This window comes from Bacillus sp. ILBB4 (assembly GCF_035064545.1).
Classification (GTDB): Bacteria; Bacillota; Bacilli; order Bacillales; family Bacillaceae_H; genus Priestia.
On sequence record NZ_JAIQVD010000007.1, the window covers coordinates 1 to 57671 of the forward strand.

Consider the following 57671-nt stretch of genomic DNA (forward strand, 5'->3'; position numbering starts at 1 on the left):
TTGATAGGTCAGAGGTGGAAGCGTGGCGACATGTGTAGCTGACTGATACTAATCGATCGAGGACTTAACCAAACTTTAAAAGCGTAAGCTTTACTCAGCAAACTGTTACCTAGTTTTGAGAGAACAATCTCTTGTCTGGTGGCGATAGCGAAGAGGTCACACCCGTTCCCATACCGAACACGGAAGTTAAGCTCTTTAGCGCCAATGGTAGTTGGGACTTTGTCCCTGTGAGAGTAGGACGTTGCCAGGCCAATAAAAAGACTAGTCATTCAATGACTAGTCTTTTTTGTTTCTAAAAATTACAGCGTGAATTTAACTTTTAAATTATGTTACACTATAGTGGATTCATTTAATTTTTTATTATAAAAGTTCTTTTTGACGTTGTAAGAAACTTCTTTCGAACTGGAGGCTGCATTTTGGGTAAGAAATCAAAAAAAGTACTATACGAATTACAGGAAAATGAAACAATCGCAAGTTGTTTAGATCGGATGAAAAAAGACGGGTATATGCCCGTTCGACGTATGGAAAAGCCTATCTTTGAAGAAAAAGAAATAAATGGTAAAAAAGAGTACGTTCCAGTAAGACAACAGATTGTTTTCGAGGGCAAAAGTCTCTAAATACGAACATTTTAATGATAAAAATAGTAAACATTCGATTTTTGGGTTGACTTTTTTCTGGTTTGGCTGTTATTATTAAGTTGTCAATTGAGATATCCGAAACCTCATATAATAGTGGGAATATGGCCCACGAGTTTCTACCCGATGACCGTAAATCATTGGACTATGAGGAGAGTACAATTACTAAATAGGTAAACAAGATTCCTTTTCAAAAGGAATGTTGATACATGAAACCTAGGGTAGTTGTGGCTTTCCTTTAGTGAGCCATAACGTACCCTAGGTTTTTTTATAACGTGAAAAAGGAGCTTTTATTCATGAATGTAAAAGTTGCTGTTGTAATGGGCAGTCAGTCAGACTGGAGCACTATGAAATATGCGTGTGACATTTTAGATGAATTAAATATTGAATATGAAAAGAAAGTTGTATCAGCACATCGAACGCCGGATTATATGTTTGAGTACGCTGAAACTGCTAAAGAACGAGGGATTAAAGTTATTATTGCTGGCGCTGGTGGCGCTGCTCACTTACCTGGTATGATTGCTGCAAAAACAATTTTACCTGTAATAGGTGTACCGGTTAAATCAAGTAACTTAAACGGTTTAGATTCACTTTTATCGATTGTTCAAATGCCAGGCGGCGTACCGGTAGCTACAGTAGCTATTGGAAAAGCTGGTTCTACGAACGCTGGCCTGCTAGCAGCACAAATCTTAGCAACACAGGATCCAACGTTAAGTGATCAACTTGAAAATCGTAGAGAGTCTATTAAATCATCCGTGTTAGAAAGTAGTGATCAACTTGTCTAATTTACTTATACCTCCTGGTAAAACAATTGGAATCGTAGGCGGTGGACAGCTAGGAAGAATGATTGCACTATCTGCTAAAGAAATGGGTTATTACATTGCAGTGCTTGAACCAACAGAAGATTCTCCTTGCGGACAAGTAGCAGATATTAAAGTCATTGGCAACTATGATGATAGAAAAGCGGTTGAACAGCTTGCTGAAGTGTCAGATGTCATCACCTATGAATTTGAAAACGTTGATGTTGAGATGATGAAATGGCTAGAAACAAAATGCTACGTGCCACAAGGCAGTCATTTACTAGCCGTTACACAAAATCGCCGTTTAGAAAAAGAAATGATTACAAAGCTTAATCTAGACGTTCCTGATTACGCAATCGTTACGACTGAAGAAGAACTTTTAAAAGCTGTCGAAACAATTGGTTATCCATGTGTCGTAAAAACTTGCCGAGGCGGATATGACGGTAAAGGGCAAGTTCTAGTGAAAAATGAGAATAATATTCGTGAAGCAGCTGATCTATTAGCACAGTCGGAATGCATTGTAGAACAGTGGATGAACTTAGATAAAGAAGTATCAGTTATTGTACACCGCAATGCAAAAGGCGAAACGGTATGTTTACCAGTAGCTGAGAACATTCATAAGCATCATATTTTGCACCAAACGATTGTTCCGGCACGTATTACAGCAGATCAAGAAGCGAAAGCTCTTCAATATGCGCAAGAAATAGCAAAAGGATTAGATTTAGTTGGTACATTAGCAGTTGAGATGTTCCTAACTGAAGAAGGTCAGCTTTATATAAATGAAATGGCACCTAGACCTCATAATTCAGGTCATTATTCAATCAATGCTTGTGATCTTTCTCAATTTCAGCAGCATGTAAGAGCCATTTGTAACTGGACCCTAGCACAGCCGACTTTATTAAAACCTGCTGTTATGGTTAATCTATTAGGGGAACATATTGAGAATACAATGGCAAAAATCGAATGTTTAGATGATATGCACTTGCATTTGTACGGAAAAAAAGTTGCAAAAGAGAAGAGAAAAATGGGACATATCACGGTATTAGCTGATAAGATAGATGAGGCGATAGAAAAAGCCGAATCTCTAGGAATTTGGGAAAGAACGGAGGAAGTAACAACATGATTGAACGTTATACAAGACCAGAAATGGCAGCTATTTGGACAGAAGAAAATAAATTTAAAGCTTGGTTAGAAGTTGAAATTCTAGCTTGCGAAGCATGGTCAGAATTAGGACATATTCCGAAAGAAGATGTGAAGTTAATTCGTCAAAATGCATCTTTTGATATTAACCGCATCAATGAAATTGAACTAGAAACGCGTCATGACGTAGTAGCTTTCACTCGTGCAGTATCTGAAACGCTTGGTGAAGAGCGCAAGTGGGTACACTACGGTTTGACTTCAACTGACGTAGTTGATACAGCTCTATCTTATTTATTAAAGCAAGCTAATGAAATCTTGCTAAGTGACGTAGAGCGCTTTGTAGAAGTACTAAAGGAAAAAGCTCAAGAACATAAGTATACGGTTATGATGGGACGTACGCACGGTGTACACGCTGAGCCAACGACATTTGGTTTGAAAATGGGATTATGGTACGAAGAAATGAAGCGTAACCTAGAGCGTTTAAAACGTGCAGCAGCTGAAGTGGAATTCGGTAAAATGTCAGGAGCAGTTGGAACGTTCGCTAACATCGATCCTTTCGTTGAAAAATACGTATGTGAGAAGTTAGGAATTTCACCAGCACCAATCTCTACGCAAACATTACAGCGTGACCGCCATGCACACTATATGTCAGTACTAGCGTTAATTGCGACATCTATTGAGAAATTTGCAGTAGAAGTTCGCGGTCTTCAAAAGAGTGAAACACGTGAGGTTGAAGAGTACTTTGCAAAAGGTCAAAAAGGTTCATCTGCAATGCCTCATAAACGTAATCCAATCGGTTCTGAGAACGTAACGGGACTTGCTCGCTTGATTCGCGGCTATATGGTTACAGCTTATGATAATGTACCGCTTTGGCATGAGCGTGACATCTCTCATTCATCGGCAGAGCGTGTCATCTTACCTGATGCAACGATTGCTTTAAATTACATGTTAAATCGTTTTGCAAACATTGTTAAAAACTTAACAGTATTCCCTGACAACATGAAGCGCAACATGGATCGTACACTAGGATTAATTTACTCACAGCGTGTACTGTTAACACTAATCAATAAAGGCATGGTACGCGAAGAAGCATACGACTTAGTACAGCCAAAAGCAATGGAAGCATGGGAAACGCAAGTTCCTTTCCGTTCTTTAATTGAAGGCGAAGAACGCATTACTCGCCACTTATCACCAGAAGAGATTGAAGATTGTTTCGATCATAAGCACCATTTAAAAAATGTAGATATGATTTTTGAACGTTTAGGTCTTTAATAAAACAGGCAAGGCACGTCCTTGCCTTTATCTAAGAAAGTGTATCTGAATATTCTGTATGTAGAGGTGACAGCATGGAAAAGCAAGAGTTACTTTATGAAGGAAAAGCGAAAAAGATTTACGCTACTGATGAGCAAGATGTATTGTGGGTTGCTTATAAAAATGAAGCTACAGCATTCAACGGTCAGAAAAAAGCGGAGATTAGCGGAAAAGCACAGTTGAACAATCAAATTAGTAGTTTACTATTTTCAATGTTACATGAGCAAGGGATTACAACTCACTTTGTGAAGCAGCTTTCAGATCATGAACAAGCGGTTAAGAAAGTAGAAATTGTCCCGCTTGAAGTTGTTGTACGAAATGCTACAGCAGGAAGCCTTGCGAAGCGAATTGGCGTAGAAGAAGGTATTCGTTTTGAACAGCCAATCGTTGAACTTTACTACAAAGATGATGCGCTTGGTGATCCATTAATTCTTGCAGAACATGCGATTTTCCTTAAAGCTGCAACTCAAGAAGAGATTGATAGTTTAAAGGCACAAGCACTTCAAATTAACGAAATATTATCGAAATTTTTCAAAGATAAAGATATTTTCTTAGTGGATTTTAAATTAGAATTCGGCCGTACTTCTCAAGGCGACATTATTTTAGCGGATGAAATTTCACCTGACACTTGCCGCTTCTGGGATGTTCATACGAACGAAAAATTAGATAAAGATGTATTCCGCAGAGATTTAGGCGGTTTAACAGAAGCATACGAAAAAATCTTACAGCGAATCGGAGGATAACCCAACCATGTATAAAGTAAAAGTATTTGTCACATTAAGAGAAAGTGTATTAGACCCTCAAGGAGTAGCCGTTAAAAATTCATTGCACCGTATGTCTTATGAAGAAGTAGAAGAAGTACGCATCGGTAAATTTTTAGAGCTAACAATCGACAGCACAGATTCATTAGATGAACGCGTAAAAGAAATGTGTGAAAAGCTTTTAGTTAATACAGTAATTGAAGATTACCGTTACGAGGTTGAGGAGGTTGTCGTACAGTGAAATTTGCTGTAATTGTTTTTCCAGGATCAAACTGTGACGTCGATATGTATCATGCTATCAAAGATGAGCTTGGTGAAGAAGTAGATTACGTTTGGCACGATACAGAATCATTAGATCAATATGATGGTATCTTGCTTCCAGGTGGTTTCTCATATGGAGATTACCTTCGTTCAGGTGCTATCGCTCGCTTCTCAAATGTAATGGACGCTGTAAAAAAAGCAGCAAGCCAAGGAAAGCCAGTACTAGGTGTATGTAATGGATTCCAAATTTTATTAGAAGCAGGATTACTGCCAGGTGCTATGCGCCGTAATGAAAACTTAAAATTCATCTGTAAAACAGTGAATTTGAAAGTAGCTAATAACGAAACAATGTTTACAAATGCTTATGGCAAAGATGAAGTAATTGCTATTCCAGTGGCACACGGTGAAGGCAACTACTATTGTGATGAACACACGTTACAAAAATTGATTGAAAACAACCAGATTCTTTTCCAATACGCAGGTGATAATCCAAACGGAAGTCTTCAAGATATTGCAGGGATTACGAACGAAACAGGCAACGTATTAGGAATGATGCCTCACCCAGAAAGAGCGGTAAGCGATCTTTTAGGAAGCGCGGACGGACTTAAATTATTTCAATCAATCGTAAAGCAGTGGAGGGAACAAAATGTCGTTACTTCTTGAACCAAATGTAGAGCAAATTAAAGAACAAAAGTTATATCGAGACATGGGATTAACAGACGAAGAGTTTGCGAATGTAGAGCAACTGCTTGGTCGTACTCCTAATTATACAGAAACAGGCTTATTCTCTGTTATGTGGTCAGAGCACTGCAGTTATAAAAACTCTAAGCCTGTACTGAAAAAATTCCCTATCACGGGTGAAAAAGTATTACAAGGTCCTGGTGAAGGAGCTGGTATCGTTGATATTGGTGACAACCAAGCCGTTGTATTTAAAATCGAAAGTCATAACCATCCATCAGCGATTGAACCTTATCAAGGAGCAGCAACTGGTGTAGGTGGTATCATTCGTGACGTCTTTTCAATGGGAGCAAGACCGATTGCACTTTTAAACTCTTTGCGTTTTGGTGAATTAACTTCTCCAAAGGTTCGTCATTTGTTTGAGGAAGTAGTAGCGGGAATCGCAGGTTACGGTAACTGTGTAGGAATCCCAACAGTAGGCGGAGAAATTCAGTTTGAAGCTTCATATGAAGGAAATCCGCTTGTTAACGCTATGTGTGTGGGTTTAATTAATCACGAAGACATTCAAAAAGGTCAAGCTAAAGGCGTTGGCAACACGGTTATGTACGTAGGAGCAAAAACGGGCCGCGACGGTATTCATGGGGCAACATTCGCTTCTGAAGAACTATCTGATCAGTCAGATGAAAAGCGTCCTGCTGTACAAGTAGGAGATCCATTTATGGAAAAACTTCTTCTTGAAGCTTGCTTAGAACTTATCAAGTGTGACGCTTTAGTCGGTATTCAAGATATGGGTGCTGCGGGCTTAACAAGTTCTTCAGCAGAGATGGCAAGTAAAGCAGGTTCTGGTATTGAAATGAACCTTGATCTTGTACCTCAGCGTGAAACAGGTATGACACCATATGAAATGATGCTTTCAGAATCTCAAGAGCGCATGCTCATCGTTGTTGAAAAAGGCCGTGAAAATGAAATCGTAGAAATCGTAGAAAAATACGGATTAGAAGCTGTTTCAGTTGGTCACGTAACCGACGATAAGCGCCTTCGTTTAACTCATAACGGAGAAGTAGTCGCAGATGTTCCTGTAGATGCATTAGCAGAAGATGCACCGGTGTACCACAAGCCATCTCAAGAACCAGCATACTATCGTGAGTTCCAAGAGCAATCAGCATATGCTCCTACTGTTGAAAATCACAGTGATATGTTAGTAACACTTTTAAAACAGCCTACTATTGCAAACAAAGAGTGGGTTTACAACCAATATGACTATCAAGTACGTACAAACACAGTTGTATCTCCTGGATCTGACGCGGCGGTTGTTCGTGTACGTGATACAAATAAAGCATTAGCGATGACAACAGACTGTAACTCTCGCTATTTATACCTAGACCCAGAAGTAGGCGGCCGTATTGCAGTAGCAGAAGCTGCTCGTAACCTTGTATGTTCAGGTGCACAGCCTCTTGCAATTACAGACTGCTTAAACTTCGGTAACCCTGAAAAACCAGAAATCTTCTGGCAAATTGAAAAAGCAACAGACGGTATGAGCGACGCTTGCCGTGAGCTATCGACTCCGGTTATCGGCGGTAACGTATCTCTTTACAATGAAACAAAAGGTGAAGCAATTTACCCAACTCCTGTTATCGGAATGGTTGGTTTGATTGACGATATCAACCATATTACAACTCAATATGCGAAGCAAAAAGATGACTTAATCTATGTTATTGGTAAAGCTGAAGCAGAATTCGCAGGTACTGAGCTTCAAAAAGTACTAGAAAACGGTACGGTATTTGGGCATTCACCTAAATTAGATTTAGCAGTTGAAAAAACACGTCAAGATCAGCTTCTTCAAGCAATTCGTGAAGGTGCAGTTCAATCTGCTCACGATATTGCAGAAGGAGGATTCGCGGTAGCCCTAGCTGAAAAAGTGATGAACGGCAGCGGATTAGGTGTGGACGTAACCGTAGACGGCGAAGCAACAGCAGAGCTATTCAGTGAAACACAATCACGTTTTATCGTAACGGTTTCTCCAGAGAATAAAGAAAAATTCGAAATGCTTGTACAAGATGTAACATTAGTAGGACGCGTAACAGAAGACGCAACATTAACTGTTAAACATCAAGAAAATGTTCTTGTTCAATTATCAGTTAAAGAATTAACTACTGCTTGGAAAGGAGCGCTTCCATGCTTGCTGAAATCAAAGGCTTAAACGAAGAATGTGGCGTATTCGGTGTATGGGGACATGAAAATGCAAGCCAGATTGCTTATTACGGTTTGCATAGCTTGCAGCACCGCGGACAAGAAGGCGCTGGTATTGCTGTAACAGACGGAGAAAAAGTGACAGTAATGAAAGGCGTCGGTCTTGTTAACGAAGTATTTGGCCACGGAGAGTTAGAGCAACTAAACGGTAAAGCAGCAATTGGACACGTTCGTTATGCAACAGCTGGAGGCGGAGGGTTTGAAAATGTTCAACCCCTTCACTTCCGCTCTCATAGCGGAAGCCTTGCGTTAGCTCATAATGGAAACTTGGTTAATGCAAATGCATTAAAGCATCAGCTGGAAAACCAAGGGAGTATTTTTCAATCAACATCGGATACAGAAGTACTGGCCCACTTAATTAAACGAAGCGGCTATGAAGATATGAAAGATAAAGTAAAAAATGCTTTATCAATGGTTAAAGGCGCATACGCATTCGTTATCTTAACAGAAGATACGATGATGGTTGCACTTGACCCTCACGGATTGCGTCCGCTATCAATTGGACGATTAGGTGATGCTTATGTAGTAGCTTCTGAAACATGTGCATTTGATATTGTTGGAGCAGTTCATGAGCGTGATGTAGAGCCGGGTGAATTACTCATTATTAACGATGAAGGTATTCAATCAGAACGTTTCACATTAAACGTAAACCGCGCAATTTGCAGTATGGAATATATTTATTTCTCAAGACCAGATAGTAATATTGATGGAATCAATGTCCACTCTGCACGTAAAAATTTGGGGAAACAACTTGCAGTTGAGTCACCAATTGAAGCAGACGTTGTAACAGGCGTTCCAGATTCAAGTATTTCAGCAGCGATCGGTTTTGCAGAACAGTCAGGTATCCCATACGAATTAGGTTTAATTAAGAATCGATACGTAGGCCGTACATTCATTCAGCCTTCACAGGAACTGCGTGAACAAGGTGTAAAAATGAAGCTGTCTCCAGTACGTAAAATTGTAGAGGGTAAACGTGTTGTTATGGTAGATGATTCTATCGTTCGCGGCACAACAAGCCGTCGCATTGTTCGTATGCTTCGAGAAGCAGGAGCAACTGAAGTACATGTACGCATCAGTTCACCACCTATTAAAAATCCATGTTTTTATGGAATTGACACGTCGTCATCTTCTGAGCTAATTGCTGCTACGCGCTCTGTTGAAGAAATTCGTGAATTAATTGAAGCTGATTCACTTGTTTTCTTAAGCAACGAAGGATTAGTAGATGCAATCGGCAGACAGTATGAAGGCAACGGCGGACAGTGTATGGCATGTTTCACTGGAAAGTATCCAACTGAAATTTATCCAGATACTGTACACCCTCATGAAAAGGTAACTTGTTAGTTTTAACGTAAAAAAGGAGTGACAACATGTCATATTCATATAAACAAGCTGGAGTTGACTTAGAAGCAGGATATGAAGCTGTTTCACGTATTAAAAAGCACGTAGAACGAACTGCTCGTGCAGGTATTATGGGAACAGTCGGCGGCTTTGGCGGAATGTTCGATTTATCTACATTGAATTTAAAAGAACCTGTTCTTGTTTCTGGTACAGATGGAGTAGGAACAAAATTGAAGCTTGCTTTTCAAATGGATAAGCATGACACAATTGGTGTGGATGCAGTTGCCATGTGTGTAAACGACGTGTTAGCACAAGGAGCAGAGCCTCTTTACTTCTTAGATTATATTGCTTGCGGGAAAGCAGTTCCTGAAAAAATTGAATCGATTGTAAAAGGAATTGCAGACGGCTGTGAACAATCCAACTGTGCGTTAATTGGCGGAGAAACAGCTGAAATGCCAGGTTTGTACGAAGAAGATGAATATGATCTTGCTGGGTTTACAGTAGGAGCAGTAGAAAAGTCAGAAATTATTACTGGAGATGAGATTGAAGCTGGTCAGCTGTTAATCGGTATTTCATCTAGCGGTATTCACAGCAACGGCTACTCTCTTGTACGTAAAATTGTTGATGATCAAGGATTAAATCTTCACGAAACTTACTCTGGTTTTAATGAAAAGCTTGGAGTGGAGTTATTAACACCAACAAAAATATACGTGAAGCCGGTCCTAAAAGCATTACATGCAGCTAAGATTGCAGGTATGGCTCATATTACTGGAGGCGGATTTGTTGAAAATATCCCTCGTATGCTTCCTGAAGGTTTAGGTGTAGAAATCGATTACGGTTCTTGGCCAATTCCATACGTGTTTGATTTCCTTGAAGAGCAAGGCAAGCTGGACCGTAAAGAAATGTTTGAAGTATTCAACATGGGAATCGGATTTGTTTTAGCTGTTGAACCTGAAGATATGAATAAAGTCATTGAAGCAATTGAAAACGAAGGCGAAAAAGCATTTGTTATCGGACGTGTAAAAGAAGGAACAGGTGTTGAATTTGCTGGAGGGACGTTTGCATGATAAATATTGCAGTGTTTGCTTCTGGAAACGGCAGTAACTTTCAATCCATCTACGAAGCAACTCAGTCAGGTCGATTAAAAGCAAATATTGCGCTTGTTGTTTGTAATAAACCGGATGCATACGTAATTGAACGAGCAAAAGCATGTGGAATACCATGCTTTGTTTGTTCGCCTAAAAACTATGAAAATAAAGAAGCGTACGAGGAAGCAATTCTTGCAGAGCTTACATCAGCTAAAGTAGAATTTCTTGTTTTAGCAGGATATATGCGATTAGTTGGTTCGACGTTGCTTAAACCATACAAAAATCGTATTGTTAATATTCATCCGTCGCTTTTACCTGCATTTCCTGGGATTGATGCTATTGGTCAGGCTTTTGATGCAGGAGTAAAAGTGATTGGAATTACCGTGCATTTTGTAGATGAAGGAATGGATACAGGACCAATTATTGATCAGCAGGCTATTCGCATTGAAAAAGGCGATACAAGAGAAACAGTTGAGGCCCATATTCATGAAATTGAACATCAATTTTATCCCGCGGTACTAAATGAATTATTTGAACAAGCCGCAGTTAAATAAATAGGATGTAACCTTGTCAAAAAAGTTTTAATCCTTTACTATGGTAGAGTAGTAGTGAAAGAAAGATTTTAAATGAGAGATCGGATCAGGAGGAGTTTACAAAATGACAGCAAAACGCGCACTTATTAGCGTATCTGATAAAGAAGGTATTGTTTCATTTGCACAAGAATTAAAGGACTTAGGAGTAGAAATTATTTCAACTGGCGGTACAAAGCGTACTCTAGAAGAAAACGGTATTGACGTTATCGGAATTTCTGAAGTAACTGATTTCCCAGAAATTTTAGACGGCCGTTTAAAAACATTGCATCCTAACGTTCACGGTGCTTTATTAGCGTTACGCGATAATGAAGAGCATCAAGCACAAATGAAAGAGCATAATATCTCGCCAATCGACTTTGTAGTTGTAAACTTATATCCATTTAAAAAGACAATTGAAAAAGAGGATGTAACGCTTGCTGAAGCGATTGAGAATATTGACATCGGTGGACCTACAATGCTTCGTTCAGCTGCGAAAAACTATCGTTCTGTCTCAGTTGTAGTAGATCCAAGCGATTACGCAACCGTAGTAGAAGAGTTAAAAGCTGATGGCAATGTTTCATTTGAAACCAATCAACGATTAGCAGCAAAAGTATTCCGTCATACGGCAGCTTATGATGCATTAATCGCTGAATACTTAACAAACATTACAGGTGAAACAACTCCTGAGAAATTAACAGTAACGTATGAGCGTGTTCAAGGCTTACGATACGGAGAAAATCCTCACCAACAAGCTTCTTTCTATAAAAAGCCGTTAACACAAAAAGGTTCTATTGCAACAGCTACGCAGCTGCATGGAAAAGAGTTATCATACAATAATATCAACGATGCAAATGCAGCTCTTCAAATCGTAAAAGAATTCAAAGAGCCGGCTATCGTAGCGATCAAACATATGAATCCTTGCGGTGTAGGTGTGGGTGAAACAATTGCTCAAGCTTATCAAAAAGCATACGAAGCGGATCCTACATCTATCTTTGGCGGTATCGTAGCAGCTAACCGTCCTATCGACCGTGAAACGGCTATTCACTTAAAAGAAATTTTCTTAGAAATCATCATTGCTCCTGCGTTCGATCAAGAAGCATTAGATGTATTAACAGCTAAGAAAAACCTTCGTTTACTAACGATAGAGCTTGATGAAAAAGCAGAAAAAGAAGCTTTCTTAACATCTGTAAAAGGCGGCGTGCTTGTTCAGGATGAAGATGTGTTCGGATTTGATGATGCAACGATTACTGTTCCAACGAAACGCGAGCCAACAGAAAAAGAGTGGGCAGATTTAAAATTAGCATGGAAAGTTGTTAAAAATGTTAAGTCTAATGCTATTGTACTTGCAAAAGATGACATGACAATCGGCGTAGGGGCTGGTCAAATGAATCGCGTAGGCGCTGCGAAAATTGCGATTGAACAAGCTGGTGAAAAAGCACAAGGTTCAGCTTTAGGTTCAGATGCGTTCTTCCCAATGGGGGATACAGTAGAAGCAGCAGCTAAAGCAGGAATCACAGCTATTATTCAGCCAGGCGGATCAATTCGTGATGAAGAGTCAATTGCAAAAGCAGATGAATACGGCATTGCAATGGTATTTACAGGCGTAAGACATTTTAAACATTAATGAGGTGAAGAACGTGAATGTTTTAGTTATTGGAAAAGGCGGAAGAGAGCATACAATTGCATGGAAAGCTTCAAAAAGTCCACTTGTTAACGAAGTGTTTGTAGCACCAGGAAATCCGGGCATGAGAGATGTGGCAACGATTGTACCAATCGATGAAAGCAGCCAAGAAGAGCTTGTGCTATTTGCAAAAGAAAACAAGATTGGATTAACAATTGTTGGACCAGAAAATCCGCTAATTGAAGGCATTGTTGATCGATTTGAACAAGAAGGTCTTCCAGTCTTTGGACCGCGCAAACAAGCAGCGATGATTGAAGGAAGCAAAAGCTTTGCAAAAGAGCTCATGAAAAAGTATGATATTCCAACCGCAGCGTATGAAACATTTACGTCCTACGAGGAAGCAAAAGCATATGTGGAAAAGCAAGGCGCTCCAATTGTTATTAAAGCAGACGGCTTAGCGGCTGGTAAAGGTGTAACTGTTGCTTTAACAGTGGAAGAAGCTGTAGATACATTACGTGATTTTCTAGTTGACCAAAAATTTAAAGAAGCAAGTGCAAAAGTAGTTGTAGAAGAATTTTTGGATGGTGAAGAATTTTCATTAATGGCATTTGTACGCGGTACAAATGTATATCCAATGGTAATTGCACAAGATCATAAGCGTGCTTTTGACGGCGATCAAGGTCCGAATACAGGAGGCATGGGAGCTTACTCTCCTGTTCCGCAAATCAGTGATGCAGAAGTACAAGAGGCTGTAGAAAACATCTTACTTCCAATGGCTAAAGGATTAGCTGAAGAAGGCTGTGAGTATACAGGAATTCTATATGCTGGTCTGATTCAAACACAAAAAGGACCAAAAGTTATTGAATTTAATGCGCGTTTTGGAGATCCTGAAACACAGGTTGTACTGCCGCGTATGAAAAGCGATTTAGTCGATGTGCTTCTTCGCATTTTGAAAGAAGAAAAAGTAGAAATTGAATGGGATGATGAAGCGGCTATCGGAATCGTATTAGCAGCAGCAGGCTACCCAGAAGATTATCAAAAGGGTGCGCCAATTAACGGATTGGATGGGATTAGTGAAGACGCGCTTGTTTTCCACGCTGGTACAGCTTTAGAAAACGACACATACGTTTCAAACGGCGGCCGTGTTCTATTAGTAGGTGCTAAAGGAGCAACTCTTCAAGAAGCGCAGCAAGAAGTATACAAACAAATGGCTCATATCGATTTAGAAAAAGGCTTTTTCTACCGCAAAGACATCGGCCATCGTGCATTAACAAAAGCAGCTTTAAAATAAAAAAGGAGAGCTTAGGCTCTCCTTTTTACCTTACGAAGGATTATACGTTTCTTCATTTCCATTTGGATGGTGTTCATGTTCATCGTGTTTTTGACATGAATCATAAGCGTACGTAAGGGGGCAAAAACGTGTGATGCCTTCTGCCACTTTTAAAGCTCCCATTAACCCTAGGAAGATGTATGAATCTTTGTACGGTCTGCGAGATAAACGAGATGTTGTCCAAGAAAGAAGGGTAAAGCCCAGTGTAAGTCGAATTAATGCGTTAACAATGCCGATATTTGGTTTCATGTTTTATCACCTTTATTCATAAAATTAATAACAGTTTCTGAATGCGTTTACATCAAGGATGTGTTACGATAAAAATACATAGTAAATTAGGGGGAATTTAGCATGCCGGAACAAAGATACCGCTGGAAAAGCAAACATATTAGACAGCAGCTCTTAGTATTAAACGGTCAAAAAGCACCAACTATTGTCTTAAAAGATGCAACATATTTGAACGCTCGAATGAAGCAGTGGAAAAAAGCACATATTTGGGTTTACCAAGATCGTATTGTATACGTTGGCTCACAGATGCCTAAGCACACAGACGCTTCTACAGAGATTATAGACTGCAGTGAGAAATATGTGGTTCCTGGGTATATTGAGCCGCATGTTCACCCGTTTCAGTTATATAATCCCCAGACCTTTTCCCAATATGCAGCCAAGCACGGAACAACGACTTTATTTAATGATAATTTAATTCTCGCTTTACAGCTTGAACAAAAAACGGCATTTTCATTGATTGAAGAAATGAAAACGTTACCACAATCGCTGTACTGGTGGTGCAGATTTGATTCGCAGACGGAAATTGATGAAGAGGCTGACATCTTCTCACATACGAACATTACTTCTTGGCTACAAAATGAAGCTGTCTTACAAGGAGGCGAACTGACAAGTTGGCCGAAGCTTTTAGACGGGGATGATTTAATGCTTCACTGGGTTCAAGAGACAAAAAGGATGAGAAAGCATATTGAAGGACATTTCCCGGGGGCATCAGCATTTACCTTGGCAAAAATGAAATTACTAGGGGCAGACAGCGATCATGAGTCTATGACAGGGGAAGATGTTGTTGCTCGGTTAACGCAAGGCTATGACGTTGCTTTGCGCCACTCTTCAATTCGGCCAGATTTGCCAAAATTGCTACAGGAGTTAAAAGAGCTGCAGGTAGATTATTTTGACCATATTACGATGAATACAGACGGTTCTCCGCCTTCTTTTTACCAAAATGGCGTGTCAGATATGTTAATTACATTAGCTATTTCAGAAGGGGTTCCCGTGTTAGATGCTTATAATATGGTGTCTGTAAATATTGCTCGCTATTATAACATGGAACATTTGCACGGGCATGTAGCAACAGGCTGTGTGGCTAATATTAATATTTTAGAAGATCCTATGCGGCCTACTCCGGTCTCTGTACTAGCAAAAGGAAAGTGGATGAAAAAAGAAGGCAAAGAACAAGCATTAGCCTCAGTAGAATTTCCTTGGGGAAAGTTTGGTTTTTCACCGCTAGAGTTGGACTTTGATTTAACGATGGACGATTTTCAATTTTCCATGCCAGTAGGCGTAAAAATGAAAAATGCTGTTATTATGGAGCCGTATTCAATTCACTTGAATGTGAGCGGAGATGTATTAGCCTCTGATCATGATGAAAGTTTTTTAGTGCTGGTGGACCGAGAAGGCAAGTGGCGGATCAATACGCTGTTAAAAGGATTTGCGACAAATGTATCGGGACTGGCGAGTTCATTTTCAAATACAGGTGATTTTATTTTAATTGGAAAATCGAAAAAAGATATGATGTGTGCATTTAAACGTATGAAAGAAATTGGAGGCGGTATTGTCATTACCGAAGATGAGAAAGTAGTATACGAACTGGATCTTCCGTTAAAAGGAGTCATGTCGAATCTGCCGATGGAGGAGTTAAGTAAACGAGAGGTAGAACTCAAGAAAGTGCTGGGTGAGCGAGGATACAAACACGATGATCCTGTCTATTCACTGCTGTTCTTTTCGTCTACACATTTGCCTTATATTCGTATCACGCCAGTAGGAATTTATGATGTTATGAATAAAAAAGTACTTTTTCCGTCTATAATGCGTTAAAATATAAAAGTATCAAAGGAATTTGAAATTTGTATGAAATTGGCTGTCTTCATACAGAATGAATGTATGTGCAAATAAATATAGAAACTGTATTTTATAGATAGAAACAACCAGTAAAGAAAGCCAATGATAAAGGAGTTCGATACGATGCAAATCAACAAACTACGAGGAAAAGAATTAGATCAGCTATTTCAAGCGATTTTATCATTAGAAAACATTGAAGAATGCTATCAATTTTTTGATGACCTATGTACAGTTAATGAAATTCAATCATTAGCACAGCGCTTAGAAGTGGCAAGAATGCTAAGAGAAGGAAACACGTACCATAAAATTGAGACGGAAACTGGAGCAAGCACAGCAACTATTTCCCGTGTTAAACGCTGCTTGAATTATGGAAGCGATGCGTATCAAATGGTGTTAGAACGCCTTCAAGAAGATTCAAATCAAAAGTAAAGCGTATGGCTGAAGCAGCCATACGCTTATTTTTTAATTAAAATTGAGTTGCTTCTTCAATGATATTTTTAAGGTCGCTAATTGCTACACGTTTTTGTTCCATTGTGTCGCGGTTACGGATTGTTACTTGATTGTCTTCTAATGAATCGAAGTCGAATGTAATACAGAACGGCGTACCGATTTCATCATGGCGACGGTAACGTTTCCCGATTGAACCAGCATCATCATAGTCAATCATAAAGTATTTTGCTAAATCTTCAAAGACAGCGCGAGCTTCGTTAGAAAGCTTTTTAGAAAGTGGCAATACAGCAGCTTTAAATGGTGCTAAAGCAGGGTGAAGCTGCATAACTGTACGAGAAGAGCCATCTTCTAACGTTTCTTCTTCATATGCATCAATCATATAAGCTAATGTTACACGGTCAGCGCCTAAAGAAGGCTCGATGCAGTAAGGTACATAGCGTTCGTTTGTTTCTTGATCAACATATTGGAAGTCTTCTCCAGAGTGTTCCATATGCTGCTTTAAGTCATAGTCTGTACGAGAAGCTACGCCCCATAGTTCGCCCCAGCCGAATGGGAACTTGTATTCAAAGTCCGTTGTTGCATTACTGTAGTGAGAAAGTTCATCATCATCATGGTCGCGAAGACGAACGTTTTCTTCTTTCATACCAAGAGAAAGAAGCCATTTGTTACATGTTTCTTTCCAGTAGTTAAACCACTCTAATTCAGTGCCTGGTTTACAGAAGAATTCAAGTTCCATTTGTTCAAATTCACGCGTACGGAATGTGAAGTTACCAGGTGTAATTTCGTTACGGAAGCTTTTACCCACTTGGCCGATACCGAACGGAAGCTTTTTACGCATTGAGCGCTGAACGTTTTTAAAGTTTACGAAAATACCTTGAGCTGTTTCAGGACGAAGGTAAATTTCATTTGTTGATGTTTCAGTTACACCTTGGTGCGTTTTGAACATTAAGTTAAATTGACGAATTTCAGTGAAGTTAGCTGAACCACACTCAGGACATGTAATTTCATGTTCTTTAATTAAGTCAGCCATTGCATCAAATGAAAGGCCGTCTACGATCATTTCAATGCCTTTTTCTTGAAGTTTTTCTTCAATTAATTTATCGGCACGATGACGAGCTTTACAATCCTTACAGTCGATCATTGGGTCATTAAAGTTTCCTAAGTGACCAGAAGCTTCCCATGTTTTTGGGTTCATCAAAATCGCAGCGTCTAAACCAACGTTGTATGGAGATTCTTGAATGAATTTTTTCCACCATGCTTTTTTAATATTGTTTTTTAATTCTACGCCAAGCGGGCCGTAATCCCATGTATTTGCAAGACCGCCGTAAATTTCAGATCCTTGAAATACAAAGCCGCGGTGTTTAGCGTGAGATACGATTTGATCCATTGTTTTTGACATTCTAATTCCTCCTGTAAATGGTAGTGATTCAAGCGAAACAAAAAGAGCGGGTACAAAAAAACTCTCGTCCCTGGGCATATCAACAATATGCCCAGGGACGAGAGTTTTTCCCGCGGTTCCACCCTGGTTGATACAAAATGTATCCACCTTCGTCTGTATATACTCCAGATTGCCTTTTCCTTAAACCATTCTCTAGGCTCCCACCGTCCCTAGTTCGCTTTGTGAAGAGGATTTAAGTACTATTGATCCTTCAGCGTAATATCATATGAATTTTAGTAGCTATATATTAGCATATCCTATGCAGAGAAACAATAACCTTGTGCAAAATGGGCTTTTTTTGTGATGTTTTCTTCCGGAATTTGAGGATAAAACCATATCTTTTATACATATTTTTTGAAAACAAAAAACGTAATGAAAAGTTCGGTTTTCCTTTCATTTCACCCTCTTAGTTTTGTTATAATGAACAAATGGACGAGCGCGAACTTTTAAGTGTAAAGAAATGGAGGAACATATATGTATGATATTAAAGAGTGGAGACATGTCTTTAAATTAGATCCTAATAAAGAGATTTCAGATGCAGATTTAGAAAAAATTTGCGAATCCGGCACGGATGCGGTTCTTGTCGGAGGATCTGACGGAGTGACTCTAGACAATGTACTGCAGCTGTTAATGCGGATTCGCCGCTATACGGTGCCGTGTGCGCTTGAAGTATCAACAATTGACTCTGTCACACCTGGGTTTGATTCTTATTTTATTCCGACCGTTTTAAACAGCAAGGATCCAAAGTGGATTGTTGATTTACATCACGGGGCGATGAAGGAATACGGAGAGATCATGGACTGGGATGAAATTTTTGTAGAAGGATACTGCGTACTTAACCCCGAAGCAAAAGTAGCTGCGCTAACGGAAGCGAAAACAGATTTGAACACAGAAGACGTTGTAGCGTATGCTCGTATGGCTGAACGCATGTTTCATTTGCCCGTTTTCTATCTAGAATACAGCGGAACGTATGGAGAGCCTGAATTAGTGGCAGAAGTTAAAAATTCGCTAAATGAGACGAAGTTATTTTACGGCGGAGGTATTGAGACAAAAGAGCAAGCGAGTGAGATGGGAGAGCTAGCCGATACGGTTATTGTAGGAAATGTTATTTATACAAATTTAGCGGAAGCGTTAAAAACTGTAAAAGCAGTAAAAAAGAATATTGCACAGTGAAAAATAAATAAAGTAGAATAGAGAATATATGTTCGATATAGGCGGTGAAAACGTGAATTTTTTAAGTGAAAAATTATTAACAGGATTAAACCCTCAGCAGCAAGAGGCAGTTAAAACAACAGACGGACCACTATTACTTATGGCCGGTGCAGGAAGTGGAAAAACACGTGTATTAACGCATCGAATTGCGTTTTTAATGGCAGAAAAAGAAGTTGCACCTTGGAATATTTTAGCCATTACTTTTACAAACAAAGCAGCTCGTGAGATGAGAGAGCGTGTGGCAAGTATCGTTGGCGGAGTAGCGGAAGATATTTGGATTTCAACTTTCCACTCGATGTGCGTACGTATTTTACGAAGAGATATTGATCGTATTGGCTTTAATCGAAACTTTACAATTTTAGATTCAACGGATCAGCTGTCCGTTATTAAAAACATTTTAAAAGATCAAAACATCGATCCGAAAAAATTCGATCCGCGCTCGTTATTAGGAAGCATCAGTTCAGCTAAAAATGAGCTGAAAGTAGCGGAAGAATTTGATAAAACAGCAGCGGGACCATATGAAGAAGTTGTAAGCAAAGTCTACAAAGAGTATGAAAAGCGTTTAAAGAAAAACCAAGCGCTCGATTTTGATGATTTGATTATGACAACGATTCAGCTATTTAAACGAGTTCCTGAAGTGTTAACTTACTATCAGCGCAAGTTTCAATATATTCATGTGGACGAGTATCAAGATACAAACCATGCACAGTATATGCTGGTTCGCTTGCTAGCTGCAAGATTTGAAAATGTATGCGTAGTAGGGGATTCAGATCAGTCTATTTACCGCTGGCGCGGGGCTGACATTACAAATATCTTGTCATTTGAAAAAGATTACCCAAAAGCCAAAACCATTTTGCTTGAACAAAATTATCGTTCAACTAAAACGATTTTGGCTGCAGCAAACGGTGTCATTGCAAACAATATGAATCGTAAAGTGAAAAACTTATGGACGGAAAACGATGAAGGCCAGAAGATTTATCATTACCAAGCAATGAGTGAGCATGATGAGGCACAGTTTGTAGCACGTAAAATTAAAGAAGCAGTAGACAGCGGAAAGCGTAAATACAGTGATTTTGCCATTTTGTATCGTACAAATGCACAGTCTCGTGTGATGGAGGAAGTGCTGTTAAAATCCAATATTAATTATACAATTGTCGGCGGCATTAAGTTCTACGACCGCAAAGAGATTAAAGATTTACTTGCGTACTTGCGCTTAATTGCCAACCAAGATGATGACATTAGCTTAGCTCGTATTGTAAACGTTCCAAAGCGCGGAGTTGGAGCTACTTCAGTCGATAAAGTGGCCAATTACGGAAACGTTCATGACATTTCTATTTTCAAAGCGCTGGATGAAGTAGAATTAATGGGGTTAACAGGCAAAGCAACAAAAGCCCTTCGTGATTTCCAATCGATGATTTCGAATTTAGCTCAAATGCAAGACTATATGTCTGTTACAGAGCTTGTGGAACAAGTATTAGAAAGAACGGGATACCGTGAAGCGCTTAAAGTGGAAAAAACAATTGAAGCACAAAGCCGCTTAGAGAATATTGATGAGTTTTTATCTGTCACAAAAACGTTTGAAGAAGCAAGTGAAGATAAAAGCTTAGTAGCATTTTTAACCGATTTAGCACTTGTTGCTGATATCGATAAGCTTGACGACGAGGAAGAAGAAGAGAACGAACAAGTGATTCTGATGACGCTTCACTCGGCAAAAGGTCTAGAGTTCCCGGTTGTTTTTCTAATGGGTATGGAAGAAGGCGTATTCCCTCATAGCCGATCATTATTCGAAGATAATGAAATGGAAGAGGAACGACGCTTAGCCTACGTAGGGATTACACGTGCTGAACAAGAATTGTATTTATTAAATGCTCAAATGCGCACACTATTTGGTAAAACAAACGTTAATCCAAAGTCGCGCTTCATTGGAGAAATCCCAAGCGAGCTTGTGGAATCTTTAAATGAAGCAATGCGCAAACCTGCTGCTGGTCGTTCAGGGGCTTCAGCTTCGCCGTTTGCAGCGCGCCGACAAGCGGCCGTGGCAAAAACGAAGCTTGTGTCAACAGGCAGTGAATCAATTGGATGGAGCGTTGGAGATAAGGCCGAGCATAAAAAATGGGGAATTGGTACAGTTGTAAGTGTAAAAGGAGAAGGAGATTCAAAAGAATTAGACATTGCTTTTCCTAGTCCTACAGGTGTAAAAAGACTGCTTGCTAAATTTGCCCCGGTTACGAAAGTGTAATCGTGAAAAGGAGCTAGAATATGGAGTTTGAGACAGCAAAATCACGCGTTCAAGAATTACGTGACTTATTAAATCAATATGGCTATGAATATTATGTGTTAGATCAGCCATCTGTTCCAGATGCAGAATACGATAAGTTAATGAATGAGTTAATTGAGATAGAAGAATCATTTACAGAATTAAAAACAGCTGACTCACCTACTCAGCGCATCGGCGGCCAAGTGCTCGATGCGTTTGAGAAGGTTCAGCATCAAACGTCTATGCTAAGTTTAGGAAATGCATTTAATGAAGAAGACCTTCGGGATTTTGATCGCCGAGTGCGCCAAGCCGTTGGAGATGAGTTTTCTTATGTATGCGAACTTAAAATTGACGGCCTAGCTGTATCTCTTCGCTATGAAGATGGATACTTAGTACTGGGGGCTACGCGCGGAGACGGTACGACGGGTGAAAATATTACTGAAAACTTAAAAACAATTCGCTCTATTCCACTGCGAATTAAAGAACCGTTATCAATGGAAGTTCGCGGAGAAGCATTTATGCCGAGAAAATCATTCGAAGCACTTAATGAAGCAAAAATGGAAAGGGATGAAGTTCCGTTTGCTAACCCGCGTAACGCAGCTGCAGGCTCACTGCGTCAGCTAGATCCTAAAATTGCGGCAAAACGTAATTTAGATATCTTTGTATATGCCATGACTGATACAGGAGAATTAGAAATCGACTCTCACAGCGAAAGTTTGAATTTGCTCGATGAGCTTGGTTTTAAAACAAATAGAGAAAGACAGACGTGTGAAACCATTGATGATGTGATTGGTTACATCGAAAGCTGGCAAACGCAACGTCCAGAACTATCTTATGATATTGATGGCATTGTTGTAAAAGTAGATTCATTTGATCAGCAGGCTGAGCTTGGAACAACGGCCAAAAGTCCACGCTGGGCTATTGCTTATAAGTTTCCTGCTGAAGAAGTTGTAACCAAGCTTGTAAATATTGAGCTGACGGTAGGCCGGACAGGGGTCATTACGCCAACAGCTATTTTGGAGCCGGTTCAAGTAGCAGGTACGACGGTACAGCGTGCGTCTCTTCACAATGAAGATTTGATTCGTGAAAAAGACATTCGCATCGGAGATTATGTCGTAGTGAAAAAAGCAGGAGATATTATTCCTGAAGTAGTGAATGTGATTGAGGAGAAGCGAACGGGAGAAGAGCAAGAGTTTACGATGCCTACTCACTGCCCGGAATGTGAAAGTGAACTGGTGCGTTTAGAAGGAGAAGTTGCGCTTCGCTGCATTAATCCAAGCTGTCCTGCTCAAATTCGTGAAGGACTTATTCATTTCGTGTCCCGCAATGCGATGAACATTGATGGACTTGGTGAAAAAGTTATATCGCAATTATTTCGCGAACAGTTAATTAAAGATGTAGCGGATATTTATACGCTGACAAAACAGCAGTTAATCGAGCTTGAGCGCATGGGTGAGAAATCTGCTGATAATTTGATTGCGGCCATCGAAGCATCGAAAGAAAATTCGCTTGAGCGTTTGCTTTTTGGTTTGGGAATTCGCCATGTCGGAGCAAAAGCTGCAAAGACGTTAGCTCAGCACTTTGAAACCATAGACAAGTTAACAAAAGCAACGTATGATGAATTAGTGGCAATTAATGAAATTGGTGCCAAAATGGCTGATGCTATTGTCGCTTACTTTACACAAGAAGAGGTTCAAGAACTTATACATGAATTAAAAGAGTATGGAGTAAACCTTACATACAAAGGACCCAAGCTTGTAAGTGTAGAAAATGTAGATTCTGTTTTTGCTGGTAAAACCGTTGTATTAACAGGTAAGCTTGAACAGCTATCTCGCAATGAGGCAAAAGCACAAATTGAAGCACTTGGCGGTAAAGTCACAGGAAGCGTAAGTAAAAAGACAGACCTTGTTGTGGCAGGGGAAGAGGCTGGTTCCAAACTGACAAAAGCTAACGAGCTTGAAATTGAAGTATGGGATGAGGCAAGGCTACTTACGGAATTAAATAAATAAGAGGTGTGTGTAGTTGAAAAAGATATTGTTACTTTCTCTTGCGGTCATGCTTGTAACTTCAGCGTGTGCACCGAATCTTTCGGACGATAAAGAGACTGTTCAACAAACCAACAACAAGAAAGAAAAAGCAGTTATTCCGAAGTATAGTATTTCAGATGATTATTACCGAACAATTCTTCCATTTAAAGCGGGAGTGGCAAGAGGCTTAGTAGCAGCAAACTTAAACAACCGCTTGGATGCGCAAGAATTTGAAACAGGTTTAATGCGCTTATCGACAGATAGCTATTCTCCGAAAAAATATGTGTATCAAGAAGGCCAGTACCTTGATAAAGATACTATTCGCTCATGGTTAAGCCGTAAGCTGAGCGATAAACAGTTTAAAGATCTTCAAAGCAAAACAAAAGATGCTACGGCGAAAAAGAAACTTAAGAATAATGGATTAAACCCAATTGATACAGAAAAAGGCGATTTGAAAACTCGTAACGAAACAAGTCCAATGTACTTAGCGAACATTACTGAGCAAGATTACCTTATCCAAGACGGAGACGACAAGGTAAAACTTGGAGGCGTCACAATTGGCCTGGCGATGAATTCTGTTCATTATTATACAGAAGAAAATGGTTATGCTCGTGAAAAACAACTAACTGATAAAAATATTGAAGAGCAAGGCAAAAAGATGGCCGATGAAATTGTGCAGCGGATGCGTAATATCAAGGGCTTAGAAAACGTTCCAATTCGAGTAGCGTTATTTAAACAAAGTGCTAAGGCTTCTTTAACGCCAGGTAACTTTATGGCTGTCGGAAATGCAGGTTCAAATGATACGGCCGTTGGCAGCTGGGATGATTTAGACGAGAAATATTATTTATTCCCATCATCAGATGCAACAAAAGATCACCGAGATGATGCGATGAAATTTGATGAGTTCAAAGCGCAAATCGAAGACTACTTCCCGAACTTTACAAGCGTAGTAGGGAAAGGGTATTACAAAGATGGACAGCTTCAAAAAATGACGATTGATATTCCCGTCCAATTTTACGGAAAAGGTGAAATTGTAGGATTTACTCAGTACGTTGCTGGTTTAATGCTTGATCATTTCCCTTCATATATGGAAACGAGTATCTCTATTAACTCAGTAAGCGGACCTGAAGCTCTCATTGTTAGAAAAGCAGATGAGGACAAGCCGTTCGTTCATATTTACGAAGAGTAAGCAAAAAAGACACTGCTCAAGCAGTGTCTTTTTCTAATTCTATGAAATTGCCTCCTATGAAGGAATGGCGTAAGAATTTTGTCTTGTAAACTTAGCAAGATAATAAGCAGCAAATGCAAATGCATCTTGTTCAGTTGTCCGCTCTTCATACGGGCGCTTTTTATCCAGCTCAAATTCTTTCTGATAATAAGGGATGTGATCTTGAATATAGTGGCGCAGCTCGTGAAAGATCGTTTCAATAAGCGGAAGATAGTCATCAAATTTAAAAATAAATATAATGCCGACTTCTCGCCAGTAAACGCCTGATGCAAACTGCAGGTATTCTGCTTCTTCTTCTCCAAGAGCAGAGACAATTTTATTGGCTTCGCATGAATCACAAAAAATTATAGGAATATGAAAGGCTTTATTTAAACAAGCAAAAACATCTTTTTGCAAGGTGGACAAATCCCACTTGAATTCTTCATCTAATACAAACCATCTTCCGCTTTGCTGATACACAGGGCGCTGGTGGATGACTGACTGTATAAGTATTTTATTCAATTTTTATAGCACCTCTTTTACGGTAAAGTAGTTATTCGTTTTCTTTACTTTCCCAAAGACTAGTGAAATTAAAACATGGTGGTGTGTTCATCTGAAGCATGTTTCTCTTTCTATCTATCTTTTCTAAAAAGAAGGTTATTTTATACCTATGCAAGAGAGAAATATTTTATGACGAAGGAAAAGTATGGAATGTTGTTTGAATGAAATGGATTTGGTATAAAATAGAAGTGATAAATGTAAGCCCTGTCTTGCCTGGCAGGGTTTTTAATATTTTAGGAACTAGTCTCAGAAATGTTGCCTGTTGCTAGTGAAGTTTGGTATTATCAGTATATTGTAGTGGGACGAATATTCGGAGGTGAAGGAACATGTCAAGAATTTCTGTTGATCAAGTAAAACACGTTGCAAACTTAGCGAGACTTGCGGTGACGGATGACGAAGCAGAACTATTTACAAAACAATTAGATGCTATTATTACATATGCAGAACAATTAGATGAGTTAGATACTACAAATGTAAAACCAACTTCTCACGTATTGGATATGAAAAACGTAATGCGTGAAGATAAGCCAGCTAAAGGTTTACCAATTGAAGACGTAGTAAAAAATGCGCCAGACCACAAGGATGGCTACATTCGAGTACCAACTATTTTAGAATAAGGAAGGAGGCTTTACGATGTCTTTATTCGATCGTAAACTTTCAGAACTACATAGCCTTTTACACAAGAAAGAAGTACGTGTACAAGATTTAGTAGACGAATCATATAAACGTATTAATGAAGTAGATGATAAAGTAGGTGCGTTCTTAGCGCTTAATGAAGACAATGCTCGTGCTTATGCAAAAGAGCTAGATGAAGTACTACAAACAAAAGATGAATTTGGCCTATTATTTGGTATGCCAATCGGTGTAAAAGATAATATTGTCACAAAAGATTTACGTACAACTTGTTCTAGTAAAATTCTAGCAAACTTTGATCCGATTTATGATGCAACAGTTGTTCAAAAATTGCAGGCAGCTGAAGCGGTAACCATCGGTAAATTAAATATGGATGAATTCGCAATGGGTTCTTCAACTGAAAACTCAGGTCTTCAGTTAACGCGCAACCCATGGAATTTAGATTACGTACCAGGTGGATCTAGCGGTGGTTCAGCTGCAGCTGTAGCAGCAGGCGAAGTTCCGTTTTCTTTAGGTTCTGATACAGGTGGCTCAATTCGTCAGCCAGCTGCTTATTGCGGTGTTGTCGGATTAAAACCAACGTATGGTCGCGTATCTCGTTACGGATTAGTGGCATTTGCATCTTCTTTAGATCAAATCGGACCAATCACAAACTCTGTTGAAGATAATGCATACTTACTTCAAGCAATTTCAGGCGTAGACCCAATGGATTCTACTTCTGCTAATGTTGATGTACCGGATTATGTATCTGCTTTAACAGGTGACGTAAAAGGTCTTAAAATTGCTGTTCCAAAAGAATACTTAGGCGAAGGTGTGGGCGAAGAAGCTCGCCAGTCTGTTTTAGATGCACTAAAAGTGTTAGAAGGACTAGGCGCAACTTGGGAAGAAGTATCGCTTCCACACTCTAAATACGCATTAGCTACGTATTATCTATTATCTTCTTCTGAAGCGTCTGCTAACTTATCTCGTTTTGACGGCGTTCGCTACGGATATCGTACAGATAATGCTGAGAACTTAATCGAAATGTACAAGCAGTCTCGAAGCGAAGGCTTTGGAAACGAAGTAAAACGCCGTATCATGCTTGGAACATTTGCGTTAAGCTCTGGTTATTATGATGCTTACTACAAAAAAGCACAGCAAGTACGTACGTTAATTAAGCAAGACTTTGAGTCTGTATTTGAAAACTATGACGTTATCATTGGACCGACTACACCAACTCCATCATTCAAAATTGGTGAGAAAACAGACGATCCATTAACAATGTATGCAAACGATATTTTAACAATCCCAGTAAACCTTGCTGGAGTACCTGGTATTTCTGTGCCTTGCGGCTTATCAAATGGATTGCCATTAGGGTTACAAATTATCGGTAAGCATTTCGACGAAAGCACAATCTATCGTGTTGCTCATGCATTCGAACAAGCAACTGAGCATCATAAAGCGAAACCAGCACTGTAAGGGGTGAGATAAAGATGAACTTTGAAACGATTATTGGTCTTGAAGTACACGTTGAGCTTAAGACAAAATCTAAAATTTTCTCAGCAAGTCCAAACGCATTTGGTGCGGCTCCAAATGCTAACACAAGTGTAATTGACTTAGGTTATCCTGGAGTATTACCTGTGTTAAACAAAGAAGCAGTTGATTTTGCAATGAAAGCAGCGCTTGCGCTAAACTGTGAAATCGCAACAGATACAAAGTTTGACCGTAAAAACTATTTCTATCCGGATAACCCAAAAGCTTATCAAATCTCTCAATTTGATAAACCAATTGGCGAGAACGGTTGGATTGAAGTAGAAGTTAAAGGTGAAACGAAGCGTATTCGTATTAACCGACTTCATTTAGAAGAAGATGCTGGTAAGTTAACGCATACAGGCGATGGCTATTCACTAGTAGACTTCAACCGTCAAGGTACACCTCTAATTGAGATTGTATCAGAAGCAGATATGCGTTCTCCTGAAGAAGCATATGCTTATTTAGAAAAATTAAAATCAATTATTCAATATACAGGCGTATCTGATTGTAAAATGGAAGAAGGTTCACTTCGCTGTGATGCCAATATTTCTTTACGTCCAGTTGGACAAGAAGAGTTCGGTACAAAAGCTGAGTTAAAGAACTTAAACTCATTTAACTATGTGCGCCGAGGTCTTGAACACGAAGAAATTCGTCAAGAAAAAGTGTTATTGTCTGGTGGCTTAATCGAGCAAGAAACACGCCGTTTTGACGAGTCTACGGGCGAAACAATTCTAATGCGTGTAAAAGAAGGATCTGACGACTACCGCTACTTCCCAGAGCCTGACTTATTAGAATTACACATCGACGAAGAGTGGAAAGAACGCGTTCGTGCTTCGATTCCTGAACTTCCAGATGCTCGTAAAAAACGCTATGTAGAAGAGCTTGGCTTACCTGCTTATGATGCAATGGTATTAACGCTAACAAAAGAAATGTCTGATTTCTTTGAAGCAACGCTTGCTGTGGGCGGAGACGCGAAGCTATCTTCTAACTGGTTAATGGGTGAAGTTTCTGCTTACTTAAACTCAAACCAAAAAGAACTTTCAGATGTAGCCTTAACACCTGAAGGTCTAGCTGGTATGATTCAATTAATTCAAGAAGGTACAATTTCGTCTAAAATTGCGAAAAAAGTATTCAAAGAATTAATTGAAAATGGCGGAGATGCAAAGAAAATTGTAAAAGAAAAAGGTCTTGTACAAATTTCTGATGATGCAACTTTACGTAAATTCGTAACAGATGCATTAGATGCAAACCCTCAATCTATTGAAGATTTCAAAAACGGTAAGGATCGTGCAATTGGCTTCTTAGTTGGTCAAATTATGAAAGCTTCAAAAGGCCAAGCGAACCCACCGATGGTTAATAAAATTCTTTTAGAAGAAATTAATAAACGCTAAATTTGATAACTAAATGTGAGGTGGATATCCATCTCACATTTATTATGAGTAAGGGCGATCGCGCTGAAGGTATGAATAAAAACCGAAACGTGAATATTGTATATCAAGGTTAATTTCTTTATAATATGTTTGTTCATGCCCCCTCTTGTTGATGATGTAATGTGAGGGGGCATTCTTTCACTGATAAAAGTAGGCAAAGATTTGTGACAAATTATCATTATTAGGATGATGAATATGAAAAGAGCGAGAATTATTTATAACCCGACATCGGGCCGTGAAATTTTTAAGAAAAACTTACCGGAAGTCTTGCAAAAGCTAGAGCAAGCAGGCTACGAAACATCTTGTCATGCTACAACTTGTGCTGGTGATGCAACAGAAGCTGCTAAAGTAGCGGTAGAACGTCGTTTTGACGTTGTAATTGCAGCCGGTGGAGACGGTACCATCAATGAAGTCGTAAACGGTATTGCCGGACAAGACTATCGCCCGCAGCTAGGTATTATTCCTGTGGGAACAACCAATGACTTTGCTCGTGCCATTAATGTGCCGCGCACGATTGAAGGCGCTATTGATGTCATTGTAGAAGGCGTAACAAAGCCAATTGACTTGGGCTGTGTAACAAACGACGGAGAAACGCATTACTTTGTAAATATCGCCGGAGGCGGCCGTTTAACTGAATTAACATATGAAGTGCCAAGCAAGTTAAAAACAATGCTTGGACAGCTAGCTTACTATTTAAAAGGCATGGAAATGCTTCCTTCTATTAAACCAACATCTGTTGAAATTGAGTATGACGGAAAATTCTTTGGCGGCGAGATTATGTTCTTCCTCGTTTCCTTAACGAACTCAGTCGGCGGCTTTGAAAAGCTGGCACCAGATTCTTCTTTAGATGACGGGATGTTTGATTTGATTATTTTAAAGAAAGCAAATTTAGCTGAATTTATTCGAATTGCGACACTTGCGCTGCGAGGAGAACATATCAATGATCCTCATATTATTTATACAAAAGCGAACCGTGTTAAAATTCATACGAATGATAAAATGCAGCTAAATCTAGATGGCGAGTACGGAGGGTTATTGCCTGGGGAATTTGTAAACTTATATCGCCATGTAGAAATCTTTGTTCCAAAAGCAACAGCTGAATTGATGGAAAAAAATGAGATCGCCTAATTGCGATCTTTTTTCATGCTTTTCTTTGTTTGGCTTTCGCTCTTATGGTACAATCAGTTCAGCATTTTCAAATGACTAAAAGGATGTAACGATAAATGGAAAAATTAAAACCACCTGTAGAAAAAAATGAATATATAGATGTTGCGTTTGAAGATTTAACGCATGACGGAGCGGGTGTAGCGAAAGTGAACGGATTTCCTGTTTTCGTTCAAAATGCGCTGCCCGGCGAAAGCGGCCAAGTAAAAGTCATTAAAGTAAAAAAAGGCTATGCGTTTGGCAAGCTTATCAAACACCATACAATTAGTGAACAGCGTGTTGAAGCACCTTGTCCGGTCTACAAGCAGTGCGGAGGCTGCCAGCTGCAGCATGTAAGCTATGAAGGACAGCTGCAATTTAAACAAAAGCAAGTAAAAGACGTCATGGCGCGAATTGGTCATTTACCTGACGTTCCGGTACATTCGACGCTAGGAATGAATGATCCTTGGCGCTATCGAAACAAAGCTCAAGTGCCCGTAGCAGAAAGAGAAGGCGGTTTGGTCGCTGGGTTTTATCAGCAGCGAAGCCACGACATCATTAACATGGATGCCTGTTTGATTCAGCAGCAGGCAAATGATGATGTTGTTCAAGCTGTCAGATCAATCTGTGAAAAGCATGACGTTTCTGCTTATCAGGAACAAAAACATAAAGGCTCGCTTCGTCATATCATGGCGCGTTACGGGCTTGTAACGGGTGAAATCATGGTTGTAATTGTGACTCGTACAGCTGAGCTGCCAAACAAAAAGCGTATTATAGAAGACATTATCGAAGCCGTGCCGAACGTAAAATCAATTGTTCAAAACGTAAACAGCAAGCGCACAAACGTCATTTTAGGGAACCAAACGAACGTACTTTGGGGAGAAGAATATATTTACGACTATATCGGCGACGTTAAATTTGCCATTTCAGCAAAATCATTTTACCAAGTAAACCCTGAGCAAACGAAAGTGCTTTATGACAAAGCGCTTGAGTATGCAGATTTAACAGGAGAAGAAACGGTAATTGACGCCTACTGTGGAATCGGAACAATCTCGTTATTTCTCGCTCAAAAAGCGAAAAAAGTATATGGCGTTGAAATCGTGCCTGAAGCGATTGAAGATGCAAAGCGAAACGCTGAGCTAAACGGTATTCACAACGCTGAATTTGAAGTAGGCGAAGCAGAAGTCGTCATTCCAAACTGGTACAAACAAGGCATCAAAGCGGACGTCATCGTCGTAGATCCGCCGCGAAAAGGATGCGACGAAGCTCTTTTGAATACCATCATTGACATGAAGCCGAAAAAAGTTGTCTATGTGTCATGCGGACCAGCAACTCTTGCGCGTGATTTAGCTATTTTAGAAAAAGGCGGATATGAGACGGTTGAAGTTCAGCCTGTTGATATGTTTCCGCATACGACACATGTGGAGAATGTGGCGGTCTTAAAATTAAAATAACTCTTCATCAAAGCTGCTATCTTAGTAAAGATAGCAGCTTTTTATTTTGAATAAGCAAGAAAAAGACAAAGTTAGAGTGCTCATACCAAAAGTAGATAAAACTCGATATAAAAGCGCTAATTGCCGTTATGTCCGTTTTATTTTGCCGTTTGTCCACCCCACCAACACAACAAATTTCTGAATATACTTTTTTTAAGGTTTTCAATATTTTAGGAATTATAATAAAGAAGCAATAAATGAAAACATTATATTTGTGGTAAGAGGTGAAGGGACATCATGTATAGAGCAATTGCTATTATAGCAGGTTCTGTGTTAATTGGATTTGCATACAATTGGTTTTTAATCCCCCATAAAGTGTTAAGCAGCGGCATTAGCGGTATTGCTATGATTATAGGAATTTTAACGCCTGCAAGCACGGGAACAATGAATTTTTTGTTGAATTTACCCCTTTTAATTATTGGTTTTATGAAGTTAGGAAAGCGGTTTGTTTTACATACTCTGCTGTCCGTTGTGGCTTTATCAATTGCTTTATACGTGATTCCCTTGAGAGCTGTTAGTACAGATCCTATTCTGTCAGCTGTTTTTGGAGGAGTTTTAACTGGAATTGGCGTAGGGTTTGTTTTTCGTCAGTCAGCTTCGACAGGTGGATTTGATATTATTGCGATGCTTCTTACGCATAAAAAAGAATTCCCGCTTGGCGCTATATTATCAGCGATGAATGCCGTGGTTGTGTTTGTTTCAGGTTTTTTTGTGAATTGGGACGCGGCTTTATATACGATGCTTTCGATTTTCGTCACAGGAAAAGTAGTGGATGCAATTCATACTCGCCATATTAAGCTCACGTTAACCATTATTACGAGAAAAGGTGAAGAAATGAAGCAGCAGCTTCTTACGAATTTGGTGCGCGGCGTGACGTTAATGAACGGTGAAGGAGCTTATTCAAGAGAAGACCGTAAAATATTAATGACGGTGATTTCACGCTATGAGCTTGCAAACCTCAAGCAGTTAATTCAATCGGTGGATCCTGAAGCTTTCGTAAATATTACGGAAACGGTAGAAGTAATGGGGCTGTTTCGACGGGATGTCTATTAATATATTTGTTATTTCAGCGCCCATTTATGATAAATAGCCATTTTTATAGTATAAAAGTTATAAAAAAAGCCTTAAGAGTAGTTCTTGAGGCTTTTTTTGCGTAAAATATGAGTAAGAAAATATCGTGTATGAAAAGTATAAAAAAGGGAATTTGATAGAGTACATAAAATATTGACATCAAAAAGGAGAGACTATATGACGGTAGAATATCAGTTAACGAAAAAGAAATATTACGAAACGTTTATGCAAGAAAATGAAAATCAGCCGCCTGTAAAGGTCCTTGGACAAGCTTATTACGAAGAGCAGCAAAAAGAGTGGTACGACTTATCGCTCGTTCGCTTAGCCCAGGGAGAAATTTACTTCCATAATCAAGATTTTGAGTCCGCGATTTTTAAGTGGGAGAATGTAAATGGTGAATTTAAGCTGTGGGCGAAGAAAAATACAGCCGACGCGCATTATGAGTTGGGATTGTCTACGCTAGCTGAAGAGCTTTACCTATCCATCGAAACGGATTCAAAAGTATTAAAAGCTGAAATAGCGCTAAAGCTGTTTTCGCTTTATACGGACCATAACAATATTGAACGAGCTTATGAAGTCATTAACGAGCTGGTTGCTTCTCAGCCGGATTATCCAAACGTCACGGCGATTGCACGCAGATTTTATGAAGAGCAAGAAGACTTTAACAGCGCAGTGGAGCTTGCGGTAGATGAGTGTATTCGGACAGAATCGTTAAATTGGTTTGCGGTATTAAAGACTTACGTAGATAAAGGATATACAGCAAACTTTATCCCTAACTATTTTTATCAAGTGATGATTGCATTTTACAAAGTGGATCAAGTGTATTTCAAACAGCTTGTCTCAGCTTTATGGAAACAATATAAGAGCCAGCCTCCTTATCTTGCTTGGATTAAAACCATCAATGATATTTTCTTGAATATTGAAGTGGGCCTCTATGATTATTGGCAAGAGATTTCAACTCTTTATCAAGAAACGTATACCGACTTGATGGAAAGTGATCATTCTGTAAAGGAATTGCATGAAGTCATTCCGAACGTATTAACAAACTGGCTTAAAATTACCAATAAGTCACGTGCGTTATTTCCATCTGCGGCCGTGCTTTCATGGAATGAAAAGTTTCCGTCAACTATTGATACCATTACAATCGAAAATGCAGGCAGATTAATTTTTGAGGCGCGTAACGACATTGATGGTCTTGAATATCACTACAAGCTTTGCCACGGCATTATTAAATGGGCTAATGAAAATGGTTTAGAAGTGGGGCACACCTTTAAATGGTGGGTAGATTTTTTATTAGATGCTCATACGACACACTTATTAATTACAGGAACAAATGCTGCAACGTCTTCATTTGTGGGATCGATTACAGAAGAAAAGGTACCGCAAAATCACGAAACAACCTTTGTGTTCATTCATGATGAGGAAGAATCTATCCAGCAAATCGCTGATCAAGAAATCATTCTGATGGAAACGATTGACGGAGCGGAGCAATCTCCTCACCAGGCACTTGTAGAAGTGAAAAAACCTTTTACGTTCCTTGATAAGCATAATTGTTCATGCATTATTACGCCAAGCTTTACAGAACAAGAGGCACGTGAGCAGGATGCATTTAAATATGCTCCTTTAGCAGATGGTTTACTGTTTGTGCTTGATGCAAAAGAATCGCTGCTTGATGAAGAAAGAGAATTATTGCTGGAGATAAAAGAGCATGCGCCAAATACGCCAGTTCATTTTGTCATCAACAATATGGACAGTCTTTATAATCAAGCAACGATTGAGCGAATTACAAAAGAATTTGAAGCAAGCATTGGAGCTGATTTCCCGCAGGCACATGTATTAGCCTATACGCCTCACTACGTATCGAGTCAGCACCACGGAGACTTGGCTCAGTTTATTAAAGCTAATTTCTATTACGATCCAAACGACGTTGGAGTAGAAGAGCGTGCGCGCAGACTGCTGTTCTTCATTCAAAGCATGCTAAAGAGCTTAGTGGAGAAGAGAAATCAAACAGAAAATCATTTGATTGAAAGCATTAAATGGAACGAAGATATGCTTGTGCGATTAAATGGCTTCTTGCATCGAGTAGATGACTTAGAACAAGAAAAAGCGAGTAGTATTGTTTCGGCTTATCACGGAATCAAAGAGGATATTAGCAAAAAGCTAAAAAATAAAATTCCTCGTTTACTCAAAAAGTCTTCAGAATTAGTGAAGGAAGACAGTGATTTTAGTACGGTTCATATTGAGCTGAATAAACAAATGAATATGCGCGTGGAAGAGCACTTGCAGCAAGATGTCCTGCCCAAGTTCCGCATTTCTTTAAAGGACTGGATTGCTACATCAAATGAAGAGCTGATTGCGAGTCAAGTAGACATTGAAGAAGTAGCAGAGTCATTAAATAAGATGTACAATGAGCAAAAATTAACGTTAGCCTGCGATTTTAAAGTACTGGACGACTGGCGCCGCGACGTTAATCGTATGGCTAATCGGGTTCAGCTGGATGAAGAAAATATTTTACTTCGCGTTAATCCAACGCAGCTCTTGTTAAAAGGAGCAGGAAAACTGTTTTCTTCCATTCTTCAAAACCAAACGCTGCTTTATAATCAATATAAAAAGTACATTGAAAGTCAAGACTATCAAGATATCACAGAATCAATGCTGGCAAAGTTTTTTATGCAATTTAATTTATTTGAGAAAAATTTAGAAGTAGATATTGAACTATTCTTTGAAAAGCCAAAAGAGGTTTTAAAAGAAACGATTGAAGAAACACAGGCGCATATTAATGAAAATCAAGACGTGTTAAGTCATATGAAAGCCAATCCTGAAGCTTACCATGATCCTTTAACATTATTCCAGCTTCGCTTGCGTCAGTATGAGTTAATGGTTAAAGCTACAGAAGAGGTACACTACAACGTATAAAAGGTGGAGCAGGATGTATTTAACGATAAAAGAAGCAGCAGAGTATCTATCTTTTCCTGAAGAATATGTGCAGAAATTGATTCAAGAAGGAAAAGTACGAGCTATATTTGATGGTGAAAACTACTTATTAAATAAAGAGCAGTTTAACACCCATTTAGAGCAAATGGAAAAGTACAAAAAACAAATTGAAGAATACCTAAATGAGCCTATCCCTGAAGATATGGATGTAAAAGATGAAGATTGAAGGCAGAAGCAGAAAACAGATGTTTTCTGCTTTTTTCTTTTGGAATGAAAGTGTTAAAAAAGGTAAGATATGAAAGAAATGTCGAAAAAAGTTGGAATTTCGTTAAAGATGTAGTCTTTTTAGATGCTTTTTTTATATAATGAAAGTATGCTAAACAAAAAGGAGAAGGTCTATGCAACGATCAAGACAGTTAAGGCTGATTTTATTGCTTGCCCTGATTGTTGTCGCTTCGTTTTTAATTATTATTATTTCGAAAACACAAGGGATTATAAGTCAGCAAACGACAAAAAAAGTAGAAAACACAAGCGTTGCAATTCTCACCTCTGATGTACTGACAGATCAAAGCTGGGGCAGTCTAGCTTATAAAGGAAAAATCAACATCGAGCAGCAGTATCCTGTTTCGGCTCAAGTTATTAGCGAAGTAAATACGAACCAAAAAATGAAGGAAGCTGCTGAAAAAGTTATTCAAAATGGAACAAAAGTCGTAATTGGACATGGAAGAGAATTTTCTACCGTTTTTACAGAACTAGCTCCTAAGTATCCTCATGTTCATTTCGTCACCATTCACGGTACTTCAATGTATAAAAACCAAACTGTATATACATTTGATCAAACAAAAATAGAGCACCTGGCAGGCACGGCAGCTGCCATGAAGACAAAAACGAAAAAAATTGGATTACTCGATACATTTGCAAAAGAAAAAAATCCAGGATTCGAACAAGGAATCAAAGCGTATGATTCATCGATTGCTTTTTATTATCGAGTTGTAAACAGCCGAGACGATGGAGCAAAAGCAGTAAAGCTGCTCCGCGAGTTAAAAGCTCAAGGTGTCGATATCGTCTATGCTAAAGGAAATTCGTATAATCAAGAAGTTATTCAAGAAGCGAAAACACAAGGAATGTACGTAATAGGATATTTAGATGATCAGGCGTACATGGGTAGATCTGTTATTTTAACAAGTGTGATAAATGATGTTCCTCAAGCTTACAACGTGATTATGAAAGACTATTTTAGTAAAATAGGTCTTCCATCTGGAGAAGTCAAACTTGGCGCCAGGGACGGTGTTTATAAACTAGCGCCTTTTGGACCGATGTACAGTAAGCGGGAAAAACAAATTTTATATTCGAAAGTTAGAATGTCTACACAGCCGAAGTAACTATGAAAAAGAAAGAGATGATTATGAATCAATTATTTCGCAACATGTCATTCCGTAGCCAAATATTAACGATTCTTCTTTTGATTACATTCATGTTAAGCGGGTTCTCTTTAGTTTTAGTGCATGCCATTGATAAAATAAATCATGTAAGCAACGAAATTAAAGATGAAGATGTTCCTCAAATGGTGTGGCTTTCTTATTGGGAAGAGCAGCTGAACATAAAAGAATACATTGTGAAAAATAATCTAAAGAACCCCACTGTCTCTTTGATAGAAGAATATCAATCATATGATACACGAGTTATCGAAAATAATGAAAGATATAAGCAGCCTGTGCCAAAATCGTTGATTCCACTAAAGGAAAAAATTGAGCTGCTGGATTTTAAGGTTTCTAATAACGTGCAGGGACTGCTGAAGTACGGAGATATAGAGGGAGCAAAAGAGTATCTTAAGAGAAATTATTTGCCGGATCTGCATCAGATAAAAAAAGATATTAATAGTTCAAAAGAAGAGACGGTTGATTCACTTGATACACTATCAGATACACTGTCTGTCATTATTAAAGATTCATTAATTTTACTATTGATTTTAACAGTAAGTGCTATTGTGGCTTCTCTTTATGTTTCTTATCGTATGAGTGCGAGCCTTACGAAACCAATTGAACAAATGATTGAAAAAGTGAATGACATTGCAGACGGAGAATACGGTCTTGTTCTTCAAGACACAAAGCAAATCGAGCTGAAGCAGCTTTCGGCTTCTATCAATCAAATGTCGGTTAGTTTAGAAGATTCATTTTGGAAAATCATTAAAGATAAAGCATATCGCCAGCAGATCTTAAATTCACTGCCTGTTGGAATTATCACAATAGAAGATGAGACAAATAGTATATTTGCCAATACCTCAGCAAAGCAGTTTTTAGATCTCGACGAAAAGGATATTTGCGGGTATATGGAGGAATGTCCTGAATATAATACAGAATTTTGGAGCATGGTGAATTCGGGAGAAATTCACGAAAATAAAAAAGTATTATTTGGAACGAAAGAGACGTGCTATTGCTTTTTAGCCTCTCAAACGCAGCTGTTTAATGAGAAGAACGAGAGCATCGGAAGAATTTTTTATTTCATTGATATATCGGATACCGAAGAATTAGAAAAGCGAATGCATCAGTCTGAGAAACTTGCTCTAGTTGGAGAAGTGGCAGCCGGAGCTGCTCATGAGATTCGTAATCCTCTTACCGTGATTCATGGATTTATATCTCTTATGAATCAGTCTCTCTCTGATGAGGAGAAAAAGCGTTTTTACCTGCCTCTGCTTATGAAAGAGTTAGAGAGGATTAATTACATCATTGAAGAAATGCTGCTGTTATCAAAACCAGGAGCTCCGGTAATGAAAAAAGTCAGTATGCAGGATATTATTAATGAGCTATTGCCTTTGATTACTCACTCAAGCAAATTTACAGAAAAAGATAAGCTTATCTTTGATGTGAAACTGCAGCCGCATATACTAAAGGTAGATGAAAAACAAATCAAACAAGTTCTTCATAATTTAATTCGAAACAGTATGGAAGCCATGGATGGAGAAGGAGTCATTACAATCTATTCACAGGTTCATGATGATAATTATTGTCTGTATATTGAAGATAATGGAAAAGGGATTCCTTTGCATATGCAGCAGTCGCTGTACCAGCCGTTTTCCACTTCAAAAGATAGTGGAACAGGTCTTGGTCTGCCAATTGCTCAGCGTATTCTAGAAAGCCACGGAGGACAGATTAAATTATTATCTACTTCTTCCCGCGGCACAGTTTTTGTTATTAAATTTCCTCTACATTAAGAAAACAGCCTCAAAAGGGCTGTTTTTTTAATGTGCTGTTAAAATAAGAGGACCGTTTTTCGTAATCGCAAGTGTATGTTCAAATTGAGCGGATAATTTACCGTCTGTTGTACGAGCCGTCCAGCCGTTTTTATCCATTTTAGAATGCCATGTACCAGCATTCACCATTGGCTCGATTGTAATAACCATACCTTCTTTTAAACGTGTACCTTTGCCAGCTTTTCCGTAGTGAAGAATTGTAGGCGCTTCGTGCATGGTATTTCCAATTCCGTGTCCTGTGAAGTCGCGTACGACAGAGAATTTTTCGCCTTCTACATAGCTTTGAATAGCGTGGCCAATGTCACCTGTGCGATTTCCTGGCTGTGCTTGCTCGATTCCTTTTAAAAGCGCTTCGTATGTAACATCTACTAGACGCTGTGCTTCGTCTGAAATGTCTCCAACGGTGTGAGTCCATGCGGAATCTGCTAAGCCTCCGTTCAAATTTACAACCATATCGATGGTTACGATATCGCCGTCTTTTAACGGTTTATTTGTTGGGAAGCCGTGGCAAATTTCATCATTTAAAGAAGCGCACGTTGCATATTGATATCCTTTGTATCCTTTTTGTTCTGGCGTTGCTCCGTGCTTTGCTAAGTACTCTTCAACAAATTTATCAATTTGCATTGTTGTTATGCCTGGTTTGATCATTTTAGCGATTTCTTTATGACAAGAAGCTAATAATTTACCTGCTTCGTGCATTAAATTAATTTCGCGTTCACTTTTTAATGTGATCATTGTTGTTCACTCCTTTTTTGATGTAACTTTACGAAAAAAGTTGAGCAGCGGTTATAGCGATGAAAGTCGACTATTCATCAGTTCATTCTTCTTTATTTGAAAATCCAAGAAATACAGAAGCCGTCTGCTATGGGGCGATATAAAATCATCCTTAATCATAACGCCCCATGGTAGGAAAATGCAAGATGCAGGCTTAAAAAGGAAGGGTTTGACGATAGGCATGTAGGGAAAACTGATAAATGAACGTTGAATTGGAGCATTCTCTATAACAAATGCGGTATGATATAGTAAAATAAATGAAACAAAACAATTCTTTAGGAGGGGTATAGGAAAATGAGTGAACATGGAAAATTTATTGGATTTGCAGGTACATATACAAAAGCAGGCAGTGAAGGTGTCTATACGTTTACGTTAGATACGAAGGCTAAAAAGATTGTAGAAGTAAAAGCCGTGGCTAAAATTGAAAATCCTACATACTTAAATGCAAGCAAAGACAACGAACATCTTTATACAGTTATTAAAGAAGGAGAAAAAGGCGGAGTAGCTGCTTTTAAGGTTGATCCAAACACGGGGCAACTAAAGTTTGTAAACAAACAGCTGCTAGACGGCGCGCCTCCTTGCTATGTTTCAGTGAATGAAGATAATACGCTTGTTTTATCTGCTAACTTTCATAAAGGGAGCGTTGAGACGTATTCTGTTAATGAAGAAACAGGGGAAATTGAATATGTAGCATCCGTAGTGGAACATCCTCATTCAGATCTCAAAAAAGGACAACAAGGAAAACCGCACGTACACTATGCCGATTTTACTCCTGGAGAAAAGCACGTGGCCGTTGTGGACTTAGGTATTGATAAAATCGTGACATATGAAGTAGAAGAGAATAAATTGAAGGAAGTCAACAGTCTTTCTACATCTGTTGGTTCGGGCCCTAGACATTTAACGTTCCATCCAAATGGCCGCTATGCGTATGCAATGACAGAATTCAGCTCTGAAGTTTTATTTTTAACTTATGACGAAAGCAAAGGAAGCTTCACTCAACAACAAGCTGTTTCAACAATTCCAGCTGATTTTACAGAAAATAATCAAGGGAGTGCTATCCACATTTCTTCAGATGGCCGCTTTGTCTATGCAGGAAACCGCGGACATAACTCAATTGCAACATTCAAAGTAGATCAGGATTCTGGACAGTTAACATTCATAGAATGGACAGGCACTGAAGGCGACTGGCCGCGCGATTTTGTTTTAGATCCAACAGAACAATTCATTGTAGCGTCTAATCAAGAAACAGGAAACTTGGTACTGTTTGAAAGAGACCAAGAAAGTGGAAAGCTAACGCTTCTTCAATCTAACGTTACGGTTCCAGAAGCTGTATGCGTAAAGTTCCTCCATTATAAGTAATCGATGTAGAAAGCGGCTGTCACTCCCCTTACGGAGTTAGTGTCATCCACATAGGTGAACCTTTGAGGGAATAATCAGGTAGTGCGCATTCCTTAGCATCATTTATGATCTCAATTTTTGAAACGATCATAATCTATATATGGAAGAAAAGCCCTTTTGGAGGGCTTTTTTTTTCTGGGGTTATAGTAGAATGAAGAGAGAACGCATGAAAGGCTGAGGTGAGAAGTGTGGAAGATATATGTAAATATCCAATTGTACAAGCTCCCATGGCAGGAGGAGTTTCGACGCCTAAACTAGCTGCAGCAGTATCTAATAGCGGAGGACTAGGGTTTCTAGCTGCGGGATATAAAAGTGCGCGTGAATTGGAGCAGGAAATTATAGAGATGCACTCACTTACGAAAAAACCTTTTGGAGTGAATCTGTTTGTGCCGACAAATGAAAAAGTAGCAGTTGATGCACTTGATTGTTATCAAAAAGAACTGTCAAAAGCAGCTGAATATTTGGAGTGTCAAGTTGATATACCAAAGAATGATGATGATGAATGGAATGCCAAGCTCGACATCATTCAAAAACATCGAGTACCTGCTGTGAGCTTTACATTTGGGTGCCCGGATCGAGAGATTGTAGCAAGTTTAAAAGGAATTGGAAGCCGTGTTTTCGTTACGATTACAACACCTCAAGAAGCCGAAGTGGCTTTGAGAGCAGGAGCGGATGCGCTATGTTTGCAAGGCATTGAAGCCGGCGGCCATCGATCTACTTTTTTAGAGAGTTCGGTGGATTACCCGCTTATGAAATTGCTGAAAGGAGTTCGCTCAATCACTAAAAAGCCATTGATTGCTGCGGGAGGGTTGATGACGGGGTCTGACATAAAACGTGTGTTACAAGAAGGAGCTTCTGCTGCCCAGTTAGGTACGGCTTTTATTTGTTGTCCAGAAAGCGGAGCGAGTGCTCTTCATAAAGAAAGCATTCTTCAAAAGCGTTTTAATGAAACAGGTGTCACACGAGCTTTTACAGGGAAACGTGCTAGAGGATTTGTGAATGCCTTTTTTATTTCCTATGATAAATCAGCACCATCCGCCTACCCTCATATTCATTACATGACAAAGCCTATTCGAGCAAAAGCTACACAAATGAATAATCCAGAGTACACTTCTTTGTGGGCAGGAACCGGATTTACGCTGGCAAAAAAACTGCCTGCACATCTTATTGTGGAAGAGCTTGTACAAGAACTAAATGAATGACGAGAATTACGGTGTTGCTTGCTTTAAGTGCAAGCAGCTTTACATAAAGAAGGTGAACTTATAGTGCAAAACAAATTTACGATTGGACAAATGGCCAGACTGCATGATATTCCGGTTAAAACACTTCGCTATTATGATGAAATTGGCCTGTTCGAGCCTTACGAAGTGGATCCACAAACCGGTTATCGATATTATACGTTAGAACAATTTAAGAAATTAGATATCATTGTCTATTTAAAGCTGATGGGAGTTCCTTTAAAAGAAATTAAAAGAAAGATGGAGCACAGCAGCTTGGATGAATTTATTGAAACTTTAGCGGAATATCAGAAGGTAACAAAAGAAAAAATTCGTCACCTTCAAAGAGTGAATGTGCAGTTAACAACTCGAATGAAGGAATTAGAACAGACGAGACATATTAACCAAATAGGAGCCCCGTTCATAAAACACCTTCCTTCTCGTGAAGTTGTGCAAGTAAAAGCAGAGGTAGGTACGTTAGACGGGACTGAAAGTGTTCTCCGTGATTTAAAAAAGAAAATTAGTCATATTACCCCGATTATGATTGGGAAAGTAGGGTTTATGCTATCGGTAGAAAACGCGAAAAAACAACAATTTACAGATTACGATGGCATTTTTTTATTGGTCGAAAGTGATGTTTCTTTTAAGCATGAACTCGTTACGTTAATACCTGAAGGAGATTACGCATCTATTTATATGAGAGAAAAGAGAGATACCACAGGAGTCTATTACGATGCATTACTGAACTTTATTAAAGCGGAAGGATACAAAGCAGAAGGTCCTTTCTTAATTCGGCGGATTGTAGATTCATTTATTTCACATCATGAAGAAGAGCGGCTGACGGAAATTCAAATTCGAATTACGTCTTGACTATCCAGTAGCTGGAGGGTTTAAGATGAGACTATTGTAAAACTGCTGAAGGGAGAGACAACAATAGATGAATCAGCAAAGTATTTCCCAAGGAATGTCTTTAAGCCGAGGAAATCGTATTTTATTTATTTTAATTTTGGGTTCACTGAGCGCATTTGGACCGTTATCAATCGATATGTATTTGCCAGCGCTGCCGACGCTTGCGAAAGAATTGCATACTTCAGCTTCTTTAGCGCAGGTCAGTCTGACAGCTTGCTTATTGGGCTTAGCATTTGGGCAAATGGTCATGGGGCCATTCAGTGATATTCGCGGAAGGAAAAAGCCGCTTGTAGCAGCATTAATCACCTATGCAGTTGCATCTGTTTTATGCGTGTTTGCACCGTCTATTTGGATTTTTATCGTTTTGCGATTTATTCAAGGTATGGCAGGAGCAGCAGGAATGGTTATTTCAAGAGCGAGCGTGCGAGACTTGTTTTCAGGTTCGGATTTAACAAAGTTTTTCTCCATGCTTATGCTTGTAAATGGCTTAGCTCCTATTTTAGCTCCGGTTGCTGGTGGACAGCTGCTGACGATTATGTCGTGGCGAGGAGTATTTGGTGTGTTAGCAGTGATTGGTGCACTAATGTTTTTTGCCGTTTTATTTGGTTTAAAAGAAACGCTTCCGCTCGAACGCCGTAAAGAAGGTGGATTAACAGAAGTACTGCGTACATTTGGCGTATTGCTAAAAGATGGTGTCTTCGTGGGATATGCGCTGGCGCAAGGTTTTATTATGAGTGCCATGTTTGCTTATATTTCAGGTTCTACATTTGTCCTTCAAGACATTTATGGACTATCTCCGCAGATGTTCAGCTTTGTTTTTGCTATTAACGGTTTTGGACTAATTATAGCTACTCAAGTGACAGGACGTTTAGCGGGTAAAATAAAAGAAGCAACTCTTCTTATGTATGGATTGCTTCAAGCAGCTGTTGGAAGCGTGCTTTTAGTGGCCGTGATTGTTACTCACATGTCCGTTATTTTGGTCTGCATCTTGCTTTTCTTTGTAGTATCGAGCGTAGGAATTGTGAACACAACCGTTTTTTCACTCGCTATGGAAAATCAAGCTTCGAACGCGGGAAGTGCTTCAGCGCTTCTAGGGTTGCTTCCGTTCTTACTCGGAGCAGCCGTAGCTCCTCTTGTTGGTCTTGGAGGAGGGCAAAATGCTCTGCCGATGGGCATTGTGATTATGGTCTGCGATTTATTAGCATTAGGTGTGTACATGACGTTAGTGAGAAGGAAAACTGCATCATAAAAAAGCTACTTGGCTTTCAACAGCCAAGTAGCTTTTTTAGTTATTGAGCTTTGTGCTCGTGATTTTCAAACGGCATTGTAACGCCAAGATTTTGTATTTCTTTTTTTGCATTTTCCAAAATGGTTTCAGCTTTCGCTTTTGTTTCAGCATCTACCCCGCTTAGAAAATCTTTCTTTTTAGCAGGAAAATTCACGCCAAGTTCTTTTAATTTGGCTTTCGCTTGTTCTTTAGTCAGCGTGCCGTCGCGAAACTGATCCATAATAGCTTTCGCTTTTTTCTTTGTAGCCGCATCTAAATTGTTAAAAGGACCGCCTCTATGTTCAGGAAAATTCACGCCAAGTTCTTTTAATTTGGCTTCCGCTTGTTCTTTAGTCAGCGTGCCGTCGCGAAGCTGATCCATAATAGCTTTCGCTTTTTTCTTCGTAGCCGCATCTAGATTGCTGAAGGGGCCGTCTTTGTGCTGAGGCAAGTTTACGCCGAGTTTTTGTAATTTTTCCTGTGCTTTTTTCATAATATCATCAACTTTTTGTTGTGTTGCATCATCCGTATTTGTTGTACTGCCATTTGTTCGCTCTACAACTGTTGAAGAGCTTGTTTCATCTTTGCTGGCTGCAAATGCCGTGGAGTTTGCAGCGGCCATAACTCCTAGTGTTAAACCGCTTGCCATGATATAACCGAATAGTTTCTTTTTCATGCTGTTGTCACTCCTTAAAAGTTATAGGGGTGTGGTACAGAGCTGTCCACAATTGTTAATGTAACCACCAATAGTGAAAAAATGGTGAAAATAGATAAAAAACGAAAAAATATAGACGTTTGTTGAACACTACAGCTCTTTTATTGGATAACAAAATGAAATTCGATATGATTTTATCTAAACAACAGCAAAAAAGAATGGAGACTTTATATAGATGAACGTTCTTAAAAAATTGGGAATAGCTTTGATAGTTACGATAGCGGTAAGCCTGGTATTTTTGTTTCGCGATGAGTTAAAGCCAGGTCCAACGCTAGAAGATTTTTCAGGAGCAACTGATTTGCATCCTGTCGTAGAAGAAAAGAAAAATAAACTTGTTCAACAAGCAAGTGACCAAGGAATCTCGATTGTCATTACGGAAGGTTTCCGTTCAAAAGAAGAACAAGATAAGCTTTATGCAAAAGGCAGGACGGAAGAAGGCAATATTGTTACCTATTCAAAGGGCGGCCAGTCTTATCATAACTATGGACTAGCTATTGATTTTGCTATTCAGTTAAAAGACGGACGAGTTATTTGGGACATGGAATATGACGGTAATAATAACAATCAGTCTGATTGGATGGAGGTTGTAGATATCGCAAAAAATTTAGGATTCGAATGGGGAGGAGATTGGCAAGGGTTTAAAGACTATCCACATTTTCAGATGATTCTGGAAAATATAAAAGACCACACACGCTAATAAAGCGTGTTTTTTTTAGAGGGATAATACAATTTCACTATATCTATGTCAGAACCTCTAACACGAATAGAAGCTTGTATTTTCTTTTTTGTTAATTTACCGTTAAGAGAATTATATATATTAATATAATAAAGATATAGACGGATAATTAGAAAGAGGGGTGATTAGAGAGAACTGCCCCCTAAAAATGAAAGACAATTCGTATAAAGATATGCGTTAACTAATATAATCTATTGATTAAGCTTATACAAGTACCTTCAGCCTAGCGAACGTATGCTTACATATCGGCAAATGCCAACAAAGCCTTTTATTTTTCTAGCATATTTTATTTGGAGATAGTTCATTTTGATTACAAAAAAGAGATAATTTGTCAACTGTTGACTTTGCTTTAAGGGTAAGAATATAATTTTTAATATATTTTAAATATTTTAAAAATTTAAATATTTATTGTTGTTCGCAAATTAGGAGGGGGAAAATGATTGTTTTTGACGGAGTGAATAAATATTACGGTGATTTTCACGTATTAAAAGATATCAATTTAACAATTGAAAAAGGTGAAGTTGTCGTCGTAATTGGACCTTCGGGTTCAGGTAAAAGCACGATGCTGCGATGCATAAATTATTTAGAAACAATATCTAACGGACAGTTAACGGTAAATAATATATTGGTCGCGGATAAAAAAACAAATATTAATAAACTGCGCCGCAATATAGGTATGGTGTTTCAACATTTTTATTTATATCCGCATAAAACAGTTTTAGAAAATATCACTTTAGCACCTATGAAAGTATTGGGACAGTCGTCAGAAGAAGCTAAGAAGACAGCCCTATACTATTTAGATAAAGTCGGAATCGGTGAAAAAGCTAACGCCTACCCATCCCAGCTGTCAGGCGGCCAGCAGCAGCGTGTAGCTATTGCGAGGGGACTTGCGATGAAGCCAGAAATTATGCTTTTTGATGAGCCTACCTCTGCTCTTGATCCAGAAATGATTGGAGAAGTGCTGGATGTCATGAAAACATTGGCTAAAGAAGGAATGACCATGGTAGTTGTAACTCATGAAATGGGGTTTGCAAAAGAAGTAGCGGACCGCATTGTATTTATGGATCAAGGAAAAATCTTAGAAGAGGCAACTCCGGCTGAGTTTTACGAAAACCCGCAAGAAGAAAGGGCACGTTTATTTCTTAGCCGTATTTTAAATCATTAATTGTTTAATAGGGGGAGTAATATGAAGAAATCAAAAACGTTTTTAAAGGCAGCTGTGCTTTCATTAGCAGCGGCTATGATGTTAGCAGCTTGCGGAGGGAAAAGTGAAGAAACGAGTGGATCATCAGCTAAAAAAGATGCGCTCACTGAAATCAAAGACCGAGGGAAAATCGTCATTGGAGTTAAAAATGATACGCGTTTGTTTGGCTTAAAGAATCCAAAGACGGGTGAAGTAGAAGGTTTTGATGTTGATATTTCTAAGCAGCTGGCTAAAGAGATTTTAGGCGATGAAAACAAGGTAGAATTTAAAGAAGTTACGTCCAAAACAAGGGTTCCTCTTCTTCAAAAAGGAGATATTGATGCTGTTGTTGCAACAATGACTATTACAGATGAACGTAAAAAAGAAGTAGACTTTACGGATGTATATTTCCAAGCTGGACAGTCTCTGCTTGTGAAAAAAGGCAGTAAAATTAAAAGCGTTGATGATTTGAAGAAAGGTACTAAAGTGTTGGCTGTTAAAGGATCAACTTCAGCTATTAATATTCGCGAAAAAGCACCAGAGACAACGGTATTAGAGTTTGAAAACTATGCAGAAGCATTTACAGCTTTAAAATCTAAGCAAGGAGATGCTTTAACAACTGATGATGCTATTCTTTATGGAATGGCTGATGAAGATCCTTCTTATGAATTGGTAGGAAAGCCGTTCACAGAAGAGCCTTATGGCATTGCTGTGAAAAAAGGAAACAAAGAGCTGGTAGATGCCTTAAACGATGCGCTTAAAAAGATAAAAGACTCTGGAAAATATGATGAAATTCACGACAAGTGGATCAAACAATAAGCGTACAGTTTTCTTTTCTCAGGATGAGCAGCATTATGCTCATCCTGCTTGTTTAGTTGAAAGGAGGAAGAAAATTGCTGGATTTTTCAATTCTGACGAACAATATGGATCTTTATTTAGAAGGTTTTAAGTACACCATTATCGCCAGTCTGATTGCTTTAGTGGCCAGCTTTGTACTTGGCACGATCATTGCGGTAATGCGAATAGCCCCTCTCAAAATAGTAAATGTAATTGGTACGGTCTATGTAGAGTTCATTCGAAATATTCCCCTTGTGGTTATCGTCTTTTTTATTTTTATTGTGGCGGGAATCAGCGGTACAGCTGCCGGAGTGCTGGGACTAACTATTTATACGGCAGCTTTTATAGCCGAAGCCATACGAGCGGGAATTATGGCTGTTCCAAAAGGGCAGCTTGAAGCGGCACGTTCATCGGGCCTTACGTACGGTCAGGCGATGCGGTTCATTATATTGCCTCAAGCCATTAAAATCGTCATTCCTCCTCTTGGAAATCAATTCATTAATTTAGTCAAAAACTCATCCGTGTTAGGGATTGTTGCTGGTTTTGATTTAATGTATCAGGCAGATCTTGTTTCCTCTCAAACTTACGTAGTGTTTGATGTGTATATTTTTGTGGCTCTGTTCTATTTAGTTCTAACCATTCCGTTAAGCTTAGGAGTTGGTTATCTTGAGAAACGTCTAGGTAAAACAAGCTGAAAGGAGTGAAAGTGATGGATTTTATGGGTGCTTATTCTCCTGATCACCTTTCCTTCTTAATGGAAGGATTTTGGGTCACTTTAAAAGTGGCATTCATTTCGATTGTGTTAAGTTTTCTTATTGGAAGTATAGTAGGTATTTTAAGGTATGCCCGCATTCCAGTTCTGTCTCATGTACTCGCTTTTGTCGTAGAAATTATCCGAAATTTGCCGCTGCTTTTAATCATCTTTTTTACATACTTTGCTTTACCTGAAATCGGAATTGATATGGAAATTACGTCAGCAGCGATTGTGGCCCTCACTGTATTTGAATCTGCTATGATTTCAGAAATTATCCGAAGCGGATTGAAATCAATTGAAAAAGGACAAATCGAAGCGGCGCGTTCATCAGGTTTAAACTATTATCAAACGCTTCGTTTCGTTGTGCTGCCTCAAGCTTTGCGGAGAATGGTACCTCCTTTAGTTAGTCAATTTATTTCCTTATTAAAAGATACGTCGCTTGCAGTAGTGATCGCACTTCCTGATTTGCTGCATAACGCTCAAATCATTTACGGACAGAAACAAAGTTACGTAGTCCCAATGTTTTTGATCATCGCGATGATGTATTTTATTGTAAACTATGCTTTATCCATCATTGCAAGAAGACTAGAAGTCAAAAGGGTGTAGATACTCTTTTGACTTTATTTTTGGAAAATAAATAACATTGACAATGTATTAATTCAACGCATAAAATGACTAAAGTAACAGTGGTAAAATCAGATCATTTTTATTCATCATAGAGAAGAAAAACAGTGTTGGTTCACCCCCTACTGAATATCCGGTAGGGGTTTTTGCGCAAGAAGTGATTTGGTTAAACTAACACGTAGAATGAACAGAAGGGACGGGCATCATGGAAAAACAAGATCAAAATTTAAAAAAAGGTCTGTTGCCTCGTCATGTGCAGCTCATTGCACTTGCCGGTATGATTGGGACAGGTATTTTTAAAGGTAGTGCTGATACGCTAGGTATTGCAGGACCAAGTGTTGTACTGGCGTATTTATTTGGCGGTCTTATCTTATTTATTGTAATGACAGCATTGGCGGAGATGGCAATTGTCTATCCGAATATGAACGTACAAAATTTAGTGCATAAGGCATTCGGTACGCAAACCTCTTTTATTGTAGGGTGGCTGTACTGGGTGAACTGGATTGTCGTGACAGTTGTTGAACTGCTTGCGGGAGGAAGCTTTTTGAAGTTTTGGTTCCCTTCTGTACCTCTTTGGCTCTTAAGCTTTCTCTGTGCAGTGCTGATTGTAGGGATGAATTTATTTCAAGTTAAGTATTACGGAGAAATTGAGTTTTGGTTTGCCGGTATTAAAGTAATTGCTCTTACCGCTTTTATCATTTTGGGAGCTTTCATTTTATTCGGTGTGATTCCAAGTGATGTGCAAAACCCCTGGGCAAATTATACGGCTCATGGAGGCTTTTTCCCTCACGGCATGAGCGGTGTGCTGAGTGCCTTTTTAATTGTGATGTTCTCTTACGGCGGAGCTGAATTAATTGGTGTGGCCGTAACGGAAACAAAAGATGTGAAAAACGTGTTACCGAAAGTGATCAAAGGCACAGTATGGCGGGTGATTGGCTTTTATATTTTGCCTATTTTAATTATTTGCGGCCTTATGCCCTGGAATTCTGTATCAGGACAAGACAGTCCATTTGTGCAAGTGTTTAGTATCACCGGACTGCCGGGTGCGGCTCATATTATGAACTTCGTTTTATTAACGGCCGTTTTATCAGCAGCGAATTCAGGGATGTATGCAACTTCGCGTACGCTCTATGCTATGGCTCAAAGCGGAGAAGCATCAAAGCGCTTCTTGAAAGTTTCGAAAAACGGTATTCCGATTAATGGTTTGATGATTACGGCTGTTTGTATTTTAATGGGTGTGTTTTTAGCTTATAAAACACCGGATAATGTAATTAGTTATTTAATGACCATTCCCGGCTTCACGATTATTCTTATTTGGGTAAGCATTTGTTTAGCTCAATTAAAGCTGCGTAAAGGGTATAAAGAAAAGCCGTTTTTCGCATTAAAGTGGTTTCCTTATACAACGCTCTTTGCAACAGCAGCACTGCTTGTTATTTTTGTATCATTTATGTTTAACAAAAACAATGTGATTGGATCCAGTGTATGTACGGTTATCTTGGTCGTACTCCTCATTTTTTCATTTATTAATAAAAGTCGAAAAGAAAAAAAGTTTGAAGTATAGCAAAAAGGCAATATACTAGAAAGACGAGGGTAAAAGCTTGTCTTTCTTTTTTTTGCGGAAATTTCTGTATCACGTTACATATTTCTAGATGAAATGTTTAGTTAAATAAATAAAGGATGAGGACTACAATGGAATCAAATAATGTATTTACAACAAATCCAAAGAAGAAATCAAAGCACTTAGCCGTGATTTCTTTGGCGATTATGGGAGTGGGCTTCGTTGCCACAATGCCTTTTGGTGATTCAATTTGGGGTCGGTTGCTTCAAGGTGGGTTCGAAGCTGGATTAGTCGGCGGATTAGCGGATTGGTTTGCCGTTACGGCTCTTTTTCGTCACCCTTTAGGCATTCCTATTCCACACACTGCGCTGCTTCCTAAAAACAGACAGCGTATTACAAGAGGGCTAGTCTCAACCCTTGAAAACGACTGGCTGTCAAAAGAAAGTATTCAAGAAAAAGTAAAAAGAATTGCGTTTACACAGCGTTTGCTTCCGATTGTTCGAAAAGGTGTTCATTCGGAAACGATTCAACAAAAAGGAACCGCACTGCTTGTTGATGCGATTAATCGTGTGGATACAGAGAAAGTCGTTCCTATTATTGAAAAAGAGCTCAAATCATCGCTTTCAGCAATAGAGTTAAAGCCTATTGTGCATTCGATTGTTGGAGAAGTGGTGAAAAATCAGTATGATGAAAAAGCGCTTGATGTTCTTTTAAATAAAGGGGAGAGCTGGATTAAAAAAGAAGAAACGCAGTATCAGCTCGGAAGTATTGCTAAAAATGCGCTTGATAATATTGAGCTTGATGGTATTTTACAATTTGCTCTCAAATCATTTCAAAGCATGATTAATGAAGAGAAGCTAGGGTCTATTTTGCAAAATTTATTGCTTTCTATTACAGGGCGTCTTCGTAACGAAGAGGATGAATACCGCCTTGCTTTGGTAAACGGAATTAGAAAAGAGCTGCAAGGCTTGGAGCAGAATGAAGAACTTCTTGAAAAATTAGAAGCATGGAAACAAAAAACGATTAATGAATTAAACGTAACGAATAAATTAACAGAAATCGTCGATAAAATGAAAGCGAAAGTGATAGCATTCATTGAAAGCCCTGAATTTATGAAAAGCTACGCCGTTCCTTACGTAGAGAGCTGGCTGAATGCTCTTGAAGAGGATGTACAGCGTCAAGAAGCAATTGATACGGCTATTCAAAAGCAAATCATGAGCTTTGTAGACGAGAATCATTCGAAAATTGGACAGCTTGTTCAAGAAAACTTAGATAAATTAGATGATGAAACACTTGTGGATATGATGGAAAACAATGTCGGAAAAGATTTGCAGTGGATTCGAGTGAACGGAGCTCTATGTGGATTCTTAATTGGTATTGTATTAACGGTTATTAAATTAGCGGTATAAAAAAAGAAGCACGCTCCTTTTGGAGTGTGCTTTTTCTATTAATCATCTATTTCTACACTGATCACGCCGCCGTTTTTGGCATCTACTAAAACAGTTGCTTCACGTTTATCGGCTGTGTCAATTTCAATTTCATATACTAAACGGTTGTTTTCTTGGTCTAGATCCGTTTCATTGACGGTTCCTTTAGCGCTCTTTAAAGCTGTTTTTATCGCTTGATCTAATGAAATAGCAGGGGAAACGTTTTGAAGTTCCTCTTCTTTCTCATCTTCACCGTCTTTTTGCTCTTCATCAAATTCAATGATTTTACCGCTGCTGCTGTCAATGTCTACATCGTATTCTTTATTACCTTTTGTGATGTCTACTTCATATTGTTTAACGCCGTCATCTACGGCTAATTGGATATTTGTAATGTCGCCGCCATCTGTTTTTTGAAGGGCAATGTCTTTTGCCTTTGCTTCTTCAATCGTTGTGGTTTGCTTCTTATCATTGCTTTTGGACTGGTCTGTCATTGCGTATGCGCTTGCACCTAATCCACCGACTAGTACTGCACTGGCTAAAACGGTTGTAATAACTTTCATATGTTATGGCCTCCTCGATTGGTTGTTAAGACTATCTTAGCTAATGAACTTTAAAGGAAAAGAAGAAGAAGTTTAAAATTTTCTTAGAAATAAATAAAAATGGATAAAAAAAGCACAGCTTTCCGCTGTACTTTTAATCATCGTCATTTTCATAGGTGATGGAATCTACATGTCCGGAGTAAGCATTTATCATCACTTTAGCTTCTCTTGTTTTAGACTGATCAATTTCGACTTCGTAAAAGGTTTGGCCTTCTTCCTCTTCTATTTCAACTGAAGAAAACGTTCCTTTTACTTTTTGTAAAGCAATGTCTCTTGCTTGTTCCATTGAAATGAGAGGCTCGTCGGATGTAGGAGAAACTGGTGGTTGCTCGCTCTTCTTTTGCTCTTCTTCTGTATTATTTTTAGTTTGAGTAGACGTTTGTTTCTCTACTTTTTGTTTGATTAATGACTGGACTTCTCCATTTTCTCCATTTACTGTGATGTGGTATGGAATATCATCTTTAAGCAAAGTGATTCGATAAATCGGTTCATCATCTTTTTGAGAAAAGCTTGCATTTTCAATAGTGCCGCCATATTTTTGCTGAATCATACTGCTGACGTCAGATTCGGATAAAAGTGTATCAGGACGATTCACTGCTTTTGCTATTCCGTAAAAGCAAGCTGAACCAACAGCAAGAAAAATAAGTATAAAAAGCACCGTTTTCTTCATACATTCACCTCCAGTATCCTAAAAAGTAGTATAGCAGGCAATTCTTAAAAATCTCTAAGAAAAGGCGAAAAATCAAAGAGGAAAGGAAACCGTTACTGATGTCCCTTTTCCTTCTTGGCTGTTAATCTCAATACGCCCGCTATGAGCTTCTACAATCTTTCGAGCAATGGATAATCCAAGTCCAGAACCACCGGTTTCTCGATTTCTTGCTTTATCTACGCGAAAAAAGCGTTCATACACGTTTGATAAGTCTTCTTTTGGAATACCAATTCCTTGATCTGTGACCGTAATCATAAAACTTTTGCTTCTTGTTATGGTTACCTCTACCGCTTTTTCACTATATTTAATGGCATTATCTAAGAGGATGTACAGCAGCTGCTTTAAGCGTTTTTCATCCGCTGTTACGACGGGATGATCCGTTTTTATATTTAAATAGATGGTTCGTTCAAAGGCTTGTTCTAGATGCTTGATTGTTTGGTTACAGACGGCCGCCGCATCTACGTGTTCCATGTGAAGCTCCCACTGCGACTCATCTTTCGCAAGCACCAGCATTTGAGACGTAAGCTGTTTCATGCGTAAAGACTCAGAGTGAATAGCTTCGATGGCTTCTTCTAAAATATCCGGCCGCTTCATTCCCCAGCGTTTTAGCATATTGGCATAGCTTTCTACAACGGTCAGGGGTGTTTTTAATTCATGAGAAGCATCGGATACGAACTGCTCTTGCTTTTTATAGTTTTCCTCTAATAAATCCATCATATTATTGAAGGTGCTGGCCATTTGATCTAACTCATCTTTAGAAGGAGAAGAGAGGTCAATTTTTTTGAATGTGCGAGACACTTGAATTTCTTCCATAGTATGAATAAGAGATTTGATAGGCCGCAAAATAATTTTACTTAAAAGCCGTCCGGCAAATATAGTTGGAATTAATATAACAAGAGAGGCAATGAGCAAGATAAATTTTAATGTCTGCAGAGATTGTTCCACATCTGCCAGTTGTTCCGTGACTTCCAAAGAAACAACTTCACTGTTCGTCCAAATGACAGGGGTGTGTGAAATCGCGTATAGATGGCCGTCATCTTCTTTGATGCTTGTTTGTTCATTTGAATAATAGGAATAAGGTAAGTCCTGAAGCTCTTTCGTTTGATCCGTAACGGATACAACTAAAGGACTGCCGGATTTAGGTAAAATACGAATCATCCCGTTAGGAGGCAAATAGGCACGAAGCAAATTGGATTGTTTAACCGTCGCACTTGTTTGCTTTAGCCCATTTGTTACATTGCTTGTTTCTGCTTGCAAACGTTCAATTGCGTTGTCTTCCATGGTCTTCTTGAAAATGAAGTAAATCGAACTGTTTGCAATTACTAGTAAAATAAAAAGCAGCGCAGTTGATGTAAGAATAATCTTTGTTTGTAGTTTCATAAGCTACTCCTTCAGCATGTAGCCAACGCCGCGCACTGTTTGAATGTAAGGAGTTGAAAATGAAGCATCAATCTTTTTACGTAAATAACGAATGTATACGTATACAATATTTGTGTCTCCGTAATAATCAAATCCCCAAACGTTTGTAAGAAGCTGTTCAAAGCTCAGCACTTGATTTTTGTTTTGAAGCATATAGACAAGCAAATCATATTCTTTAGGAGTCAGCTCAATAGCTTCATTTTCACGCGTAACTTCTCGCGTTTTTTCGTTAACGACTAAATTGCCTAGTTGAAGAGTGGCCGTTTCTTGTTCAGCAGGCGATGTTGATGCAGGATGGCGAAGCCATACGCGAATGCGTGCAAAAAGCTCTTCAATTTGAAAAGGCTTTGTAATATAGTCGTTCGCTCCTAAATCTAGTCCGCTTACCTTATCAGGAAGGGCGTCCCGAGCGGTTAATAAGATAACGGGCGTTTGAGCATCATTTGCTCGAATGCGACGAAGTACTTCGAGTCCGCTCAGTTCAGGAAGCATCACATCTAAAAGCAGCAAATCCCAATCGTGTTCTTGAAACTCTGCCAATCCTTCTGTTCCAGTGTAAGCCATGCCGGTTTCGTACCCTTCATGTTCAAGCTCGAGCTGAATTAAACGAGCAATTTTGCGCTCATCTTCTACAATTAAAATTCTGCCTTTACTCAACAAAAATTCCCCCTTGTGTCTATGTATAGTTGCGTACATTATAGCACGGACAGATTCGGGGTGTATAAATGGTAAGGAAATCAATAGTTATTTACTAAATATATCATCAATAGCCCGAGAAATAATGTTCATTTTCTCAAGAAACTGATAAGATAGCTAATGACATTTAAAAATAAGAAAGGATTTCGATTATGTTATCAGCTATCAATTCAGTAGATTATACCATTTTCCAGGCGGTGAATCAGTATGCCTCACACGTAAAGCCTCTAGATTCGCTGATGGTATTCTTTGCAGATTATGCCCAGTATGTACTTATCGTTTTACTCGGCTTGTTTTTACTTATTAATAAAAACGGCAGCCGTGTTGTAGCATTTCAAGCTTTATGTGCTTGTGCCACAGGAGTCATTATCAATAAAGTGATTAGTTTATTTGCTTATCGAGATCGTCCGTTTATCTCTCACCACGTGAATCAGCTTATTGATCACGCCGCAAATTCTTCATTTCCAAGCGATCATGCTACATCTGCATTAGTTATCACTTTTACCATTTGGCTGCATTTCAAACGTTCAGGGCGCATGTGGGTTGTCATGGGCGTACTCATTGCCTTTTCACGCGTATGGGTTGGCGTTCATTATCCATTCGATGTGTTAACAGGAGCCGTTTTAGGCTGCGTGCTGGCGCTGTTTATTCATTATGTTATTTTTAATACGAAACTGATGAGGGCTATTACCAACTTGTCTATTTTTCGAAAATCAGCTTATGACGAACAGTCTCAATATTATTAAGAAAAAGTCGCAAATAAGCGGCTTTTTTTATTGGGAAATTTTTAATGTATTTAATACTTGTTTTTTAAAATTAAATTGTGTACAATTAAATTACAGAAACGATAAATAAAAAACTTTTAATAAAATTAACGAAAAAGAGGAGAGGTTTATACATGAAAGCTTTATATGAAACAACAGTCGTTAACACAGGTGGAAGAACAGGAGAAGTTCACTCTTTAGATAACATCTTTAACTTAGACGTTGCAACACCTCCAGCGCTTGGTGGAGAAGCAACAACAGCAACAAACCCAGAGCAGCTGTTTGCAGCTGGATACAGTGCTTGTTTCAACAGCGCGTTAGAATTTATGTTGAAAAAACATAACGTAGAAATCAAAAGCAGTGAAGTAAAAGCTACTGTTCAGCTGCTTCCTGATAAAGCTGATCAAGGAGTGAAAATTGGAGTAGCGCTTGAAGCTCATATCGAAGGCTTAGATTTAGAAACAGCGAAAAAATATGTAGACCTAGCTCACTCATACTGCCCGTATTCAAAAGCAATCAGCGGTAACGTAGACGTAACGGTAGAAGTAGTTTAATTGCTTTAAAAAGCCCTGCTAAGCATGTAAAGCTTAGTAGGGCTTTTTTATTTGAATTTTCTCTATTCATTTGTAAGAGGTACTAGTATAATGAGGAAGAAAATGAATCATTCGCACAGTTTAGGTGCTCTTACATAGCGTAAGAGGTAACAGGGAATCGAGTGCAAATCTCGAGCGGTCCAGCCACTGTAAGCAGGGAGTTTTCTATCTTATCGTCACTCAAAACGGGGAAGGCGGTAGAAAATGATGATCTCAAGCCAGGAGACCTACCTATTCTGTACACTTGACTCTTCTAGGAAAGAGGCGGTGTATCAAGGTACGCAGTGAGCAATTGCTGTTTATTTTCATATGCCGACACAGCCTCAATTTCTATAGAATTGAGGCTTTTTTACGTTTTATTTTTAAAAAAGGAGTGTAGGAAATGGAAGGTTTATCAGTTTTTTTACTTGTCTTTTTATTAGGAATCAGGCACGGATTGGATGCAGATCACTTAGCCTTTATTGATGGCCAGACTCGATATAATTGGCGAATGGGCAGCCGTTTTGCCCCTTGGGTCGGAACGCTGTTTTCACTAGGTCACGGAGGAATGGTGGCCGTCACGGCCGGAGTGCTGGGCGTGGTGATGAAGAATTTTACGTTTCCATCGTATTTCGATCATTTTGCATCTTGGGTATCCATTATCTCTCTCTTTCTAATCGGGACATTAAACACATATCATTTGCTTCGAACCAAAAATAAAGAGGAAGAGTTTCAGCTGAGCGGGTTAAAAGGAAAGTTTATTCCGAAAATCGCAAAAGGAACAACGAATCCTTTTTTAATTATTCTTGTAGGAGCATTGTTCGCTTTAGCAGCCGAAACGGTCAGTCAAACGGCCGTGTGGTCTCTAGCTGTAGGGAACGCAGGCAAGTATACGCCGCTTTTGTTAGGACTAGTGTTTATGTTTGGTATGATGCTTACAGATACAATCGATTCGATGATTGTACATAAAATGGTGAATGAATCGA

Annotated in this window: 52 protein-coding genes, 1 rRNA gene and 2 riboswitches (1 of these 55 running past the window's edge); of the genes, 44 read left to right on the forward strand and 9 right to left on the reverse strand. The window is 39.0% G+C overall.

Going from position 1 to position 57671, the window contains the following annotated elements; translation table 11 throughout:
* The first annotated feature begins 134 nt into the window (after positions 1-134).
* The 14 genes from rrf to purD all read left to right on the forward strand — a co-directional run bounded on the left by rrf (position 135) and on the right by purD (position 13746).
* Positions 135-250 (forward strand): 5S ribosomal RNA (gene rrf / locus LAV82_RS23955).
* 166 nt (positions 251-416) lie between these two features.
* The gene (locus tag LAV82_RS23960; RefSeq protein ID WP_057240125.1) at positions 417-617 is read left to right on the forward strand and encodes an NETI motif-containing protein; all 201 of its coding nucleotides are present in this window, start codon (positions 417-419) and stop codon (positions 615-617) included.
* Positions 618-701: 84 nt separating this feature from the next.
* A riboswitch (purine riboswitch) is annotated at positions 702-803 on the forward strand.
* 128 nt (positions 804-931) lie between these two features.
* Positions 932-1420 carry a 5-(carboxyamino)imidazole ribonucleotide mutase gene (purE, locus tag LAV82_RS23965; RefSeq protein ID WP_013055034.1) on the forward strand — a complete coding sequence of 163 codons (489 nt, stop codon included), beginning with the start codon at positions 932-934 and terminating at the stop codon, positions 1418-1420.
* On the forward strand, positions 1413-2558 hold the full coding sequence (gene purK, locus LAV82_RS23970) for a 5-(carboxyamino)imidazole ribonucleotide synthase (protein WP_211078812.1): 1146 nt from the start codon (positions 1413-1415) through the stop codon (positions 2556-2558). Before purE ends, purK begins: the two co-directional genes overlap by 8 nt.
* A complete protein-coding gene (gene purB, locus LAV82_RS23975; protein ID WP_013055036.1) occupies positions 2555-3847 on the forward strand; it encodes an adenylosuccinate lyase in 1293 nt (430 codons plus the stop codon). The genes purK and purB overlap by 4 nt, the downstream gene beginning before the upstream one ends.
* Positions 3848-3921: 74 nt before the next feature.
* On the forward strand, positions 3922-4629 hold the full coding sequence (purC, locus tag LAV82_RS23980) for a phosphoribosylaminoimidazolesuccinocarboxamide synthase (protein WP_013055037.1): 708 nt from the start codon (positions 3922-3924) through the stop codon (positions 4627-4629).
* A gap of 7 nt (positions 4630-4636) precedes the next feature.
* A complete protein-coding gene (gene purS, locus LAV82_RS23985) occupies positions 4637-4888 on the forward strand; it encodes a phosphoribosylformylglycinamidine synthase subunit PurS (protein WP_013055038.1) in 252 nt (83 codons plus the stop codon).
* Positions 4885-5571: a phosphoribosylformylglycinamidine synthase subunit PurQ gene (purQ, locus tag LAV82_RS23990; RefSeq protein WP_013055039.1), complete on the forward strand. Its 687-nt coding sequence runs from the start codon at positions 4885-4887 to the stop codon at positions 5569-5571. The genes purS and purQ overlap by 4 nt, the downstream gene beginning before the upstream one ends.
* Entirely contained in the window at positions 5555-7786 is a 2232-nt protein-coding gene (gene purL / locus LAV82_RS23995) for a phosphoribosylformylglycinamidine synthase subunit PurL (RefSeq protein WP_211078814.1), read from the forward strand. Before purQ ends, purL begins: the two co-directional genes overlap by 17 nt.
* Complete coding sequence (purF, locus tag LAV82_RS24000; protein WP_013055041.1) at positions 7762-9177, forward strand: amidophosphoribosyltransferase; 1416 nt, start codon at positions 7762-7764, stop codon at positions 9175-9177. The genes purL and purF overlap by 25 nt, the downstream gene beginning before the upstream one ends.
* A gap of 26 nt (positions 9178-9203) precedes the next feature.
* Positions 9204-10241: a phosphoribosylformylglycinamidine cyclo-ligase gene (gene purM, locus LAV82_RS24005; protein ID WP_013055042.1), complete on the forward strand. Its 1038-nt coding sequence runs from the start codon at positions 9204-9206 to the stop codon at positions 10239-10241.
* Entirely contained in the window at positions 10238-10816 is a 579-nt protein-coding gene (gene purN, locus LAV82_RS24010) for a phosphoribosylglycinamide formyltransferase (protein WP_013055043.1), read from the forward strand. Before purM ends, purN begins: the two co-directional genes overlap by 4 nt.
* A gap of 103 nt (positions 10817-10919) precedes the next feature.
* Positions 10920-12458, forward strand: coding sequence for a bifunctional phosphoribosylaminoimidazolecarboxamide formyltransferase/IMP cyclohydrolase (gene purH, locus LAV82_RS24015; protein WP_211078815.1), 1539 nt, complete (start codon positions 10920-10922; stop codon positions 12456-12458).
* A gap of 13 nt (positions 12459-12471) precedes the next feature.
* On the forward strand, positions 12472-13746 hold the full coding sequence (purD, locus tag LAV82_RS24020; RefSeq protein ID WP_098383201.1) for a phosphoribosylamine--glycine ligase: 1275 nt from the start codon (positions 12472-12474) through the stop codon (positions 13744-13746).
* 30 nt (positions 13747-13776) lie between these two features.
* Here purD and LAV82_RS24025 read toward each other — a convergent pair whose 3' ends face one another.
* Positions 13777-14034, reverse strand: a complete 258-nt coding sequence (locus tag LAV82_RS24025; protein WP_016762773.1) for a YgaP family membrane protein — start codon at positions 14032-14034, stop codon at positions 13777-13779.
* 102 nt (positions 14035-14136) lie between these two features.
* Here LAV82_RS24025 and LAV82_RS24030 point away from each other — a divergent pair, with 102 nt between their 5' ends.
* A complete protein-coding gene (locus tag LAV82_RS24030) occupies positions 14137-15885 on the forward strand; it encodes an adenine deaminase C-terminal domain-containing protein (RefSeq protein ID WP_029325693.1) in 1749 nt (582 codons plus the stop codon).
* Between the two features lie 147 nt (positions 15886-16032).
* The gene (locus LAV82_RS24035; protein ID WP_013055048.1) at positions 16033-16338 is read left to right on the forward strand and encodes a YerC/YecD family TrpR-related protein; all 306 of its coding nucleotides are present in this window, start codon (positions 16033-16035) and stop codon (positions 16336-16338) included.
* 37 nt (positions 16339-16375) lie between these two features.
* Here the strand turns inward: LAV82_RS24035 and LAV82_RS24040 are convergent, their stop codons facing one another.
* The gene (locus LAV82_RS24040; RefSeq protein WP_013055049.1) at positions 16376-17758 is read right to left on the reverse strand and encodes a glycine--tRNA ligase; all 1383 of its coding nucleotides are present in this window, start codon (positions 17756-17758) and stop codon (positions 16376-16378) included.
* A 513-nt stretch (positions 17759-18271) separates the two neighbouring features.
* Here LAV82_RS24040 and pcrB point away from each other — a divergent pair.
* From pcrB to LAV82_RS24060, 4 genes are read left to right on the forward strand one after another with little or no spacing between them, the layout of a single operon-like run.
* Positions 18272-18970, forward strand: coding sequence for a heptaprenylglyceryl phosphate synthase (gene pcrB / locus LAV82_RS24045; protein WP_211078816.1), 699 nt, complete (start codon positions 18272-18274; stop codon positions 18968-18970).
* A 28-nt stretch (positions 18971-18998) separates the two neighbouring features.
* Positions 18999-21248, forward strand: a complete 2250-nt coding sequence (gene pcrA / locus LAV82_RS24050; protein ID WP_078081421.1) for a DNA helicase PcrA — start codon at positions 18999-19001, stop codon at positions 21246-21248.
* A gap of 20 nt (positions 21249-21268) precedes the next feature.
* A complete protein-coding gene (gene ligA / locus LAV82_RS24055; RefSeq protein ID WP_211078818.1) occupies positions 21269-23275 on the forward strand; it encodes an NAD-dependent DNA ligase LigA in 2007 nt (668 codons plus the stop codon).
* Between the two features lie 13 nt (positions 23276-23288).
* Positions 23289-24482: a CamS family sex pheromone protein gene (locus LAV82_RS24060; RefSeq protein ID WP_013055053.1), complete on the forward strand. Its 1194-nt coding sequence runs from the start codon at positions 23289-23291 to the stop codon at positions 24480-24482.
* A 54-nt stretch (positions 24483-24536) separates the two neighbouring features.
* On the opposite strand, the gene LAV82_RS24065 is transcribed toward LAV82_RS24060, so the two are convergent.
* The gene (locus LAV82_RS24065) at positions 24537-25022 is read right to left on the reverse strand and encodes a DUF3920 family protein (protein ID WP_328255358.1); all 486 of its coding nucleotides are present in this window, start codon (positions 25020-25022) and stop codon (positions 24537-24539) included.
* Positions 25023-25387: 365 nt separating this feature from the next.
* Here LAV82_RS24065 and gatC point away from each other — a divergent pair, with 365 nt between their 5' ends.
* The 10 genes from gatC to LAV82_RS24115 all read left to right on the forward strand — a co-directional run bounded on the left by gatC (position 25388) and on the right by LAV82_RS24115 (position 38488).
* Positions 25388-25678 (forward strand): Asp-tRNA(Asn)/Glu-tRNA(Gln) amidotransferase subunit GatC, encoded by a 291-nt coding sequence (gene gatC, locus LAV82_RS24070; RefSeq protein WP_013055055.1) that lies wholly within the window; start codon positions 25388-25390, stop codon positions 25676-25678.
* Positions 25679-25694: 16 nt separating this feature from the next.
* The gene (gene gatA, locus LAV82_RS24075) at positions 25695-27152 is read left to right on the forward strand and encodes an Asp-tRNA(Asn)/Glu-tRNA(Gln) amidotransferase subunit GatA (RefSeq protein ID WP_328255357.1); all 1458 of its coding nucleotides are present in this window, start codon (positions 25695-25697) and stop codon (positions 27150-27152) included.
* A gap of 14 nt (positions 27153-27166) precedes the next feature.
* Positions 27167-28597, forward strand: a complete 1431-nt coding sequence (gene gatB, locus LAV82_RS24080) for an Asp-tRNA(Asn)/Glu-tRNA(Gln) amidotransferase subunit GatB (RefSeq protein WP_328255356.1) — start codon at positions 27167-27169, stop codon at positions 28595-28597.
* A gap of 234 nt (positions 28598-28831) precedes the next feature.
* On the forward strand, positions 28832-29764 hold the full coding sequence (locus LAV82_RS24085; protein WP_016762783.1) for a diacylglycerol kinase: 933 nt from the start codon (positions 28832-28834) through the stop codon (positions 29762-29764).
* A gap of 95 nt (positions 29765-29859) precedes the next feature.
* Positions 29860-31233 (forward strand): 23S rRNA (uracil(1939)-C(5))-methyltransferase RlmD, encoded by a 1374-nt coding sequence (rlmD, locus tag LAV82_RS24090; RefSeq protein ID WP_013055059.1) that lies wholly within the window; start codon positions 29860-29862, stop codon positions 31231-31233.
* A 276-nt stretch (positions 31234-31509) separates the two neighbouring features.
* Positions 31510-32325 carry a YitT family protein gene (locus LAV82_RS24095; protein WP_211078821.1) on the forward strand — a complete coding sequence of 272 codons (816 nt, stop codon included), beginning with the start codon at positions 31510-31512 and terminating at the stop codon, positions 32323-32325.
* A 195-nt stretch (positions 32326-32520) separates the two neighbouring features.
* Positions 32521-35259 carry a GTPase domain-containing protein gene (locus LAV82_RS24100; RefSeq protein WP_499717133.1) on the forward strand — a complete coding sequence of 913 codons (2739 nt, stop codon included), beginning with the start codon at positions 32521-32523 and terminating at the stop codon, positions 35257-35259.
* Positions 35260-35272: 13 nt separating this feature from the next.
* Positions 35273-35503, forward strand: coding sequence for a helix-turn-helix domain-containing protein (locus LAV82_RS24105; RefSeq protein WP_013055062.1), 231 nt, complete (start codon positions 35273-35275; stop codon positions 35501-35503).
* 172 nt (positions 35504-35675) lie between these two features.
* Positions 35676-36659 (forward strand): BMP family ABC transporter substrate-binding protein, encoded by a 984-nt coding sequence (locus tag LAV82_RS24110; protein ID WP_499717134.1) that lies wholly within the window; start codon positions 35676-35678, stop codon positions 36657-36659.
* A 23-nt stretch (positions 36660-36682) separates the two neighbouring features.
* Complete coding sequence (locus LAV82_RS24115; RefSeq protein WP_328255610.1) at positions 36683-38488, forward strand: ATP-binding protein; 1806 nt, start codon at positions 36683-36685, stop codon at positions 38486-38488.
* Positions 38489-38515: 27 nt separating this feature from the next.
* On the opposite strand, the gene map is transcribed toward LAV82_RS24115, so the two are convergent.
* On the reverse strand, positions 38516-39262 hold the full coding sequence (map, locus tag LAV82_RS24120) for a type I methionyl aminopeptidase (RefSeq protein WP_013055065.1): 747 nt from the start codon (positions 39260-39262) through the stop codon (positions 38516-38518).
* A 333-nt stretch (positions 39263-39595) separates the two neighbouring features.
* On the opposite strand from map, the gene LAV82_RS24125 reads away from it, so the two are divergent.
* The 4 genes from LAV82_RS24125 to LAV82_RS24140 all read left to right on the forward strand — a co-directional run bounded on the left by LAV82_RS24125 (position 39596) and on the right by LAV82_RS24140 (position 44074).
* Positions 39596-40660 carry a lactonase family protein gene (locus LAV82_RS24125; protein WP_029324648.1) on the forward strand — a complete coding sequence of 355 codons (1065 nt, stop codon included), beginning with the start codon at positions 39596-39598 and terminating at the stop codon, positions 40658-40660.
* Between the two features lie 227 nt (positions 40661-40887).
* Complete coding sequence (locus LAV82_RS24130; RefSeq protein ID WP_499717135.1) at positions 40888-41901, forward strand: nitronate monooxygenase; 1014 nt, start codon at positions 40888-40890, stop codon at positions 41899-41901.
* Between the two features lie 63 nt (positions 41902-41964).
* A complete protein-coding gene (locus LAV82_RS24135; protein WP_013055068.1) occupies positions 41965-42786 on the forward strand; it encodes a MerR family transcriptional regulator in 822 nt (273 codons plus the stop codon).
* Between the two features lie 67 nt (positions 42787-42853).
* Complete coding sequence (locus LAV82_RS24140; RefSeq protein ID WP_499717136.1) at positions 42854-44074, forward strand: multidrug effflux MFS transporter; 1221 nt, start codon at positions 42854-42856, stop codon at positions 44072-44074.
* Between the two features lie 40 nt (positions 44075-44114).
* Here LAV82_RS24140 and LAV82_RS24145 read toward each other — a convergent pair whose 3' ends face one another.
* Entirely contained in the window at positions 44115-44768 is a 654-nt protein-coding gene (locus LAV82_RS24145) for a hypothetical protein (protein WP_013055070.1), read from the reverse strand.
* A 214-nt stretch (positions 44769-44982) separates the two neighbouring features.
* On the opposite strand from LAV82_RS24145, the gene LAV82_RS24150 reads away from it, so the two are divergent.
* The 7 genes from LAV82_RS24150 (at position 44983) to LAV82_RS24180 (ending at position 51908) form a co-directional block, all read left to right on the forward strand.
* Positions 44983-45504 (forward strand): M15 family metallopeptidase, encoded by a 522-nt coding sequence (locus tag LAV82_RS24150; RefSeq protein WP_499717137.1) that lies wholly within the window; start codon positions 44983-44985, stop codon positions 45502-45504.
* A gap of 475 nt (positions 45505-45979) precedes the next feature.
* Entirely contained in the window at positions 45980-46708 is a 729-nt protein-coding gene (locus LAV82_RS24155) for an amino acid ABC transporter ATP-binding protein (protein ID WP_013055072.1), read from the forward strand.
* Between the two features lie 21 nt (positions 46709-46729).
* Positions 46730-47545, forward strand: coding sequence for a transporter substrate-binding domain-containing protein (locus LAV82_RS24160; protein WP_013055073.1), 816 nt, complete (start codon positions 46730-46732; stop codon positions 47543-47545).
* 74 nt (positions 47546-47619) lie between these two features.
* Positions 47620-48258 carry an amino acid ABC transporter permease gene (locus LAV82_RS24165; RefSeq protein WP_013055074.1) on the forward strand — a complete coding sequence of 213 codons (639 nt, stop codon included), beginning with the start codon at positions 47620-47622 and terminating at the stop codon, positions 48256-48258.
* A gap of 14 nt (positions 48259-48272) precedes the next feature.
* Positions 48273-48923, forward strand: a complete 651-nt coding sequence (locus tag LAV82_RS24170) for an amino acid ABC transporter permease (RefSeq protein ID WP_013055075.1) — start codon at positions 48273-48275, stop codon at positions 48921-48923.
* A gap of 223 nt (positions 48924-49146) precedes the next feature.
* Entirely contained in the window at positions 49147-50502 is a 1356-nt protein-coding gene (locus tag LAV82_RS24175; RefSeq protein ID WP_499717138.1) for an amino acid permease, read from the forward strand.
* Between the two features lie 128 nt (positions 50503-50630).
* Positions 50631-51908, forward strand: coding sequence for a DUF445 domain-containing protein (locus tag LAV82_RS24180; protein ID WP_013055077.1), 1278 nt, complete (start codon positions 50631-50633; stop codon positions 51906-51908).
* A gap of 38 nt (positions 51909-51946) precedes the next feature.
* Here the strand turns inward: LAV82_RS24180 and LAV82_RS24185 are convergent, their stop codons facing one another.
* From LAV82_RS24185 to LAV82_RS24200, 4 genes are all read right to left on the reverse strand, one after another.
* Positions 51947-52486, reverse strand: coding sequence for a PepSY domain-containing protein (locus tag LAV82_RS24185; RefSeq protein ID WP_328254959.1), 540 nt, complete (start codon positions 52484-52486; stop codon positions 51947-51949).
* 133 nt (positions 52487-52619) lie between these two features.
* Entirely contained in the window at positions 52620-53195 is a 576-nt protein-coding gene (locus tag LAV82_RS24190; protein WP_013055079.1) for a PepSY domain-containing protein, read from the reverse strand.
* A gap of 72 nt (positions 53196-53267) precedes the next feature.
* The gene (locus tag LAV82_RS24195) at positions 53268-54614 is read right to left on the reverse strand and encodes an ATP-binding protein (RefSeq protein ID WP_328254957.1); all 1347 of its coding nucleotides are present in this window, start codon (positions 54612-54614) and stop codon (positions 53268-53270) included.
* Between the two features lie 3 nt (positions 54615-54617).
* Positions 54618-55349: a response regulator transcription factor gene (locus LAV82_RS24200; RefSeq protein WP_274609602.1), complete on the reverse strand. Its 732-nt coding sequence runs from the start codon at positions 55347-55349 to the stop codon at positions 54618-54620.
* Positions 55350-55501: 152 nt separating this feature from the next.
* On the opposite strand from LAV82_RS24200, the gene LAV82_RS24205 reads away from it, so the two are divergent.
* The 3 genes from LAV82_RS24205 to LAV82_RS24215 all read left to right on the forward strand — a co-directional run.
* Positions 55502-56095: a phosphatase PAP2 family protein gene (locus LAV82_RS24205; RefSeq protein WP_328254956.1), complete on the forward strand. Its 594-nt coding sequence runs from the start codon at positions 55502-55504 to the stop codon at positions 56093-56095.
* A 152-nt stretch (positions 56096-56247) separates the two neighbouring features.
* Complete coding sequence (locus LAV82_RS24210; RefSeq protein ID WP_013055083.1) at positions 56248-56667, forward strand: organic hydroperoxide resistance protein; 420 nt, start codon at positions 56248-56250, stop codon at positions 56665-56667.
* A 105-nt stretch (positions 56668-56772) separates the two neighbouring features.
* Positions 56773-56955, forward strand: a riboswitch (cobalamin riboswitch).
* Positions 56956-57088: 133 nt separating this feature from the next.
* Positions 57089-57671 carry the 5' portion of a HoxN/HupN/NixA family nickel/cobalt transporter gene (locus LAV82_RS24215; RefSeq protein ID WP_013055084.1) on the forward strand. 215 nt of this gene lie beyond the right edge of the window, so the window shows 583 of its 798 coding nt (coding positions 1-583); the start codon lies at positions 57089-57091; the stop codon falls past the right edge of the window.

Coding starts and splice junctions, on each gene's coding strand:
- purE (WP_013055034.1), top strand. CDS start 932: ATGAATGTAAAAGTTGCTGTTGTAATGGGCAGTCAGTCAGACTGGAGC.
- purB (WP_013055036.1), top strand. CDS start 2,555: ATGATTGAACGTTATACAAGACCAGAAATGGCAGCTATTTGGACAGAA.
- purC (WP_013055037.1), top strand. CDS start 3,922: ATGGAAAAGCAAGAGTTACTTTATGAAGGAAAAGCGAAAAAGATTTAC.
- purS (WP_013055038.1), top strand. CDS start 4,637: ATGTATAAAGTAAAAGTATTTGTCACATTAAGAGAAAGTGTATTAGAC.
- purL (WP_211078814.1), top strand. CDS start 5,555: ATGTCGTTACTTCTTGAACCAAATGTAGAGCAAATTAAAGAACAAAAG.
- purF (WP_013055041.1), top strand. CDS start 7,762: ATGCTTGCTGAAATCAAAGGCTTAAACGAAGAATGTGGCGTATTCGGT.
- purM (WP_013055042.1), top strand. CDS start 9,204: ATGTCATATTCATATAAACAAGCTGGAGTTGACTTAGAAGCAGGATAT.
- purN (WP_013055043.1), top strand. CDS start 10,238: ATGATAAATATTGCAGTGTTTGCTTCTGGAAACGGCAGTAACTTTCAA.
- purH (WP_211078815.1), top strand. CDS start 10,920: ATGACAGCAAAACGCGCACTTATTAGCGTATCTGATAAAGAAGGTATT.
- LAV82_RS24025 (WP_016762773.1), bottom strand. CDS start 14,034: ATGAAACCAAATATCGGCATTGTTAACGCATTAATTCGACTTACACTG.
- LAV82_RS24030 (WP_029325693.1), top strand. CDS start 14,137: ATGCCGGAACAAAGATACCGCTGGAAAAGCAAACATATTAGACAGCAG.
- LAV82_RS24035 (WP_013055048.1), top strand. CDS start 16,033: ATGCAAATCAACAAACTACGAGGAAAAGAATTAGATCAGCTATTTCAA.
- LAV82_RS24040 (WP_013055049.1), bottom strand. CDS start 17,758: ATGTCAAAAACAATGGATCAAATCGTATCTCACGCTAAACACCGCGGC.
- pcrB (WP_211078816.1), top strand. CDS start 18,272: ATGTATGATATTAAAGAGTGGAGACATGTCTTTAAATTAGATCCTAAT.
- pcrA (WP_078081421.1), top strand. CDS start 18,999: ATGTTCGATATAGGCGGTGAAAACGTGAATTTTTTAAGTGAAAAATTA.
- ligA (WP_211078818.1), top strand. CDS start 21,269: ATGGAGTTTGAGACAGCAAAATCACGCGTTCAAGAATTACGTGACTTA.
- gatC (WP_013055055.1), top strand. CDS start 25,388: ATGTCAAGAATTTCTGTTGATCAAGTAAAACACGTTGCAAACTTAGCG.
- gatA (WP_328255357.1), top strand. CDS start 25,695: ATGTCTTTATTCGATCGTAAACTTTCAGAACTACATAGCCTTTTACAC.
- gatB (WP_328255356.1), top strand. CDS start 27,167: ATGAACTTTGAAACGATTATTGGTCTTGAAGTACACGTTGAGCTTAAG.
- LAV82_RS24085 (WP_016762783.1), top strand. CDS start 28,832: ATGAAAAGAGCGAGAATTATTTATAACCCGACATCGGGCCGTGAAATT.
- rlmD (WP_013055059.1), top strand. CDS start 29,860: ATGGAAAAATTAAAACCACCTGTAGAAAAAAATGAATATATAGATGTT.
- LAV82_RS24095 (WP_211078821.1), top strand. CDS start 31,510: ATGTATAGAGCAATTGCTATTATAGCAGGTTCTGTGTTAATTGGATTT.
- LAV82_RS24100 (WP_499717133.1), top strand. CDS start 32,521: ATGACGGTAGAATATCAGTTAACGAAAAAGAAATATTACGAAACGTTT.
- LAV82_RS24105 (WP_013055062.1), top strand. CDS start 35,273: ATGTATTTAACGATAAAAGAAGCAGCAGAGTATCTATCTTTTCCTGAA.
- LAV82_RS24110 (WP_499717134.1), top strand. CDS start 35,676: ATGCAACGATCAAGACAGTTAAGGCTGATTTTATTGCTTGCCCTGATT.
- LAV82_RS24115 (WP_328255610.1), top strand. CDS start 36,683: ATGAATCAATTATTTCGCAACATGTCATTCCGTAGCCAAATATTAACG.
- map (WP_013055065.1), bottom strand. CDS start 39,262: ATGATCACATTAAAAAGTGAACGCGAAATTAATTTAATGCACGAAGCA.
- LAV82_RS24125 (WP_029324648.1), top strand. CDS start 39,596: ATGAGTGAACATGGAAAATTTATTGGATTTGCAGGTACATATACAAAA.
- LAV82_RS24140 (WP_499717136.1), top strand. CDS start 42,854: ATGAATCAGCAAAGTATTTCCCAAGGAATGTCTTTAAGCCGAGGAAAT.
- LAV82_RS24145 (WP_013055070.1), bottom strand. CDS start 44,768: ATGAAAAAGAAACTATTCGGTTATATCATGGCAAGCGGTTTAACACTA.
- LAV82_RS24150 (WP_499717137.1), top strand. CDS start 44,983: ATGAACGTTCTTAAAAAATTGGGAATAGCTTTGATAGTTACGATAGCG.
- LAV82_RS24155 (WP_013055072.1), top strand. CDS start 45,980: ATGATTGTTTTTGACGGAGTGAATAAATATTACGGTGATTTTCACGTA.
- LAV82_RS24160 (WP_013055073.1), top strand. CDS start 46,730: ATGAAGAAATCAAAAACGTTTTTAAAGGCAGCTGTGCTTTCATTAGCA.
- LAV82_RS24170 (WP_013055075.1), top strand. CDS start 48,273: ATGGATTTTATGGGTGCTTATTCTCCTGATCACCTTTCCTTCTTAATG.
- LAV82_RS24175 (WP_499717138.1), top strand. CDS start 49,147: ATGGAAAAACAAGATCAAAATTTAAAAAAAGGTCTGTTGCCTCGTCAT.
- LAV82_RS24180 (WP_013055077.1), top strand. CDS start 50,631: ATGGAATCAAATAATGTATTTACAACAAATCCAAAGAAGAAATCAAAG.
- LAV82_RS24185 (WP_328254959.1), bottom strand. CDS start 52,486: ATGAAAGTTATTACAACCGTTTTAGCCAGTGCAGTACTAGTCGGTGGA.
- LAV82_RS24190 (WP_013055079.1), bottom strand. CDS start 53,195: ATGAAGAAAACGGTGCTTTTTATACTTATTTTTCTTGCTGTTGGTTCA.
- LAV82_RS24195 (WP_328254957.1), bottom strand. CDS start 54,614: ATGAAACTACAAACAAAGATTATTCTTACATCAACTGCGCTGCTTTTT.
- LAV82_RS24200 (WP_274609602.1), bottom strand. CDS start 55,349: ATGTACGCAACTATACATAGACACAAGGGGGAATTTTTGTTGAGTAAA.
- LAV82_RS24205 (WP_328254956.1), top strand. CDS start 55,502: ATGTTATCAGCTATCAATTCAGTAGATTATACCATTTTCCAGGCGGTG.
- LAV82_RS24210 (WP_013055083.1), top strand. CDS start 56,248: ATGAAAGCTTTATATGAAACAACAGTCGTTAACACAGGTGGAAGAACA.